Origin of the sequence: Micromonospora globispora (assembly GCF_003857015.1) — a bacterium.
GTDB classification, from domain to species: Bacteria; Actinomycetota; Actinomycetes; order Mycobacteriales; family Micromonosporaceae; genus Micromonospora; species Micromonospora globispora.
In genome coordinates, this window is record NZ_QGGF01000292.1 from 1 (window position 1) to 44,312 (window position 44,312).

Sequence of the window (44,312 nt, forward strand, 5' to 3'; positions counted from 1 at the left end):
TCCCGACGGGCCTCGACCGCCAACCGGGTCGCACGCTCACGCAGCTCATCGTTGTACTTCTTCGGTGCGGGCATCGCTGGTGTTCCTCCCAGGTTTCGATGTCTCCATCAAACCCGGTGCGGAACACTTTGACCTGGAACACACGTTCCGACTGTTCAAACAAACCCTCGGCTGGGCCCGACCGAAACTGCGTACTCCCGACGCCGCCGACCGCTGGACCTGGCTGATCATCGCCACCCACACCCAGCTCCGCCTCGCCCGACCCCTCGCCGCGGATCTACGCCGGCCCTGGGAACGCCCCACCGCACCCGGCCGGCTCACCCCCGCCCGGGTCCGTCGAGGGTTTCGAAACCTCCGCGCGAAGACCGCCCTGCCCGCCGCTGCGCCGAAACCCACACGACCAGGTCCCGGACGCCCACCCGGATCCACCAACCACAGACCAGCACCCCGCCACGACGTCGGCAAAACCGCCAAACGCGACCTGAGCATCAACGCACGTAAACGACGCACGGGTTAAAGAACAAGCTGAGGATCATGTCGGGCATCAGGTGGGACGTGAGCGTCAAGCATGTCCCGTGACAGGACACAGGCCGGCTGCCGGCTGCCGGCTGTCGGGCTCCACTTGATGCGTTTCGGATCGATGTCACATGATCCGTGACCATGCCGGCTAAACGATCTTGAGGGAGAGCTCGGGACTTGGCCATATAAGCGAAAGAGGACGGATACGCTAATACCTACCCAAGATCGGTAGGAGCAGGCGGTCCGGTGACGACGAGTGGCACAAACGGACTGCTTCGCAAGCTCGAGGACGTCGCGCGAGCGTCGTTCCTGGAGCTGTTCTTCGATGTGGTGTTCGTCTTCGCGCTCCGCGCGCTCGCCCAGCAGCTACTCAATAACCTGACCTGGTCCGGCGCGTTCCAGGCACTGGTGCTGCTGCTGGCCATCGGATGGGTGTGGTCCCTCACCGCGCGGGTGACCGAACAGTTGAACCCGCGGCGGCCGCCGGTACAACTGCTGGTCCTCGCCACCATGGTGGGTGCCCTGGTGCTCTCCGCGGCGGTCCCCGAAGCGTTCGGCAAGACCGGCCTGATCTTCGCGGTCACCTACCTTGCCATCCAGATCGGCCGCAGCCTGGTCCTCGTGCTCCTGTTGCGGGGCCAGGAGCTGCAACATATTGCTCGAAGGGGGCGATCTGGCACGCCGCCACCGCGGTGCCCTGGCTGGCCGGGGCGGTCGCCTCAGGCACAGCACGTACGGCGCTGTGGACACTCGCGGTTGTCCTCATCTACACCGCACGACGGTTCAGCTACCCCCTGCCAGGACTCAGGCGCCTGGCCGGTGGGGACTTGCCGCCCAGCGGCGAGTACCTGGCCGACCGCCACCGGGCACTGTTCGTCATCGCCCTCGGCGAAGTAATCCTGGCCATCGGATCGAGCCTCACCGGTCGCGGCTTTGCCACCGAACAGACCGTGGCGTTCGTGGTGACATTCGCCGGCACGGCATTGATCTGGCGGATCTACATCTACCGCGCCGGAGAAGACATCGGGCCGGCCATCCAGGCCTCCGCCAACCCTGACCGGCTCGGCACCCTGGTGTCCTACGCACACCTGGTCATGATCGCCGGCCTCGTCGTCACCTCGGTCGGCGCCCAACTGGTCATCGACGACCCGTTCGGCCATCCACGCGCGACCACGACCGTCACCATCCTCGGCGGCACCGCGCTGTTCCTCGCCGGTCGGGCCCTTCTGCGGTACCTGGTGTACAGCCGCCTCTTCGGAACCCATCTCATCGGGCTGATCGCGCTCGCCTGCCTCCTGCCGCCGATGCTGCTCCTGCCACCGCTCGTCAACGCCTTCGCTACCGGCACAGTCCTCACCGGCATCGTCATCGCCGACAACATTCGTGTACGACGGCACGCCGCACCGATCTCCCCACCCGGTCCCCACCGCCCCAGCAACACGTGACCAGGACCGCCGAGCGGCACTCTCTCCGTCAACGTCACGATCGGCGGGAGCGTCGCGCATCGTGTGGAGCCAATCCGTAACGCGTCAAGCGGAGTACGACACTGCCGGCTGCCGGCGATGTGGTTCAAACTTTCTGTACGTCTTCAAGGCGGCCCTGAACGGGCCGCACGCGCCGCCGCCTGGGCGCGCGCCGGCCGCTGCCGCTGTCGCTCTGCAGCCGTCACGCCTGACGCCCGGCGGCTGGCGCGAAGAGCGGGAGAGCCCGGAGTGCCGCCGCAGAACAACAGTGCGTTGACGGGTGAGGTGGTGGGCCGGCAGCCGGCCGGGCCGCGCGGCCAAGAGCCCGCGCGGCGTAGGGAAGCGCACGCCCGGCCGCGTCGGCGAGCTGGCGGCGGTCGTGGGGTAGCGGCTACTGCGCCTCCGGCGGGGGCGCTCCGGCTCCAGGATGGCCGGGGCTCCGTCGGCGGGTCACGGTCCGTGGGTGGTTGCGGTAGGCCATCCCGCCTGCCATCGACCCGGGCGAGCCGAGCAGACCACCGCCCGACCCGCCAGCGTCCGTACGAGCCGTCAAGGTCCGCTTGACGTGGCGGGCCGGGCGGTGGCCCGCTCCCCAGGAGGGCGGGTCGACGGCAGCCGGGATGGCGGACAGTCGGCTGGCGCATCTCAGGGACCTGCCGAAGAAAGTGCGTACGTGTGTGCCACCAGGTGGGTGTGCTTTCGTGCGTTACGAGCCGTGATACGGGTTTCACCCGGTTAAGGTAGTGGCGCGGTCGATGAGGTGAGATGGGGAGGGCTGGGTGGACTCGTACCCTGCGGTGGAGGCCCACGGCCTGATCGGTGATCTGCAGACCGCGGCGCTGGTGGCGATGGACGGGACGCTGGACTGGTTCTGCGCCCCACGCTTCGATTCGCCGAGCGTGTTCGGCGGCCTGCTCGATCGACACAAGGGTGGGTACTTCAAGGTCTCGCCGGAGGGCGTCGACTACACGAGTAAGCAGTTGTACCTGCCCGGCACGCCGATCTTGATCACCCGCTTTCTCAGCGCGGACGGCGTAGGTGAGCTGGTGGATTTCATGCCCATCGCGGGGGATCAGCCTACCGACCGCCACCGCCTGGTGCGGATGCTGCGGATGGTCCGAGGCACGATGCGGTTCCGGATCGACTGCCAACCCCGCTTCAACTACGGGCGGGATCCGCACGAGGTCGACACCTACCCCGAGGGGTACGTTTTCCGCAGCCCTGCGCTCTCCCTTGCCGCGAGCCTCGTTCATTACCCCGAAACCCGGCCGCTCGAGCAAGGAGTCCTGCGTAAGGAGGGCGGCATGTGGACCGTCACCACGCTGGGCGAGGGCGAGGCCGGGGCTGTGGTCCTGGAAACCGGAGTGTCGCCTGACCGGCCACGCACTTACACCCCCTGCGAGGTGCAGGAGCTGCTGGAGCAGACCCGTGACTTCTGGCGGCGTTGGCTGGCCCGCTCCCGCTACACCGGCCGGTGGCGGGAATCGGTCCATCGGTCCGCGATCACGCTCAAACTCATGACGTACGCACCGACCGGCGCGCTGGTCGCCGCCCCCACCGCCGGGCTGCCGGAGCAGATCGGCGGCCAGCGCAACTGGGACTACCGCTACACCTGGATCCGCGACTCGTCAATCTCCGTACACGCCCTGCTCGCCCTGGGCTTCACCGACGAAGCGTGGCAGTACATGCACTGGCTGGACGACCGGGTCCGGGAGGCCAGGGAACGGGAGGTGCCGCTGCAGTGCGTGTACCGCGTCGACGGCTCACCCGATCTCAGCGAGGAGACGCTCGACCACCTCGAGGGTTACCGCGGATCAGCACCCGTGCGCATTGGCAACGGCGCCGCGAACCAGCTGCAACTCGACATCTACGGCGAGGTACTCAACGCCCTTCACGAGGCCGACTGTCACGGTCTGCAGGGCACCCACGAGGGGTGGCTGAACACGGCAGGAACGATGGACTGGCTGTGCGACAACTGGGACCAGCCCGAAGACGGGATCTGGGAAACCCGCAGCGGCCCGCAGGACTTCACCTACGGGCGCCTGATGTCCTGGGTCGGCCTCGACCGAGCTGTCCGCCTCGCGCACCGACGCGGACGACCAGCCGACACGAGCCGGTGGGTGGGTACCCGGAACCAGATCTACGACCAGATCATGGCCCGTGGCTTCCACCCCGGACGCCGTGCCTTCGTGCAGCACTACACGACCGACGTCCTCGACGCGTCACTGCTCGCCATGCCCTACGTCGGATTCGTGTCGCCAACCGACCCGATGTGGCGGTCAACACTGCGGGCCATGGACGCAGAATTGGTCTCCGACAGCCTGGTCTACCGGTACGACCCGAGCGCCTCACCCGACGGCCTGCCCGGCCAGGAGAGCACCTTCACCATGTGCACCTTCTGGTACGTCCGGGCCCTCGCGCAGTCCGGACGGCTCGAAGACGCCAGGCTGACCTTCGAGAAGATGCTCACCTACAGCACCCCCCTCGGCCTCTACTCAGAGGAAATCGCGCCCACCGGCGAGCAGACCGGCAACTTCCCGCAGGCGTTCAGCCACCTCGCACTGATCAGCGCGGCCGTGGAACTCGACCGACTACTCGACCCCGGAGCCCGACTCTAGGCTTGCTGACAAGCTCGTGCCCGACCCGTGCCCTGGAAGGCTTCTTGCGGGCTTCGGTCGCCATCCAGGGTGGCGGCCAGGGTCTGTCAATGAAGACGCGGTGCGAGACGATCAGCACTGCGCCCTGCTGGGCGGCTTCGTGGGCGCGCGATACGGCTTCCATCGCGCGTTGTCGTAGCGCGGTCAGGCTCTCCCCACCGGGTAAAGCCGAATCCGGATCACGAAGGCGCTCGCTGCGCCACGCTTGGTACTCGCTCGGGTAGTCGTCGGGGCTCAGGCCGAGTACGCAGTCGGGGGAGCGCCACTCGGCGTAGAGCGGATCCGGCGGTGCGATCGGTGCTCCAAGGATCTCGGACAGGATGCGGGCACTCATCGTTGCCCGTGGGAGCGGGCTGGTGAGGATCACATCCGGCTTGGTGCTCAGGTGGAGCAGCCGGCGGGCTGTGTTGACGACTTCGGTGATCCCTCGCGTCGTCAGCGGCGTACCGGGTCGGGCGTGGGCGTGGGGGCGGCAGAGCCCGTCGAGGCAGGTGCCGTGGCGCATCCAGAGAACCTGGTCCCTCACGACAGGTGCCAGCCGCCGTCGACGTTGAGCGCCTGTCCGGTGATGAACCCGGCTGCGGGGGAGAGTAGGAAGGCGACGGCGGCGGCCACATCGGCGGGCTGGCCACGACGCTTGATGCACTGCCGGTCGAGTTGGCGTCGCACCATTGCGGCGTGGTCGTTGACGACGGTGTGCTCGGCGGGGACTTCGATCGAGCCTGGGCGAACCGTGTTGATGGTGATGTTGTTCGGGCCGAGTTCACGGGCCAGACCCCGGACGAGGCCTTCGAACCCGTTCTTCGCCGCGATGTACCCGGTCAGATCGACGCGGCCGAGGCTGACCTTCGAGAAGATGCTCACCTACAGCAGCCAACTCGGCCTGTACTCGGAGGAGATCGCGCCGAGCGGGGAGCAGACCGGCAACTTCCCGCAGGCGTTCAGCCACCTCTCCCTCATCAGCACGGCGGTGAACCTGGACCGGCTACTGGACGCCCGCTCCTGACCGAACCGACCTCTGCGCAACGTGGCGGGTCAGGGTGGCTTCGCCGTGCCTTGCGGTCTTTGAGTGGTTGCGGTTGGCGGGCCACACCCCTGACCTGGGCACCTCCCCGCGTTGCGAGGGCGGAACCGCGCTGCCTGCCCAAGATCCGCGCAGTTTCCCCGAAGTTGGTGCCTGAACGCGTTCGGAGGGGCCTGTTTCCCTGAAGTTGTGCGGATCTTGCCGTGCTGGCCCCGGTCATCCCGGCTGCGACGTCTGGGTAGTCGGCTGAGTCGTGTGGAGGCCGGTGTCCGGTTTGAGGGTGTGACCGGCGGCATCCCCTGGCCGGAATCGTGGCGGGGGTGGGGGCGTTACACATCCCCGACGGCCGAGGTAGCAGCCCCGCCCCCGCGGGATCCTGCCGGATGGGTCTGGCCCGGAATGATGGCCGGCCGGTGGTCGTTACACATGGTCCCGGCGCCGCGAGCAGGCCCCCCGGCCCCGCGGTCGACCCGGATGAAGACTTTCCCCCCTTTTTGCTTTCTTGGGCGCCTGACGGTGCTTGCGCGCGGCCCTGACCCCCGTCGGGCGTGCGCCGACCCCCGAATGGAGCTTTCCCCCATGAACACGATCTTCCGTAAGAGCGTTCTTGGTGTTGCTGGTCTCGCGTTCGCCGGTGGTGTGTTCGCCGGTCCGCTGACCGCCCACGCCGCCACCCCGGTCGACGCCACGCCCGCCGCCGTGGCCGTGCAGGCCGACAAGCCGGCCGTGGACACCAGCAAGCTGATGCCGCATGGTGTGCAGGGCGCGCAGTCGCGTATCACCCTCAACGACGAGCAGACGGCGAATACGAAGGCGATCATCGCGGCGACGAAGAAGGCGGGTATGCCGGAGCGGGCCGCGGTCATCTCGGTCGCCACGTCGCTGCAGGAGTCGAAGCTGGAGAACCTGGGTCACCTGGGTGACCGCAACGACCACGACTCGCTGGGCCTGTTCCAGCAGCGCCCGTCCTCGGGTTGGGGTACCCCGGAGCAGATCACCGACCCCGAGTACTCGACCATGGCCTTCCAGAAGGGTCTGAAGCAGGTCGACGGGTGGCAGGACATGCCCCTGACGCAGGCCGCGCAGACGGTGCAGGTGTCGGCCTACCCGGACGCCTACGCCCAGTGGGAGCAGCAGGCCGCTGACCTGGTCGCCCAGCACTGGAACAGCTGACCCAACCGAACACCGTGAACCGACCACTGGCCGGCACCCCACCAGGGGTGCCGGCCAGCGGCGTATCCGACACCTGGCCTTCGAAGCAAGGGGCGTGATCCACGCCATGGTGGAGCCCGCCCGGACCCGGTCCCGCTTCGTCGCCTGATCGGTGCCGGACGCCCCGGTCCGCGACGGATTCGGAGCGCGTGGAGCCCGTGGTGTTGAATGTAGACAGTTGTGCTGCCGGAGGTGCCCTGTGCCAGAACTCTCCCTGCTGATCGAGCCGCAAACGGCGCTCCCCGCCGGCCGGATCGACGAGCTCACCGCGGGGCTCGCCGATGACCTCCGTACGGTGCGGGGCCTGCGCGTCGCGCACGCTCAGTCGCCGGCCGTCGACCACGGCAAGTCGCAGCAGGCCTGGGAGCTGGGGATGCTGGTGGTGGGTGGGCTCTTCTCGGCCACCACCATGCGTGCCCTGGCCCAGATCGCGGTCGCGTACGCAGACCGGATCAAGGCCCGCTCGATCAGGCTGCGCAACGGTGACCGGGAGTTCGTCATTACCGGGGAGACCCGGCTCGACCCGCGGGTGCTCCAGGAGTTGGCGCAGTTGCTGGGCGGTCCGCATGGCGGTCCCGACGCCACCACGACTCCCGCCCTACCCGCGCCTCGGGACCGCGGGAGCGACACCACCGGCAGCTGAGCCGTGGGCCAGCGACGGGCGCTGCTGATCGCCAACGACCGCTACATCGACCGGTCGTTGGCGGACCTTTACGCGCCCCGCGAGGAGGCCCGCGACCTGCGCAGCCTGCTGGCCGATCCGGACGTCGGCGCGTTCCACGAGACGTTGCTGCTGGAGAACGAGTCGAAGAGCTCCATCGAGCGAGCCATGGAGTCGATGCTCCGGGCGGCCGGGCCGGAGGACCTCGTCGTCCTCTACTTCTCCGGCCACGGTGTGCGCAGCAGCAAGCGGGGACGTCTCCACCTGGCGGTGGCCAACACCGAGGTGGACCACCTCTCCTCGACCGCGATCTCCGCCTCCTTCGTCCGGGAGCTGCTCGACGAGTCCGACGCGGCCAGCTCGGTCATCCTGCTCGACTGCTGCTACAGCGGCGCGTTCGAGGGGCACGGCCTGAAGACGACGGACGACCTGGCCATCGACGGCGAGCTGAGCACCGGGTACGGCCGGTACGTCATCACCGCGACCAACTCGGTGGAGCGGGCCCGCGACGGAAGCCCGACCTCCGGGACTGCGTCCCGGCTGCGGTCGGCCTTCACCGAGACGATCATCCAGGGGCTCGGCACGGGCGCCGCGGACATCACCGGGCAGGGCCGGATCACCCCGGACGACCTCTGGCGGTACGTGCACCTGGAGCTGCCGAAGCGCTCGGCGCAGACGCCGTGCCAGTTCGGCAGCGCCAGCGACGAGATCCACATCGCACTGTCCCGGGAGGGGCACCACCGGCAGCGGCGGCATCGGGACCAGCGGGAACCCCGCCTCGGCGACCTTCTGGGTCCGTTGGAGCCCGCCGACGACGTCAAGCTCTGCGCCACCGACTGGCGCCGGCGCGGACTGCTCAAGGTGCCGGTCGGCCGGGCGCAGCGGATCGACCAGCTCGCCGGTGAGCCGGTCTGGCTGGACCTGGCATCCTCGGACGGGCACCTGCTCCTGGTCGGCCGCGCCGGCACCGGCAAGACGACCCTGCTCCGCACCATCATCGGCGGCCTGGCGCTCACCCACTCCGACGACGAGGTGGCGTTCCACTGCCTGGAGTCGGGCGGGAACTGGCTCGGGCCGATGCGCCGGCTGCCGCACGTCCGCGCGGTGCTCGGTGACGACGAGGTGGGCGAGGTGGGCAAGCTGCTCGACCGCTTGGAGCAGGACGTCCTCGACCGCAAGCAGCTCTTCCGCCGGCACGAGCTGGAGTCGCCGTCGAGCCTGCGCGCCCGGCGGGCCGGCCTCGACGCCGGCCCCTGCCCGGACGTCTTCCTGGTGGTCGACCGCTGGCACGACTTCGCCACCCTGCTGCCCGACTTCACCTCCCGCGTGGTGGACCTCGCCAACAAGGGTCTCGGGTACGGGATCCACGTCGTCATCCTCGAGCGCAGCTGGCGGGTGATCCCGGAGGATCTGCGTGAGCTGCCGCAGCTGCGGATCGAGACCCGGCTGTCCCAGCCACAGGAGTCGCTGGTCAGCCCCGACCAGGCGGCCCGCCTGCCGGTGAACATGCCGGGCTGGGCCATCCACGGCCGGCGTACCTTCCGCATCGCGCTTCCCTTCCTGTCCGGCGGCGAGGCCGAGGTGGAGACCGAGCCGGAGGCCGGGACGCCGGAGGCCGCCGCGTCAATGGTCTCCGTGATCGCCGAGGCATGGGGAACGACCTGGGTGACGGCCGAGCGCAGTCCCGCCCGTGCCGTCGCCGAGGAGCAGGTGGACGAAGCGGTCGCCGTGCTCGGTGTCCCGGACCGGGCGGCACTGTCGCGCCTCGAGGGGCGTCGGACCCCGCTCGGGCCCGACTACCTGCGGATGCCCGTCGGCGTCGACGCACGCGGGCGACCGGTGTTCCTCGACCTGAAGGAGCCGGCCCAGGGCGGCATGGGTCCGCACGGCCTGCTGGTGGGCGCGACCGGCTCCGGCAAGAGCGAGCTGCTCCGGACGATCGTCGTGGCCCTCGCCGCGCGCCACTCGTCCGACGAGCTGAACATCGCCCTGGTCGACTTCAAGGGCGGCGCGACGTTCGGCCCGCTGACCGAGCTGCCGCACGTAAGCGCGCTGGTCACCAACCTGTCGGAGGACTTGACGCTGGTCGACCGCCTGGCGCAGGCGCTCACCGGCGAGCTGCTCCGCCGCCAGGAGGTGCTGCGCGCCGGCAACCAGGCGAACCGGTGGGAGTACGAGCAGGCCCGGGCGGCCGGCGTCCCGCTGCCACCGCTGCCCACCCTGCTGGTCATCTGTGACGAGTTCGCGGAGCTGATGACGGTCAACCCCGACTTCGTCGACGTGTTCCTGCAAATCGCCCGGGTCGGCCGCTCGCTCGGCGTGCACCTGCTGCTCGCCAGCCAGCGGCTGGAGGAGGGGAAGCTGCGCGGGCTGGACAGCGCCCTGTCGTACCGGATCGGACTGCGGACCTTCTCGGCGGTGGAGAGCCGGATCGCGCTCGGCGTGCCCGACGCCTACGAGCTGCCGAGTGCGCCGGGGCACGCGTACCTCAAGGCGGGCACGACGTTGACCCGGTTCCGGGCGACGTACGTCTCCGGGCCGCTCGCCCTCGACGAGGCCGACCCCGCTATCGCGGAGCCGGCGAAGCTGGCCGGGCGAAGCCTGCTCGACATCGTGGTGGAGGCGCTGCGCGGGCGGGCCCCGGCCGCTCACCCGATCTGGCTGCCGCCGCTGGGCGACCCGCCCAGCCTGGACGAACTCCTGCCGCCGCTGGCCCCGCATGCGACCCGGGGGTTCACCGTCAGCCAGGGTGGTGGCTCGCTGACCGTGCCGGTCGGCCTGCTCGACAATCCGGTGGCGCAACGGCGGGAGCCGCTGCGGCTCGATCTGGCCGGGTCGGCCGGCCACGTCGCCGTCGTCGGTACGGCGCGGTCCGGCAAGAGCACCCTGCTGTGCTCGCTGGTGGCCGCGCTGGCGTTGACCCACACGCCGCGCGAGGTGCAGTTCTTCTGCCTGGACCTGGGCGGCGGGACGCTGCGGAAACTGGCGGCGCTGCCGCACGTCTCCGGGGTGGCGGGTCGGCGTGACACCGAGGCGGTGCGGCGGACCGTGGCAGAGGTTTCCGCCGTCCTCGACGACCGCGAGGCCCGCTTCCCGGTGCACGGCGTCCACTCCATCGCCGACTATCGCCGGCGGCGCGCGGCCGGCGAGTTCGCCGACGACCCGTTCGGTGACGTGTTCCTCCTGGTCGACGGCTGGCAGACGGTGCGGCAGGAGGACGAGGAGCTGGCGGTGGCGATCAGCGGCATCGCGCAGCGGGGGCTCGCCTTCGGGGTGCACGTGATCCTCACCGCCTCCCGGTGGATGGACCTCCGCATCGGCCTGCGGGACCTGTTCGGCACCAAACTGGAGTTGCGGCTCGGCGATCCGACCGACTCGGAGATCGACCGGCGAGCCGCGGCGCGGGTGCCGGTCTCGCCGGGGCGCGGACTGACCCCGGGGAAGCTGCACTTCCTGACCGCACTGTCCAGGGTGGACGGCCGGCACGGGGTCGACGATCTGGCGGAGGCGACCACCGCGCTGATTGACCGGGTGGCGCAGGCGTGGTCGGGGGAGCCGGCCCCGCCGGTGCGGCTGCTGCCGCTCCGGCTGTCGGTCACCGAGCTGGCCGAGCTGAGCGACCCGGCCGCGACGGGCCTGCCGATCGGCCTGGACGAGGCCGCCCTCGCTCCGGTCTACCTGGACCTGGACAGCGAACCGCACCTGACCGTCTTCGGTGACGCCGAGTGCGGCAAGAGCAACCTGCTCCGGCTGGTGATGCGCCAGCTCGTGGCCCGGCGTACGCCCGCGCAGGCCCGGCTGATGGTCGGCGACTACCGCCGGAGCCTGCTCGACGCGGTGCAGGGCGAGCACCTGTTGGGGTACGCCCCCACGAGCCAGGTCTTCGCGCAGGGGCTGGCGTCGCTGCGGGAGGCGCTGGTGCAGCGGCTGCCGGGACCGGACGTGACCGCCGAGCAGCTGCGCAGCCGGAGCTGGTGGCAGGGCCCGGACGTCTACGTGCTGGTGGACGACTACGACCTGGTCGCCTCCAGCGGCAGCAACCCGCTCAACGCCCTGCACGAACTGCTGCCCCAGGCCCGGGACATCGGCCTGCACCTGATCATCGCCCGGCGGGTCGGCGGGGCCGCCCGGGCGCTCTACGAGCCGGTGCTGCAGCGGCTGCGGGAGGTGGACTCGCCGGGGCTGCTGATGTCCGGCAACCGGGAGGAGGGGGCGCTGCTGGGCGGGCTGCGGCCGCAGTCGATGCCGGCCGGCCGGGGCACCCTGGTATGCCGCCGCGACGGCGCCCGGGTGATTCAGACGGCCTGGTCGGAGCCCTGACCGGCGCCGGGGATCGTCAACTATCGGTTGACGTCAGCGGCGCGTCAACCTATGGTTGACGCATGACGGATCCCCTGCAGATCAGCAACCCGGTACGCCTCGACGAGCTGATCGAGGCCATCAAGAAGGTGCACCCCGACGCGCTCGACCAGCTCTCCGACGCGGTGATGGTGGCCGACCATCTCGGCGACGTCGCGGACCACCTGATCGGTCACTTCGTCGACCAGGCCCGCCGCTCCGGCGCGTCGTGGACCGAGATCGGCCGCAGCATGGGCGTCACCAAGCAGGCCGCCCAGAAGCGTTCCGCCGCCAAGGCCGAGACGGCGGCGGCGCTCGACCCCAACGCCGGGTTCGGCCGCTTCACCGATCGGGCCCGGAACGTGGTGGTGTCCTCGCAGAACGAGGCCCGGGCCGCCGGCAACGCCGAGATCAGCCCCGAGCACCTGGTCCTGGGCCTGCTGGCCGAGCCGGAGGCGCTCGCCGCGAAGGCGATCGTGGCTCGGGGCGTACCCCTGGAGCGGGTGCGGGAGACGGTGGCCGCGGCCCTGCCTGCGGCGGTCGACCGGGTCCCCGACCTGATTCCCTACGACGCGCGCGGCAAGAAGGTCCTGGAGCTGACCTTCCGGGAGGCGCTGCGGCTCGGCCACAACTATGTCGGCACCGAGCACATCCTGCTCGCCCTGCTCGAGGAGGAGGACGGCAAGGGCGTCCTCGCCGATCTGGGCCTGGAGAAGGCGGCGGTGGAGGAAACCCTCGCCGCGGCGCTGGCCGAGGCCGCGCGGCGGTGACCCCCGGCGCGGGGGACCGAGGATCCCCCGCGCCGGGGATCAGCGGTGCGCCTCCGCTCGGCAGAGTCCCTGGTGGACTCTCCCGGACAGGAGCGCACCGATGACCGTCAGAACCTTTTTCCTCAGCACGCGTCAGGCCGCGATGGCGCTGACCGTCGCGGCCCGGACGCGGGAGGCGGCATGACCACCGCCACCGTGACCGGTCCGGTCCCACGCTGGGCCCGCTGGGCGGCGCACGCCGTGCCGCTGCTCGTGCTCCCGTCCGGGCTGTGGCGCATCGCGCTGGGCGTCGGCATCCCGATCGGCTTCACCGGGGAGCTAGGTCGGCTCTACCACGCCCCCGGCTGGATCACCCCGTACGTCTTCGCGCTCACCCTCGCCGCCGAGGCGGTCGCCCTGCTCACGCTCGGGCTGGTCCGGCCGTGGGGAGAGGTGGTGCCCGGCTGGGTGCCCCGGTTGGGCGGCCGACGAATCCCGACGGCGCTCCCGGTCACCGTGGCGGCGATCGGCGCGCTGGCGTTGACCCTGATCGCCATCCCCACCGTGGCGCTGTGGAACGGGCCGGAGAACATGGGCGACCCGGACGCGCCGCAGGGGCTGGCCGGTTGGATCATGACCGCCTGCTACGCCCCCCAGCTGGCCTGGCCGCCGCTGCTCGCCGCGGTCACGGTCGCGTACTGGCGACGCCGCCGAGGTCGCCGCTGAACGCCGGTCGGGTGCGCGGCACGGGGGCGCGTACCCGACCGGCGACGCGGTCAGGGCGCGGTGGGGAAGCCGTACCGGGCGGCGTGCTCCGGGTCGCTCGGGTCGACCTCGCGGATGCCGGCGTCGGCGAGGCGCTTGTTGACCTCATCCAGCCGCTCCCGCACCAGCCGGGCCTCCTCCTCGGTGACCCGACCGCGGTGCGGTTTGCCGGCGTGCTCGATGGTGCCGTAGTCGACCTTCTCCGCGCTGCGCCGCGTCTTCGGCGGCTTCACGCGCTCGGCGGTACGCAGCAGCTGCGCCATCGGCACGTCGGTGGCCATCGCGTCGAACTCGCTGGCGGTCAGCACGACCCGACGCGGCTCGCCGCCGCCGTGCCTGTCGTGGATCTCCACCACCGCCACGTCGAGCGCCGCGTCGTCGATGCTCTCCACCTCGATCGGGGTGGCGTCCAACTGCACGGGCCCGGCCACCAGGTCAGGGTGCTCCAGCACGACGACGCGGACCACCTCGTCGTCCGGCTGCAGAACCGTGCCGCTGAAGTCGGAGACGTGGATCGTCTTCTTGCCCATGCGCGGAGCTTCTCCTGTCGTAGGCCGTGATTTCGGACCAGGAGACGCTACCCGACACGTGTGCGAAAGCCCCGGCTGGAGCGTCCGGGTGTGTCGCCGCTTTCGTCCCGCGTACCTGCCGGGCGGATCAGCGGGCGTTGAGGCCGCGCCGGGTGGAGGCGCCGGCCGGCAGCGCGTTCAGCTCGGCCCAGGAGAGCGGCGAGTCGGCCCGAGCCTCCCGGTAGGCGGGCTGCGCCGGGAACCGCCCGGCGGCCTCGACGGCCCGCCAGCTCCGCTCGGTGTCCTGCTGGTACCGGTCATTCGGCTGATTCGGCATGACCATTACCGTCCCAGAGAAAGTTGTACATGTATGGAAATAGATATGACGCGGAATCGATGGCTCAGGTTCCCGCCGCCGGCAACCGAACCACGAACCGGCACCCATCGGCGATGTTCTGTACGTCTACCCGCCCGCCGTGCGCCTCAATCAGCCCGCGCACGATCGCCAGCCCCAGACCGCCTGACCCCTCCCCGCCACCGTTGCCCGGCCGGGGAGTACGCGCCGGCTCGCCCCGGAACGCCACGTCGAAGAGGCGGGGCAGATCGGACTCGGGGATGCCGCCACAGGTGTCCGCCACCGCCAGCCAGGCGCTGTCCGAGTCCCGGCCCGCCTCCACCCGGACGGTGCCGTCCTCCGGCGTGTAGCGGACCGCGTTCAGCAGCAGGTTGCCCACCACCCGGGCCAGCTCCGGCTCACTGGCGGTGACCGTCGGCCAGCCCGACTCGGCGGCGACCAGCCGGATCCGCCGGGCCGCGGCCAGCGGCGCCGTGCCGGCCAGGGCGTCGGAGACCACATCGCCGAGCGGCACCGCCGACATGGACAGCCGCAACGCGCCCGCGTTGATCCGGGACAGCTCGAACAGGTCGTCGACCAGCCGGGTCATCCGGTCGGTCTCCACCCGGATCCGGCGGTGGTACTCGTCGACCGTCTCCGGGTCGCGAACCACCCGGTCCTCCAGCGCCTCGGCCATCGCCCGCAGCCCGGCCAGGGGCGTCCGCAGGTCGTGCGAGACCCAGGCGACCAGGTCCCGCCGGCCCTTCTCGATCCGCCGCTCGCGGTCCCGGGCCTGGTCCGCCCAGATTGCCGCGGCGGCCAGCCGCCGACCGAAGAGCCAGCCGACCGCGAGGCTCACCGCGGCCGCGGCGGAGACGGTGATCAGCACCACCTCCAGGTCGTGCGGGGAGAGGAACATCGCCTCGGCGATCACCGCGACGCCGGCCACCACCGCGGTCACCGTCATGGTCAGCAGCACGAAGATGTGCACGGTGATCGACCGGCCGCGCAGCAGCCGCAGCACCAGCGCGCCCACCAGCCCGACGCAGAGCGCCGCGGCGAGCGCCGCCCCGAAGATCAGCGCCAGGTCACGCATCGGCCGGCTCGTACCGGTAGCCGACGCCCCAGACCGTCACGATCCGTCGGGGGTTCGCCGGGTCGGCCTCGATCTTCTCCCGCAGCCGGCGCACGTGGACGGTCACCGTCGACTGGTCGCCGAAGCTCCACCCCCAGACCCGGTCCAGCAGCTCCGCCCGGCGGAACGCCCGCGCCGGGTGGCGCATCAGGTGCGCCAGCAGGTCGAACTCGCGCAGGGTGAGGGTCAGCTCGCGGCCGTGCAGCCGGGCCACCCGGGACCCAATCTCCAGCTCCAGGCCGGCGTCGCGGAGCACCTCCGTCGGCGCGCCGACCGGCTCGCCGCCGGCCCGGCGCAGCACCGAGCGCACCCGTAGCACCAGCTCGCGCGGGGAGAAGGGCTTGCTCAGGTAGTCGTCCGCGCCCAGTTGCAGGCCGAGGATCCGGTCCGCCTCGTCGCCGCGTGCGGTCAGCATGATGATCGGTACGCCGTCCGGCCGCTCCCGCAGCCGCCGACAGACCTCCAGCCCGTCCAGCACCGGCAGCATCAGGTCGAGCACCACCAGGTGCGGCGGTCGCCGGGCCACGGCGGTGAGCGCGGCCGCCCCGTCGCCGACGTGGTCGACCTGGTAGCCGGCGTGCTCCAGGTACCGGCAGACGACGTCGCTGACCGTCCGGTCGTCGTCGACCACCAGCACCCGCTGCGCCACCGCGTACCTCCCCGTCGTCCGCCCAGCGTAACGACGGGCGGGCTTGTTGATCTATTGCGAGGTTCTTACGGACCGGCCGTGACGGCGTCAGCCTCCGGCCGATGCGGATCCCGCCGCAGCCGCTGATCCGGCCCGCCCGGTCGACCGGCCCGGCGTACCGTGATCGACGGCGCTCGCGGACGGTCGGCAGGTGAGGAGGTGGCCCCGGTGCTCGACCGGCGGTTGTACCTGCACCTGGCGAGCTGGCTGGGGCAGTGGCCGGCCGGTCCGGGGCTGCACGTGGTGAGCTCGAACCGGCGGCCGCGACCGGCCTGGGACGGCCGGCTTCGTCCCGCCGTCGCGGTCGCCGCTCCCGATTGCAGCATTCTGTCCGTCCCACCCGACCGGGTGGCGGCGGTGCGGGCCTTGGCGTGCGGTCGTCCGATCGAGGAGCTGCTGCCGTTCCTACCGGCAGCGGTCGGCAAGCCTGGTTGGCCCGCCCACGGCAGCGTCTTCCGCTGGAGCGTCGCCCCCGCCCGGTTGCCAGAGGTGGGGGAGTGGACCCCGCCCACCGACCCCGGGCTGCCGCCCTGGCTCCGCTTCTTCAGCCGCCCCGTGCTGGTGGTGCGGGACGCCGACGGGCGCTACCTGGCCGGGGCGGGGATCAAGCGGCACGACGCGTACGGCCACGAGCTGGCGGTCGGCACCGTCCGAGAGGCGCGGGGGCGGGGGCTGGCCCGGCGGCTGGTCGCCCAGGCGGCCCGCCGGGTGCTCGACGAGGGTGCCGTTCCGACCTACCTGCACGCTTTCGACAACCCCGCCTCGGCCCGAGTGGCCGAGGCGGCCGGCTTCCCGGACCGGGGCTGGACGTCGTACGGGGTCTATCCGAGCTGACCCGCGGCCGTTTAGCCGGCCGACGGGCCTGGGTAGGGGTGCCGGCATGGCTGAGCACCGTGCACCGGATTTCGAGCCCGCGAAGCGTCCACGCGCCGTGGCCGCCGACGGCGGGGAGCCGCCGGGCGCGGACACGGTCGCCGAGCCGGCTCGCCGGCGGGACCGGACCCGCTTCCTCTACCTGGCGGTCATCGTGGCCGTGCTGGCCGGCATCGCCGTCGGTCTGCTCTTCCCGGACTTCGGGGAGTCGCTGAAGCCGCTCGGCACCGGCTTCGTCAACCTGATCAAGATGATGATCGGGCCGGTGATCTTCTGCACGATCGTGCTCGGCGTCGGCTCGGTACGCAAGGCCGCCCAGGTGGGCAAGGTCGGCGGCCTGGCGCTCGCGTACTTCCTCACCATGTCGACGGTGGCGCTCGCGATCGGCCTGGTGGTGGGCAACCTCATCCACCCCGGCTCGGGCCTGCACCTCAACGACGCCCTCGCCGGGGCGGGGCAGAAGGCGGCCGGCGGCGAGTCCGAGGGGACGGTCGACTTCCTGCTCGGCATCATCCCGACCACGCTCTTCTCGGCGCTCACCGAGGGGGATGTGCTCCAGGCGCTCCTCATCGCCCTGCTGGTCGGGTTCGCCGTGCAGAGCCTGGGCCGCCGGGGCGAGCCGGTGATCAACGCGATCGCCGCGCTGCAGCGAGTGGTCTTCAAGGTGCTGGCGATGATCATGTGGCTGGCCCCGATCGGCGCGTTCGGCGCGATCGCCGCCGTGGTCGGCGCCACCGGCGTGGACGCGCTGAAAAGCCTGGCCCAGGTCATGCTCGGCTTCTACGCCACCTGCCTGATCTTCGTCTTCGTGGTGCTCGGCGCGCTGCTCTGGTTCGTCGCTCGCATCTCGATCTTCAAGCTGCTGGGCTACCTCGGGCGGGAGTTCCTGCTGATCCTGTCGACCTCGTCGTCGGAGTCCGCGCTGCCCCGGCTGATCGCCAAGATGCAGCACGTCGGGGTGAGCCGCCCGGTCGTCGGCATCACGGTGCCGACCGGCTACTCGTTCAACCTCGACGGCACGGCGATCTACCTGACCATGGCGTCGCTGTTCATCGCCGACGCGCTGGGCAAGCCGATGTCGATCGGCGAGCAGATCGGCCTGCTGGCGTTCATGGTCATCGCCTCCAAGGGTGCCGCCGGCGTGACCGGCGCCGGCCTGGCCACCCTGGCCGGCGGCCTCCAGTCGCACCGGCCCGACCTGGTCGACGGCGTCGGCCTGATCGTCGGCATCGACCGGTTCATGTCCGAGGCCCGGGCGCTGACCAACTTCGCCGGCAACGCGGTCGCCACCGTGCTGGTCGGCACCTGGACCGGCGAGTTCGACCGGGACCGGGCGGCGGCGGTGCTGCGCGGGGACGACCCGTTCGACGAGGTCACCATGCTCGACGAGGAGGACGCGCACGGGGTGCCGGCCGACGAGACGGAGGCAGACGCCCGGCTGGCTGACCCGGAGGGGCGGGTGCCGGCACCACGCTGACCGAGCCGCGCGGACCGTGGATCCGGGGTCGGATCCACGGTCCGCGGCTTCTCCCCAGGTCCAACAGGGGTAACGCTAGGTGTCGATGAGCTCGCGGGCAAGATGCCCTCGGGCTATTTCGGCTCTCCGCCAGCGGCCCGGGTCCCCGGGACACGACCGTTCGACGTCGCCCGTACGCGGTTGGCCCGCCGGCCGGGTATGGTCGCCTCGGCGACGGGCGGCCGCCGCGGGAGCTCGGGAGGGTGGTCATGCAGGTCGGTACGCGGGAGGTGGAGCCCGGGCGCTTCGTCCTGGCCCCCCTCGGCGACATCGACATGGCCAGCGTCCGCCGGGTGGAACAGGCGCTGCAGGCCGTCCTCGACCGACCCGGGGTGGTGGAGATCGTGGTCGATCTCGCCGAGGTTCCGTTCCTCGACTCGACCGGCGTCGCCGCCCTGCTCCGCGGCGCCGCCGAGGCGGTCGGCCGGGGCGCCAGCCTGCGGGTCGCCAACCCGCGACCGCTGGTGGCCCGGGTGCTGCGGATCACCGCGGTGGACACCCTGCTCGGCCTGCCCGGCGGCGACGCCGACGGGACCTCCAGCGTCGAGCCGGGCTGGCGCCGGCTCCGCTGACCCTGCTCAGGGCTCGACCCGCGCCGCCGCCTCCCCGGACCACTCCACCAGCACCACCGTGGCGTCGTCCCAGGACGCGGTGCCCCGGTGCGCCGCCACCGCCCGGCTCAACCGGCGCAGCGTCTCCGGGGCGGGCAGGCCCGACCCGATGTGCCGCTCGGCCAGGTCGGCCAGCCGGGGCAGGCCGAACATCTCCCCGGCCGCGTTCCGGGCCTCGGTCACCCCGTCGGTGTGCAGCAGCAGCCGGTCGCCCGGCTCCAACCGGATCTCGGCCACCTCGCCGGGACCACCGCCGGTCAGGCCGAGCGGGAGGCGCCGTCCACCGGTCAGCGCGCGTACCGCCCGGCCGCGGCGCAGCAGCACCGGGGCGGGATGCCCGGCGTTGACGTAGCGCAGCCGGCCGCTGTCGATGTCGAAGGTGGCCAGCACGCCGGTGACGAACCGGCCGTCCGTCCACTGGCTGCGCAGGGCCGCGTCGACCGCCCCGGGCAGCTCGGGCAGGTCCGTGCCGGTACGCCGGGCCGCGCGGAGCGCGGAGATCGCCACGGAGGTGGTGAGCACCGCCGGCAGGCCGTGCCCGACCCCGTCCAGGATGGCGAGGGCCAGGGTCGTGCCGTCCAGCGCGTAGTCGAAGGCGTCCCCGCCCACCTCGTAGCAGGGCTCGAGGATGCCGCTGACCGCCACGGTGTCGGTGGCGAAGGTCAGCGGTGGCAGCAGATGCCAGAGCAGCTCCGCGGAGACCGCCATCGGTCGGCTCCGACGGACCGAATGGAGGCCGTCGCCGTAGGCCGTCTTGGCGGTGATCAGGTGGCCGACCAGCCCGGAGATCAGGCGGCAGCCGTCGCGGACCGCCTCGTCGTCGGGGTCGAGGTCGGCTGGCAGGAAGACCTCCAGCAGGCCCAGCCGGTCGGTGCCGTTCACCACCGGCACCCAGAGCCGGCCGTCCTGCCCGGCGCGCACCCGCACCTCGGTGTAGGCGCGGCCGGGCAGGCTGGCGTCGATCGGCAGCGGATCGGGCAGCGGCCGGCCGGGCTCGGGCAGCGGACGCAACATGTCCTGCTCGACGTCCACCAGGTAGGTGGTGACCGTGACTCCGAGGTCGCGCAGCGCCGCGTTCACCCCGGTCGCCAGCGCGTCCGGCGGCTGCCGGTGCGACCGGGCGGTGAGGTCGGCCAGGGCGCGCAGCCAGGAATCGGTGGTGCTCATCCCCTGCGCTTACCCGCAATCAGGCCCGCTCAGACCAGCCGCTCAGTCGGCCAGGCCGAGCACCTCGGCCGCCGCCCGGCCGTTGGCGTGGCTGGCACCGTACGTGGTGACGAACGCGCGGGCGTTGGCCGGCCGCCAGCGCCCGGGCCAGCCCATCTCCACCACGGTCACCGGGTGCCGGGCGGCCAGCGCCTCGACCAGTTCGGGTCCGCCCGGTAGCCGGTGCAGGTGCCGCCCGACCAGCACGATCGGCCGGTCCCCGGCAAGCCGCCGCAGCGCCTCCGGGTCGGTCTCGCCGGCCACCGCCCGGACCTCCTCGGCGTCGGCCAGGTGCGGGCCCAGCCCCCACGGCACCCGCCCCTCAGCGATGGTGGAGGCGGCGTGCAGTTGGACGACGAGGGGCCGGGTCAATTCGGTCACGTCCCCCTCGACGCGGATCGCGCGGAGCGCGGCGGCGTACCCGAGTCGCTCGGTGACCGGGGTCGGCGGGCCGGCGGCCCGGGTCCAACCGGCGAGGTCGGCGGCCCGGCCGGCGGCCTCCTCGACCCGGGCCCGGTCCAGCCGGCCGTCGCTGAGCGCCTCGACGATCTCGGCGGCGACCTGCTCGACCAGGTCGGCGTCGACCTTGGCGCCGATGCAGAGCAGGTCCGCGCCGGCGGCGAGGGCCCGGACGGCGGCGGGGCCGACCCCGCCGGCGGCCAGCGCCGCGCCCTTCATCTCCAGAGCGTCGGTGATCACCGTGCCGGTGAAGCCGTACTCGACGCGGAGCAGGTCGACCAGGACCGCCCGACTGAAGGTGGCCGGGCCGTCCCCGGTCAGGGGCGGCACCCGGATGTGGGCCGTCATGATCGCCCGGACCCCGGCGTCGACGACCGCGGCGAACGGCGGCAGGTCCCGCTCGCGCAGCACGGCCGGCGACACGTCGACGGTGGGCAGTTCGTAGTGGGAGTCGGCGACGGTCGCGCCGTGGCCGGGGAAGTGCTTGGCGCAGGCCGCCACGCCGGCGGACTGGAGGCCGGCCACCGCGGCGGCCGAGTGGGCGGCCACCCGGGCCGGGTCGGCCCCGAACGAGCGGGTGCCGATGACCGGGTTTTCGTCCGCGGTGTTGACGTCCACGGTAGGGGCCAGGTCGATGGTGATGCCGAGGGCGGCCAGCTCGGCGCCGATGGCCGCGTAGACCTGGCGGGTGAGCCCGAGGTCGTCGACCGCGCCCAGCGCCGCGTTGCCCGGGTACGGGCTGCCGGTGGCGTGGGCGAGCCGGGTGACGTCGCCACCCTCCTCGTCGATCGCGATGATGACGTCCGGGCGGCCGGCGCGCAGGGCCTCGGTGCTCGCCGCCACCTGGGCCGGGTCGTGGATGTTGGTGCCGAACAGGGTGTGCCCGGCGAGCCCGTCGGTCAGCAGGTCCACGGCCCAGTCGGGCGGGACCGGCCCCGGGTACGCGGCGAGCAGCGTGCCGAGCGCGAGCCGGCGGAGTCCTGGATCCAGCCCCACGTGTTTCCCCTTTCGGTGCCGGAACGGCACGAGTGTCGCACCGGAGGCGACGTCCCGGAGGGCGTCGCTGTCGGGTCGGCCGACGACTCCGGTTCCGGGTGGCCGATACGCTAGCGGGCACCCGTCTGCAGGTCTTTTAGTTGTTAGCAAAGTTTACTGAAAATAGAGGACGTGGCATGAGTGCGACCCGGCTGCCCGGTACCCCCCGCCTGTTGCGGGCGCTCAACGACCGCGCGGCGCTGGAACTCCTCCTCGAGCAGGGGCCGCTCACCCGGGCCCGGCTCGGCGAGCTGACGGGACTCTCCAAGGTCACCGCCTCCCAGCTGGTCGAACGGCTGGAGGAGCGGGGGCTGGTCACCCGGGTCGGCGAGCAGGCCGGCGGGCGGGGCCCGAACGCCCAGCTCTACGCCGTCCGGCCGGGCAGCGCCCACGTCGTCGGCGTGGACGTCGGCGCCGAGCGGGTGGTGGCGGCCTGCGCGGACATCACCGGGGCGGTGATCGGCCGGGTCGAGCAGTCCACCCGGGACACCGACGACCCGGTGGGCGTGGTGCACAACGCCGTGGTGCAGGCGGCGAGCAGCGCCGGCGCGGAGCTGTCGAGTGTACGACGGGTGGTGCTGGGCACCCCCGGCCTGGTCGACCCGGGGACCGGGGACATCACCTTCGCGTTCAACCTGCCGCGCTGGCACAGCGGCCTGCTCGCCGCGCTCCGCGAGGACCTGCACACCCCGGTGGTCTTCGAGAACGACGTCAACCTCGCCGCGGTCGCCGAGGCGCAGTCCGGCGCCGCGCAGGGGGTTTCGGACTTCGTCCTGGTCTGGGTGGACGCCGGCGTCGGTCTGGCCATCATGCTCGGCCGCCGGCTGCACCACGGCAGCAGCGGCGCGGCCGGTGAGATCGGATACCTGCCGGTGCCCGGGGTGCCGATCCCGCGGGACGTCTCCAAGCGGGCCAAGCCGGCCTTCCAGCAGCTCGCCGGGGCGGACGCGGTCCGCGCGCTGGCCGCCGAGCACGGTTTCACCGCCGACACCGCGGCCGACGCGGTGCGCGCCGCCATCGCCGCCGGTACCGAAGGTGGGCCGATGCTGGACGAGCTGGCCCGCCGGCTGGCCCTCGGCGTGGCCAGCACCTGCGTGGTCCTCGACCCGCCGCTGGTGGTGCTGGCCGGCGAGGTGGGGCGGGCCGGTGGGGTGGCGCTGGCCGAGCGGGTGCAGCACGAGGTCGCGGCGATCACGCTGGTCCGTCCGCGGGTGGTGCCGACCGGGCTCACCGAGGAGCCGATCCTGCGGGGCGCGCTGCGGACCGCGCTGGACGCGGTCCGCGACGAGGTCTTCGGCTCGACGGTCGGCTGAGCGGCCGCGCGCCGATCCGCCTCCGTCTGCCACCACGTGAAGGAATGTTTCACCAAAGGCCCGGGTGCTGCAAGGTCTTGCCGCACCCGGGCCCTCGGCCGTCGACCGGTCAGATCAAGTCGCGGCGGCGGAACGCGGTGAACGCGGCCACCACCAGCACCGCCGTCAGGCCGAGCAGCACCACCAGCCCCGGCCGCCAGCTCATCGTGTAGAAGCCGTCGCAGAAGCCGGCCGTGTCGCCCCGGCAGGCATGGTTGTCCCAGAACCCGGCCTCACCGGTGAGCCACGCGGCCACGTAGCTGGAGATCATCCACCGGTCCGGACGGGCCGCGTCGAGGATCTGTAGCACCACCCGGGCGCCCCCCTCCCAGACCACCAGGTACGCCGCCACGGTGCCCAGCGCCGCCGCGGTGTGCCGGCCCAGCGTGGCGAGCGCGAACCCGAGCGTGGCGCCCAGCAGCACCAGCACCAGCCCGCGCCCGTACGTGGCGCCCAGCGACCGCCAGAACTCCCCGTCGAGCCGCCCCGGCATCCCCGCCCTCTCGGCGATCAGCCAGAACGCGGCCAGGTACGCCGCCGACGCCACCGCGGAGAGCACCAGCAGCGCGCCGAGCAGCGTGCCCAGCTTGGTGCCGAGCACCGCCAACCGACGCGGCCGCCACAGCAGCAGGTTGACCACCCCACCGGAGTTGAGATCCGCTCCGATGTAGGAGGCGCCGACCAGGAACCCGAAGAGGACCAGGAAGGCGATGAGGAAGTAGAGCAACGGTCGGGCCTCGGCGGAGAAGGTGAACACCCCGTTGAGGAAGTCCGACGCCACCGGCAACCGTTCCATCTGCGCCGGGTCGATCTCGAGGCAGTCCGCGGGGACGTAGTCGCTCTCCTCGGGCGAGATCTCCCCGGCCTTGATCCGGAGGCACCGGTCGTGCGCCTCCTCCATGCTGCGCAGCTGCGCGGCCGCCTGGGCCTGGGCGTTGCTCTTCTCGGCGACGGTCGGCCGGTGCGACCCGGCCAGCGTGGTCGCCGCCGTGACCGCGAACGCCAGGAGCAGCAGCACCACCATGAGCTGCACGAAGCGGCGTGCGCTCAGCCGCTCCACCTCGGCACGGACCAGGTTCACGCGTCCACCTCCCGGTTCTCCCGCGCGTTCAGCTCGATCAGCGCGCCGTCCGGCGCGGGCAGCGCCGAGTCGTCCACCTGGCGCGGCACCGTCGGATGCGGCATCGTCCCGGTCAGCTCCAGGAAGACGCTCTCCAGGTCCGGCCGGAGCGGGACCAGCTCGCGTACCCAGAGACCCTGCTCGCCCAGCGTTCGGGTGATCAGCTCCGGTTCGTCCACCCCGGCGACCACCAGGTGGTCGGGGTGATCGGTCACCGACAGCCCGCGCCCGCGCAGCAGCTCCGCCGCGCGCTCCGGCTCCGCCACCCGGACCTGGAACTCGTGCTGGTCGAAGCCCGCGAGCACCTCGTCCACCCGGCCCGCCGCCACCCGACGGCCCCGGGAAATGATCGTCACGTGGTCGCAGATCAGCTGGATCTCGGCCAGGATGTGGCTGGAGAGCAGCACGGTCACGCCGGTCGCGGCGAGCGACCGCATGAGGTCGCGCATCTCCCGGATGCCCGCCGGGTCCAGCCCGTTCGCCGGCTCGTCCAGGATCAGCAGCTCCGGGCTCTTGAGCAGCGCCGACGCCACCGCCAGCCGCTGCTTCATGCCGAGTGAGTAGCCCTTGACCCGCTCGTCGCCCCGGTCCCGCAGGCCGACCTGCTCCAGCACCTCGTCGACCCGGCTGGTCGGCACGCCGCCGGCCAGGGCGAGCAGCCGCAGCGTGCGGTGGGCGGTGAAGTTGCCGAAGAACTGCGGGCTCTCCACGATCGCGCCCACCCGGCCGGCGACCTCGGACAGCCGCGCCGGCGCCGGCGCCCCCAGCACGCTCATCCGGCCGCCGTCGGCCCGCACCAGCCCGAGCAGTGCGCGCAGCGTGGTGGTCTTGCCCGAGCCGTTCGGCCCGAGGAAGCCGTGGATCTGCCCGGCCTCGACCAGCAGATCGAAGCCGTCGACGGCGACCCGGCGCCCCTGGCGCAGGGTGTGGAACGTCTTGCGGAGGCCGTCGATCTCGATGACCGCGCTCATCCGCGCGGCTCCTGACAGGGCATGGACCATCCTCCGGAATAGGTGACCAACGACACGGCGCCTCACCCTATGGCGGCAGCGCCGCCCGTGGGGGGCACCGCACGCCGTGCGTGATTGGATGGACCGGTGACTGGTGACCTGATCCCCGGCGCCGCCGGCGCCCCTGCCGCCCCCTCGACCGTGGACGCGGATCTGGTGGTCAGCCTCGACGGGGTGGGCGTCAAGCGTTCCGGCACCGCGCTGCTGCACGACGTCGACTGGCGGGTCGAGCTGGACGAGCGCTGGGTGGTGCTCGGGCCGAACGGTGCCGGAAAGACAACACTGCTCAACCTGGCCGCCGGTCGGCTGCACCCGACCACCGGCACCGCGCACGTGCTCGGCGAGCGGATCGGCCGCACCGACGTCAACGAGCTGCGGATGCGGATCGGCCTCTCCACCGCCGCGCTGGCCGAGCGGATCCCCGCCGACGAGCGGGTGAGCGACGTGGTGGTGACCGCGGCGTGGTCGGTGGTGGGCCGCTGGCGGGAGAGCTACGACCGCACCGACGAGGCGCGGGCCCGCGCCCTGCTCGGCCAGCTCGGCATCGGGCACCTCGCCGACCGCGGGTACGGGACGCTCTCGGAGGGGGAACGCAAGCGGGTGCAGATCGCCCGGGCGCTGATGACCGACCCCGAGCTGCTACTGCTCGACGAGCCGGCCGCGGGGCTCGACCTCGGCGGCCGTGAGGACCTGGTGACCCGGCTGGCCGATCTGGCGTACGACCCGGACGCCCCGGCCCTAGTCCTGGTCACCCACCACGTCGAGGAGATCCCGCCCGGCTTCACCCACGCGCTGCTGCTGCGGGAGGGCGGTGTGGTGGCACAGGGGCTGCTCGCCGACACCCTGACCGCCGACAACCTGTCGAAGACCTTCGGCCTCCCGCTGGTCGTGGAGCGTTCCGGCGACCGCTGGACCGCCCGCGCCGCCTGAGGCGGAAAGGAGTCGTCATGCCGCAGACCCGGGTTGTCGTGGTGGGCAGCGCCAACATGGACCTGATCGGCATGGCGCCCGCCCTGCCCCGGCCGGGCGAGACGGTGCTCGGCAGCGATTTCGTCATGCTCCCCGGCGGCAAGGGCGCCAACCAGGCGATCGCCGCGGCCCGCGCCGGCGCCTCCTGCGCCTTCCTCGGTGCGATCGGCTCGGACGCCTTCGGGGTCACCCTCAAGGCCCGGATCACCGCCGCCGGGGTGGACACCGGCCAGCTCCGGGTGGTCTACGGGGCCTCCGGGGTGGCCCTGGTGATGGTCAACGCCGACGGGGAGAACGCGATCCTGGTGATCCCCGGCGCCAACGGCGCGTTCACCGGGCTCACCGAGGGCGAGCTGGCGGCCGTACGCGAGGCGGACGTGCTGGTCGCCCAGCTGGAGGTGCCGGTCGAGACGGTGACCGAGGCGGCGGTCGCCGCCCGCGCCGCCGGCACCCGGGTGGTCCTCAACGCGGCGCCGGCCCGGCAGGTGCCGGCCGACCTGCTCGCCGCCGTGGACCTGTTGGTGGTGAACGAGGGCGAGGCGAACGCGCTCACCGGCCGCGGCCGGGACGACCCGGGGGCGCTGCTCGCCCTGGTGCCGCGCGCGGTGCTGACCCTCGGTGGCGAGGGCGCCTGGTACGTCGACCGGGACGGCGCCGCCGTGCACGTGCCGGCGGTGAAGGTGGACGTGGTCGACTCCACCGCCGCGGGGGACGCCTTCACCGCCGCGCTCGCCGTGGCCTGGGGCGAGGGGCGGGACCTGCTCGAGGCGGTGCACTGGGCGGCGGCTGCCGGGGCGGCCTGCGTACGGCGACTCGGCGCCTCGGTGGCGCTGCCCCGCCGGTACGAGATCGACGAGCTGTACGCCCCACCCGCCTGACCGGCCGCTACGCCGCGCCGGTCCGGAAGGCCCGCCGGTACGCCGACGGCGAGGTGCGCATGGCGCGTCCGAAGTGGTGCCGGTAGGTGACCGGGCTGTCGAAGCCGACCGCCGCGGCGATCTCCTCCACCCCGGCGTCGGTCGTCTCCAGCAGGGACAGGCTGGCCCGCACCCGCTGGTCGATCAGCCAGCGGATCGGGCTGGTCCCGGTGGCGCGGGCGAAGTGCCGCAGGTAGCTGCGGGCCGACATGTGCGCCTGCCGGGCCAGCGTCTCCACGGTCATCGGTTCGGCCAGGTGGGTCACCGCCCACGCCATGCTGGCGGCGATCCGGGCGTCGTCCGGGTCGACGCTCACCGGCGCCTCGATGAACTGCGCCTGCCCACCGTCCCGGTGCGGCGGGATCACCAGCCGGCGGGCCACCGCGTTCGCGATCGCCGCGCCGAAGTCGCGGCGGATCACGTGCACGCAGAGGTCGAGGCCGGCCGCGCTGCCTGCGCTGGTGAGGATGTCGCCGTCGTCGAGATAGAGCACGTCGGGGTCGACGGTCACGGCGGGGTGGCGCCGGGCCAGCAGGTCCGCGTACCGCCAGTGGGTGGTCGCCCGTCGGCCGTCGAGCAGGCCCGCGCCGGCCAGCGCGAACGCACCGGAGCAGATCGACATCAGCCGGGCGCCCCGGCGGTGCGCCCGGCGCAGGGCCGTGACCAGCTCCGGAGACGGGTCCGCGGCCACGTCCGGCACCCCGGGCAGGATCACCGTGCCGGCCTCGGCGAGGGTGTCCAGGCCGTACGGGGTGTGCAGGCTGGCGCCCCCGACGACCGGCACCGGCCCGGGGAGTTCGGCGCAGACGGTCAGCCGGTACCAGTCGACGGCGAGCTCGGGGCGGGGCAGCCCGAACACCTCGGTCACGATCCCGGTCTCGAAGACCGACATGCCCGGGAAGGCGAGGACGGCGACGGACCGGTCGGCGGGGGCCATGGCGGGATGTTAGCGGAGAACGTCGTTCCCGCCACTCCTCGACGGCCGTCCCGGACCCGAGGATCGGAGACATGACGTTCTCCGTACCGCCGGCCGACCCGGCGACCGCCGCCGCCCACTTCCGCGCCCGCCTCAGCTTCGAGACCGACGTCAGCGACGTGCACGCCGCCCTGGAGGCGGCTACGCCCGGGCTGGTGGTCGTCGACTCCCGGGGCATCGCGGCATGGCGACAGGGTCACCTCCCGGGTGCCGTGCACCTGCCCACCATCGAGATCGCGAGTCGGGTCGGGGACCTGGTGCCGCCCGGTTCGGCCGTGGTGACGTACTGCTGGGGGCCCGGCTGCAACGGCGCCACACGGGCGGCGCTGGAGTTCGCCCGGCTCGGCTATCCGGTCAAGGAGATGATCGGCGGGTTCGAGTACTGGGCGCGGGAAGGGCTGCCGGTGGTCACCCCGGGCGGGATGGTCCGCCGGCAGGTGGACGAGCTCACCGCGCCCCGGTCCGCCGTCGTCTGCGACTGCTGACCGGCCGGGTGGGCGCGGTCCGTCGGGCGTCGCCGTACGCCCGGCAGCTCACTCGGTCGGCTCGTCGGTGAGCCGCTCGCCGCGACGCCGCAGCATGCCGAGACCCGGGATGCCGGCGACCGCGAGCTTGAGGTCCCGGGTGACGTCGAGCAGGTCGTGCAGGTCCGGGCCGACCCGGTCCAGCGTGGCGAGGATCGGCAGGATGTCCGCGGTCAGGTGCTCCTTGAGCTTGGGCAGCTCGTCGACGAGCCGGATCGCCGCCGTCACCTCCTCGTGGCTGAGCTGCTCGACGAACCGGGTCGCCATCGGTGCCGCCCGCCGCAGCGCCGGCTCGTACGCGGCCAGCAGCTCGGCGGCGGTGCCCGCGGCCTTTTCCGCCACGATGACGGTGCCGGCCGCCCGCCCGGCCACCGCGTCCGCCTCGGCGACCACCGTGCCGGCCGCCCGGGCCACCTGTTCCGCCTCCCCGACCACCACGCCGGCCGCGGCGGAGACCTGCTCGGCCTCGCCCACCACCACGGCGGCCGCCGCGGCCACCTCGGTGGCGTTCTCGATCGCGGTGGTGGCGGCGGCGCTGATCACCGCCACCTCGTGGACCGCCGCCTCGGCGTCGGTGAGCACCCGGTCGGTCCGGTCCAGGGTGCCCTCGATCCGGTCCACCACCCCGTTGATCCGGTGCAGCAGCGCCTCCACCCCGTCGAGCACCGCGAAGGCGCGGGCCGGCACGGCGGCGAACGAGGCGGCCGAGCCGAACGCCTGGTCCAGAGCGGAACGGGTGCGCCCGACGACGTCGCCGGGGCGGGGGAGGGGAATCGCCATGTCAACCAGTGTGCGTCGGCTAGGCCAGCGCCGCCGGGCGGCGACGGGCGGTCCTCGTCACGTCCGCCCGGCGGCTCCGTCGACCCGGTTCAGCGCACGCCCTCGAAGCTGACCTGCCGGTCGGTCTGCGCGGGCGCGCCCCACACCGCCTCGTCGTACGTCGTGTCCCCGGCCAGGTAGAGCAGGAACCACTCGGTGGGAGCCGCTTGCTGAGCAGCAACTGGGTGGCCCGGCTGATCGCGCCGCTGTCGCAGAAGAACGAGCCGCTGTCCATGAAGCCGCAGTGGAAGCCGCCCTTGATGATGCGGAGCTGCTTGGCCGGCGGCCCGCCGCGTAGATCGGCCGCTGGTGGTCGACCACCCGGCTGACCGCTGCCGGCGGCGGTGGCGGGTAGTAGATGCGGGCCGAGAAGGACCGCCCGGCCGCGTTGACGGTGATGTCGACGTACCCGGGGGCGTGGGCGCCGGGGCCGGACGGGTCGGCCGGCGTCGCGACCGAGCTTGCGGCGCCGGTCGGGGTGGCGCCCCTGGCCGTCGGTTCGTCAATAACCGGGACGTTGTGGCCGCGGCTGACTCCGCGCCGGTCCGCTGCGGGTCGCCCTCGCCCTCGCCGGGGCCGCCAGGCGCGGATGTCGTGGGCCGAGCAGGGCGCCCCGCGTCCCGTTGCCGTCGGTGACTGACGGTCGCCCTCACGGTCGGTGACGGTCGGCCGAGCCTGCGGTGGGAGGCTTCCCGCCTTTGCTCTGCTGCCCTCCCCGCAACACCCCGCTTGACCAGGGCGGACGCGTCCGGTGCCCGGCGTCGGGCGGTTGCGGCCGGTAACTGTTGCCTCCGCTGCAGCAGAGCAAAGGCGGCGGTGCGGGTGTGGTCGGTCTCGGCCGAGGGTGCGGAGAGTGAGGCGCCGTGGCGGCTGGCGGACCGGTGGCGCCGGTCGGCCACCCCGGCCCGGCCCGGCCCGCCCCAGCACCCGACGGCGCGGGCCCGGTCGGCGGCGTAGCGTCGGCGGGCATGGGGGAGAGCGAGCAGGAGCGCAACATCGAGGTCGTCCGGCGGTACCTGCGGACGTTCGTCACCAGGGACCTGGGCGAGCTGCGGAAGGTGGTCGCCGAGGACGTGCGGATCTACGGCTCCGGTGTCGAGGTACAGGGGCGGCACTACCCCGAGCAGGCCGTCTCCTCGCCCGGGCTGACCGTGCTCGACCAGGAGATCCTCGAGATGTTCGCGGCCGAGGACCGGGTGGTCGTCTCAATGGCGCAGACGTATCGGCGGGACGCGACGGGTGCCACCGCGGTGCAGAGTGCCTGCAAGATGTACCGGCTGGCCGGCGGCAGGATCGTCCAGTTCTGGGGCGAGCAGGACCTCTACGGCCTGCTGCGCGGCCTGGCGATGCTGTCCGACGCGCCGATCGAGTTCTGACGCCGCCGCGGCGCCTGCCCGCTCTCCATCGCCCGCTGCACCGCCCGGTAGATCTGCCCGAAACGCAGCGCGTCACCGGTGCGGAGCAGGCGTACCGGCTGGCCGCGCCAGCGGGCCCACATCTCCAGCTGCCGGCTGCCCCGGGCGTACGACCGGTCGAGGTGCTCGAAGAGGAAGTCGGCGAGCGGCCCGACCCCGAGCCCGACCAGCACCGAGGCGCCGACGATGGCGAGCGTCACGACCGGCGAGCGGTGCAGCCAGATCGCCAGTCCGACGCCGAGCACGGCGGCCACCAGCGGCCCGGCGAGTGCGGCTCCGATGGCCCCCCGCCCGGCTAGCACCCGCCAGGAGCGGCTGCCCCGGCGGTGCCACACCATGCTGATTTCCGCGAGCGGGAACGTCCGACCGTCCACCCGTACGGCGGTGGAGGTGACCTGCACCGACTTGTCGTCGTAGTACGTGATCATGGCCTGACTCCCGGTGGCGGGGCGGACACCAGACTACTTACCCCAACGACCCGGGTCGTAAGGTTGGCACGCGACTTCGACGAGGAAGTGAGGGCAGCGTGAGCGAGTTCGTTCGGCTGGAAACCAAGGACGGCATCGGCACCATCCGCCTGGCGCGGCCGCCGATGAACGCGCTCAACACCCAGGTGCAGGAGGAGCTGCGCGCCGCCGCGGCCGCCGCCACCGCCGACAACCAGGTGCGAGCGGTCATCGTGTACGGCGGGGAGAAGGTCTTCGCCGCCGGCGCGGACATCAAGGAGATGGCCGACATGTCCTACGTGGACATGGCGGAGCGGGCGGCCGACCTCTCCAGCGCGCTGGGCGCGATCGCGCGGATCCCGAAGCCGGTGGTCGCCGCGATCACCGGGTACGCCCTCGGCGGCGGCTGCGAGCTCGCCCTCGCCTGCGACTGGCGGATCGTGGCCGAGGACGCCAAGCTCGGCCAGCCCGAGATCAAGCTCGGCATCATCCCCGGCGCCGGCGGCACCCAGCGGCTGGCCCGACTCGTCGGCCCGGCGCGGGCCAAGGACCTGATCATGTCGGGCCGGATGGTGGACGCCCAGGAGGCGCTGCGGATCGGCCTGGCCGACCGGGTCGTCCCGGCCGCCGAGGTCTACGACGCCGCGGTCGCCCTGGTGCAGCCGTACCTGACCGGCCCCGTGCAGGCCCTGCGGGCGGCCAAGCTGGCCGTGGACGCCGGCCTGGACATGGACCTCAACTCGGGTTTGGCCTGGGAGAGTCAGCTCTTCGCGGCGCTCTTCGCCACCGACGACCGGCGCGAGGGCATGGCCGCGTTCGTGGAGAAGCGCAAGCCGGACTTCACCGGCCGCTGAGACCGGTCGGGTCGGCGGCGCACCACGCCGCCGACCCGAGAGCGGTTCACATTCTTCCTACCGGCCAGTAGCGTGTGACTCCGCATCTGTGACGAGGGGAGCGGCGATGACGGAACGGGTCGAGGGCCACGGCGGAGAGCTCGCGCTGGCGGCGCTGCGCGCGCACGGCGTACGGGAGATGTTCACCCTCTCCGGCGGGCACGTCTTCCCGCTCTACGACGCCGCGCACAAGACGGACTTCCCGATCTACGACGTGCGGCACGAGCAGTCCGCCGTGTTCGCGGCCGAGGCGGTGGCCAAGCTCCAGCGCCGGCCCGGTCTGGCCGTGCTCACCGCCGGCCCTGGTGTCACCAACGGCGTCTCCGGGCTGACCAGCGCCTTCTTCAACGCCTCCCCGGTGCTGGTGTTGGGCGGCCGGGCGCCGCAGTTCCGCTGGGGCTCCGGCAGCCTCCAGGAGATGGACCACCTGCCGCTGGTCGCCCCGGTCACCAAGCACGCCGAGACGGTGTTCAGCGCCGACGACATCCCGCGGGCCGTGACGGCGGCCCTCACCGCCGCGCTCACCCCGCACCGCGGCCCCGTCTTCCTCGACTTCCCGCTCGAGGCGGTCTTCTCGGTCGGCGACGCCGAGCTGCCGCAGGTCTCCCCGGTCGCGCCGACCGAGGCCGACCCGGACGAGGTCGCCCGGGCCGCCGGCCTGATCGCGGCCGCCAGCCGGCCGGTCATCATCGCCGGCTCCGACGTGTACGCCGGGGACGCGATCGACGCCCTGCGGGCCGCCGCCGAGGCGTTGCAGGTACCGGTCTTCACCAACGGCATGGGCCGTGGCGCGCTGCCGCCCGAGCACCCGCTCGCCTTCGCCAAGGCCCGCCGGGTCGGCCTCAAGAACGCCGACGTGGTGGTGGTCATCGGCACCCCGCTGGACTTCCGGCTCGGCTTCGGCGACTTCGGCGACGCCCAGGTGGTGCACATCGTGGACGCGCCCAGCCAGCGCGCCGGGCACGTGCAGCCAGCCGCCAGCCCCGCCGGTGACCTGCGACTCATCCTCACCGCGCTGGCCGAGCACCCCGGCGACCGGGCCGACCACGCCGACTGGGTCGCCCAGCTGCGGGTCGCCGAGGACGCCGCGAAGGCCCGCGACGCCGAGGAGATGGCCGCCGACAGCGACCCGATCCGGCCCGCCCGGGTCTACGGCGAGCTGCGCAAGGTCCTCGCCGCCGACGCGATCACCGTCGGCGACGGTGGCGACTTCGTCTCGTACGCCGGCCGCTACCTGGAGCCGGCGCAGCCCGGCACCTGGCTCGACCCCGGCCCGTACGGCTGCCTCGGCACCGGCATGGGCTACGCGATGGGGGCCCGGGTCAGCCACCCCGACCGGCAGATCTGCGTCCTGATGGGCGACGGCGCCGCCGGCTTCTCGCTGATGGACGTGGAGTCCCTGGTCCGGCAGCAGCTGCCGGTCGTCATCGTGGTCGGCAACAACGGCATCTGGGGGCTGGAGAAGCACCCGATGCGCGCCATGTACGGCTACGACGTCGCGGCCGACCTCCAGCCGGGCCTGCGCTACGACAAGGTGGCCGAGGCGCTCGGCGGTGCGGGCGAGACCGTGGAGAAGGCGGCCGATCTCGGTCCCGCCCTGACCCGGGCGTTCGACGCCGGCGTGCCGTACCTGGTCAACGTGCTGACCGACCCGGCCGACGCGTACCCCCGCTCGTCCAACCTGGCCTGATCCGCGAACCTCCACCGCCGCCGCCGGCTGACCGGCGGCGGCGGCCGCGTCTTTCTGCCCGCAGGTAAATCAGCGGAATGTCAGCGGCTGTCGACGTAACGTCAGCGCCGTCGCTCATCGTGGGGTGACCAGCGAGAACGACGGGAGTTCCCATGACGTACGCGATCCGCGCGGAGGGACTGGTGCGGCGCTTCGGCGCCACCACGGCCCTCGCCGGAGTCGATCTGGCCGTGCCCGCCGGGACGGTCTTCGGTCTGCTCGGACCCAACGGGGCGGGCAAGACCACGGCGGTACGGGTGCTCGCCACCCTGCTGGCTGCCGACGAGGGGCACGCCACGGTGGGCGGGTACGACGTCCGCCGGGATGCCCACCGGGTGCGCCAGCTGATCGGCCTCACCGGCCAGTACGCGTCGGTCGACGAGACCCTCACCGGCACGGAGAATCTGCTGCTGATCGGCCGGCTGCTCGGCATGGGCCGGGCCGACGCCCGGGCCCGCGCCCGGCAACTGCTCGCCGACTTCCACCTCACCGACGCCGCGGACCGGGCGGCGAAGACCTACTCGGGTGGCATGCGGCGCCGCCTCGACCTGGCCGCCAGCCTGGTCGGCCGGCCGCAGGTGCTCTTCCTCGACGAGCCGACCACCGGGCTCGACCCGCGAAGCCGCAACGAGCTGTGGGACATCGTCCGCGGCCTGGTCGCCGACGGGGTGACCGTGCTGCTGACCACGCAGTACCTGGAGGAGGCCGACCAGTTGGCCGGCGAGATCGCGGTGGTCGACCACGGCCGGGTCATCGCGCAGGGCACGCCGGAGGAGCTGAAGGCCAAGACCGGCGGTCAGATCCTCACCGTCCGCCCGGTCGACCCGACGGACCTGCCGACCGTGGTGTCCATCACTCACGAGGTCGCGGGCGTGGCCCCGGAGGTGGCCCAGACGGCCGTCTCCGTGCCGGTCAACGACCCGGGCGTGCTGCCGGCCGTCGTTCGCCGGCTGGATCAGGCAGAGATCGTCGTGGCCGAGCTGGCCCTGCGCGGCTCCAGCCTCGACGAGGTCTTCCTCTCCCTCACCGGGCACCGGGCCGAGCAGGACACCCGGGCCGCCGACGCGCGCGAAAGGACCCTGGCATGACCGCCGCCACCGCCACCGCGACCGCTGCCCTCGCGCCGGCCCGCCGGCTCGGCCTCGCCGCCGGTCTGCGGCACACCCTCACCCTCGCCTGGCGCAGCCTGGTGCAGATCAAGCACAACCCGATGGAACTGCTCGACCTGAGCATCCAGCCGGTGATGTTCGTGCTGCTCTTCACGTACGTCTTCGGCGGTGCGATCTCCGGATCCCCGGGCGACTACCTGAAGTTCGCGCTGCCCGGGATCATCGTGCAGAACGCGTTCTTCGCCACCATGACCACCGGCTTCGGCCTCAACACCGACCTCACCAAGGGCGTCTTCGACCGGCTCCGGGCACTGCCGATCGCCCGCTGGTCCCCGCTGGCCGGCCGGATCCTCGCCGACACGGTCAAGCAGGCCTGGTCGGTGTCGCTGCTGGTCGGCGTCGGCGCGATCCTCGGCTTCCGGCTCGGCAACGGTGTGCTCGGCCTGCTCGGCGCGTTCGCCCTGCTGCTCGCCTTCTCGCTGGCCGCCTCGTGGATCTCGGTGCTGGTCGGGGTGCTGGTCAGCGAGCCGGACAAGGTGCAGATCTTCGGCTTCATGGTGATCTTCCCGCTGACCTTCACCAGCAACGCGTTCGTACCTACCGAGACCATGCCGTCCTGGCTCCAGCGCTGGGTCGAGGTCAACCCGGTCACCATCCTGGCCGACGCGCTGCGCGGCCTGCTGGTCGGTGGCCCGGTCGCCGGGCCGGCCGCGCAGGCGCTGATCTGGGCCGCCGGCATCCTCGCGGTGTTCGCCCCGCTCGCCGTGCGGGCGCTCAAGCGTCGAGTGTGACCCGGATCAGGTCCCGCACCGTGTTCAGCCGGCTGTCCCGGCCGCTCGCGTACGCCTCGGCGAACCTCGCCTCGCCGAGCGTCGCGCGGGCGGCCCGGGCCACCCGCAGCGCGTCCAGCGCGCTCTGGTCGTCGCCGCCCCGGATGCCGTCCGCCCCACCGAGCAGCCTGGCGGCGTCGGCCGGCCCCCCGGCCCGCAGCACCAGGTCGGCGTAGCCCACCACCGCGATCGCCACGACCGGGGCGTCCATCGACGTGACGGCCAGGTCCAGGGCGCGGTCGAGGTGCTGCCGGGCAGCGGAAAGTTGGCCCATCCCGACCGCGACGTGGCCGAGGCCGGTGGCGATCATCGCCCGCCACTGGGATGCCACCGATCGGCGACCGACCAGGCGCTGCGCCCGTTCCGCCCAGGTCGCCGCGGCCGTCCAGTCCGCCTGGTCCCGCAGGATCTCGCAGTACGCCGCGGCCACCGCGGCCAGCGCCTCCTCGGTACCGACCCGCTCGGCCTCCCGCTGCGCCTCGGCGAGCACGTCGAGCGCGTGCTCCTGTTTGCCCAGCAGCCAGTACTCGTGCGCCAGGCGGGCCCGCATCTGCGGCAGGTCCTCGGCGGCGCCGAGGTCACGTACCTGGTCGACCGCCCGGGACAGGTGCTGCACGGCGGTCTCGTGGTCGCCCTGCCGGGTGACCAGGTCGGCGAGGGAGAAGAGGGTGGTCGACAGTCCCCAGCGGTCGCCGACCGCGCCGAACAGGTCGAGGGCGGCCTGGAAATCGCCCAGCGCGTTCCGGGCGGGCCGGCCGGCGTTGAGTTCCATGTGCGCGTGCATCAGCCGAGCCACCGCCGCCACCCACGGATCGGTGTCCGCGAAGAATCCCGCCAGCGCGTGCAATCCGGCCTGCTGGTGGCGTACGTCCCCGACCGTCGACATCGGACCCATCAGGCGGAGGAACGCCGACGGCTGGTCCAGCCGCCCGGTCACCTCGGTGGCGCGGGCCAGCCACCGCTGGCTCAGCAACAGGTCGGCCCGGGAGCTGAGCACATTCATCGACCCGATCCCGTACGCGGTGGCCAGCGGCACGCTCGGCGGCGCCGCCACCCCTTCGGCCAGGGTGAGTACCTCCTCGGCCAGGTCGGCGCCGTCGGCGCGTTGCCCGCGCAGCCACCAGTACCAGCCGAGCGCCGCGGCGAACCGGACCGCCGTGCCGACGTCACCGGTGCCGATCGCCCAGCGCAGCGCGGCGTGCGTGTTGTCCTGTTCGGCGCCCAGCCGGGCGAGCCAGCGCAGCTGGTCCCGGCCACGCAACTCCGGATCGGCCCGTTCGGCCAGGGCGAGGAACTCGGCGGCGTGCGCCCGGCGGAGCTGGTCGGCCTCGCCCGCCTCCACCAGCCGGTCCAGCCCGTACTCCCGGATGGTCTCCAGCATCCGGTACCGCGGCTCGCCGTCGCCGGCCACCAGCACCAGGGACTTCTCGACCAGCGCGGCGAGCCGGTCGAGGACGTCCGCGCGGTCGAGGTCCCCGCCGGCGCAGACCCGCTCCAGGGTTTCCAGTGTGGCCCCGCCGGCGAAGACCGACATCCGCCGCCACAGTGCCCGCTCACCCCGGTCGAGGAGTTCCCAGCTCCAGTCCACCACCGCCCGCAGCGTCTGATGCCGGGGCAGGGCGGTGCGACTGCCCCCGGTGAGCAACCGGAACCGGTCGTCCAACCGGGCGGCGACCTGGCCGGCGGTCATCGCCCGCAGCCGGGCGGCCGCCAGCTCGATGGCGAGCGGCATCCCGTCGAGCGCCCGGCAGATCCGGACCACCGCCCCGACGGACGCGACGTCGACGGTGAAGTCGGGGCGGACCGCGGCGGCCCGGTCGGCGAGCAGCCGCACCGCCGGGTACGCCAGCGCGGTCGACGGGTCGGCGTCCGCCGGGGGCAGGGCCAGCGAGCCGACCGGGCAGATGGTCTCCCCGGTGATGGCCAGTGGTTCCCGGCTCGTGGCCAGCACCCGCAGCTCGGGACAGGCGGCCAGCAGGCGGTCGACCAGCGCGGCGGCGGCGTCGAGCAGGTGCTCGCAGTTGTCCAGCACGAGCAGGCTGCTTCGCTGGGCCAGCGCGCCGACCAACCGGCCGATCGGATCGCTCGCCTCGCCGGCGGGGACCCGGCCCCGGACGAAGAGCGCGCGCTCGCGCAGACCGAGGGCGGTGAGCACGGTCTGCGGCACCTCGGCGGGGTCGGTGACCGGGGCCAGCTCGACGAGGCAGACGCCGTCCGGGAAGCGGTGCAGCGCGGCCCGGCCGGACTCCACCGCGAGCCGGGTCTTGCCCGCTCCACCGGGCCCGGTCAGGGTGACCAGTCGGGCGTGGTCGAGCAGCTCGCCGACCCGGTCGAGCGCCTCCTCCCGGCCCACGAAGCTGGTCAGCCCGGCAGGCAGGTTCGTGCGCGCGGTCCGGGGAGTGCTCCGGTCGGGGTGCGGCCGCACGGCGGGCGGCGGGACCGGGTCCGGCCGGTCGCCGCGCAGCAGCGCGAGGTGCAGCGCGGCCAGCTCGGGACCGGGGTCCGTGCCGAGCGTATCGGCGAGGGTGGTGCGGAGCCGGTCGTACTCGGCGAGGGCCTCGGCGGAGCGGCCGTCGCGGTGCAGCGCCCGGATCAGCTGCCCGGCGAGGCGCTCCCGCAGCGGGTGGGCGGCGACCAGTTCCCGCAGCCCGGGCACCAGCCCGGCCGGATCCTCCCGGGTCAGCCGCAGCTCGGTCACCTCCTCGGTCGCGGCCAGCCGCAGCTCCTCCCAACGGGCCACTGGCGCCCGGGCGAAGTCGGTATCGGCGACGTCGGCCAGCGCCGGCCCGCGCCAGAGCGCGAGCACCTCGGTCAGCCGCTCGTACGCCCGCTCCGGGTCGTCGGCGAGCAGCGCCCGGCCGGTGGTGACGCCCCGCTCGAAGCGGTGCGCGTCGACCGCGTCCGGGTCCACGACCAGCTGGTACCTGCCGGGGTGCGCCTCGACCGGCAGCCCCGGTACGGCCCGGCGTAGCCGGGACACCAGCGCCTGCAGTGCGTTCGCCTCGCCGGTCGGCGCCTCGCCCGCCCAGACGCCGTCGACCAGACGGCGGATCGCAACGGGTCGGCCGGCGTCGAGCGCGAGCAGGATCAGCAGTCGGCGCAGCCGGGCACCACCGACCTCGACCGGCGTCCCGGTGTCGGTGTGGACCTCCAGCGGCCCGAGCAGGTTGATCCGCACGGCCTTGATTCTGCCGTCCCGACGCCCGTACCAGGGTGGTCCCCTCCCCGGGGGCGGGTCAGGGCGGTCAGCCGACGGCTGCGGCGCCGGTCAGCCCTCGGGCCGGTCCTGCTCGCGCGCCGACCCGCTCTCCCGGCGGCGCAGCTCCTCCTCGCGGCGGCGCAGGTCCTCCTCCCAGCGGCTGAGGAGCTCCTGGTCCTGCCGGCGGGAACGCTCGGCGAGGGACTGCAGAAATGCCGGGTCGTCGTCCGGCGCGACCTGCCGCTGCCGGCGGTCCTGCTCGGAGAAGCCGTTCCCCATCGGCCACGCGGTGCGCGACCGGCGCGGGCCGGTCTCCCGCCCGGCGGCGAACCAGGCGATGGACCCGATCAGCGGGAAGAACAGGATGATCAGCACCCAGGCGATCCGGGGCAGCGCGCGGATCTCACCCTCCTCGGCGGAGAGGCAGCTGATCAGTGCGCAGACGGCGAGGAAGACCTCGGCCAGAAAGAGAAGCCCGTACAGGCGAACCATGCGGGACATGATGGACCATCGGGGATGTTCAGCGCAGCCCCGCAACCACCAGCAGCACCCCGAGCAGCGCCAGACCGGCGGCGGTCACCGCGGTCATCGGTAACGCCAGATGCTCCCCGCGTCGCGGTCCGGTGCCGGTGGCCCGGTACCAGTTCAGGGCGAGCATGGCGAGCCACGCCACCACCGCCGCACCGCCCAGCAGTCCGGCGGCCAGGTTGCCGGCGGAGGCGAGCCGGACCAGCAGCACGGTGACGCCGGTGAGCGCCAGCAGGGTGCGCCGCCAGGCCAGCCGGGTGCGTTCCGAGGGAAGCCCGGGGTCGCGGGTCACCCGACCCCCCGGACCAGCACCGCGATCATCAGCAGCAGTGCGCCGATGGCCACGGCGAGGGCCAGTACGGCCGGGAAGCGCGAAGCCGGCAGTTCCTCCCCGAGCCGGATGGCCCGCTCGGTACGCGCCCAGTGGTCCACTGCGCGGATGGCGACGGCCCCGCCGAGCAGCAGCAGCGCGACGGCGATCACCTCGCGCAGATGGGCCAGCGGCAGCCGCGGCAGGAACTGCGCCGCGGCCAGACCACCGGCGATCAGGGCAAGGCCGGTACGCAGCCAGGCCAGGAACGTCCGCTCGTTGGCCAGCGAGAACCGGTAGTCCGGGGCGTGCCCCACCGACCGCAGCTCCCGCGGGTCGAACCAGCGCCTGATCGTCTCCCACACGTCATCGATTATCCGCTTTGTTCGGTGCCTAGCCTGGGAGGATGACCGATCTTGACGCCCGCACGTTGCGCGAGGCCTACGACACCCAGATCCGCCCGGAGATCCCGGAGCCGCTGCCGGCGGGGGTGACCGTGGAACGGGACGGCCCGCTGGTCCGCATCCTCGGGCTGGACCAGCGCGGCTTCATCACGTACCGCACGCTGGACGGCCTGGCCGGGGCGGAGTTGGACGCGCTGATCGCCCGGCAGGTGGAGTTCTTCCGGCAGCGCGGCGAGGGGGTGGAGTGGAAGCTGAACGGCCACGACCAGCCGGCCGACCTGGCGGACCGGTTGCGCGCGGCCGGGTTCGTCCCCGAGGACCAGGAGACCGTCGTGGTCGGTCCGGTCGCGGCGCTGGCCGGCGCCGTGCCCGTCCTGCCCGACGGGGTACGCCTGCGCGAGGTGACCGCCCGGGAGGACCTGGAGCGGATCGCCGCGATGGAGGAGGCGGTCTGGCACGACGACCGCAGCCACCTGGTGACCGGGCTGGCGAAGGAGATCGAGGCCGACCCGCAGTCGATCACGGTCGTGGTGGCCGAGGCGGGCGACACGGTGGTCAGCGCCGGTTGGGTCCGCTACATCGCCAACACCGGGTTCGCCACCCTCTGGGGCGGCTCGACCCTGCCGGAGTGGCGGCGGAAGGGCGTCTACCGGGCACTGGTCGCGTACCGGGCGCGCCTGGCGGAGCAGCGCGGCAAGACCCTGCTCCAGGTGGACTGCTCGCCGGACAGCCGGCCGATTCTGGAGCGGCTCGGGCTCGTAGCGGTCACCACGACCACCCCGTACGTCTACACTCCGTGATCATGGAGCAGCGGCTGACGGCGGAGGAACAGCTCACCCTCAAGACGGGGGCGTTCGGCGCCGTCTTCCTGGTGTCGAACGCGCAGCCGGGGATGCTGGCGATGGTTCGGGAGAGCTTCGCCGCGTCCGGGGCGCTGGGCGACGCCAGCGGGGTGGTGAAGGAGGCGCTGACCACCGGTCCGCTGCCGACGCTGCCCCGGGACTCCGCGCTGGAGATCGAGTCGGTGGTGCTGCCGGCGCTGAGCCGGGCGCTGGAGATCCTCCGGGAGAAGGCTCCGCAGGAACTGGACGCGTACCGGTCGGTGGTGCTGGGCGCGGCGGACCGGGTGGCCCAGGCGCACCGCGGGGTGGCGCCGGCCGAGGCGGCGGTGATCGACCGGATCAGGACGGCGCTGGCCGAGCCGGCGTGAGGGCCTCGACCGACCAGAGCGCGTGGACGCTGGTCCGGACGCAGCGGTCGCGGACCCGTCCGCAGGCGCACCGGTAGGTGTCGGCGGCCGGCCGGCGGCAGGCGCGGGCGTCTGGCGCCGAGCGGCTCGTCGCCCGGCTATGGCGCTTTTCCGACATATACGCCACCTCCCGCTTTGGGAGCTTACCCAGCTCCGCGCCCGTCGGTGAGCTGTGTCACTCTGAGTGCCTGAGGAGGCGATGCTACTTGCGGGTAACGTTGCGCCGTGGGCAACTGCACAGCAGCCCGCGGTTGACCGAACGTTAAGTCACGCGGGAGGCTGCGCCCGAGACCGGGCGAGTGATCGCATCACCAAACAGGAGGGTCGTCGAAGCGCGATGAACATCGTCGTACTCGTCAAGCAGGTGCCCGATTCGGGCGCGGACCGCAACCTGCGTTCTGACGACAACACCGTCGACCGCGGTTCGGCGAACAACGTCATCAACGAGATGGACGAGTACGCCATCGAAGAGGCGTTGAAGATCAAGGAGGCGCACGGCGGCGAGGTCACCGTCCTGACCATGGGTCCGGACCGGGCGACCGAGTCGATCCGCAAGGCGCTCTCGATGGGCCCGGACAAGGCCGTGCACGTGGTGGACGACGCCCTGCACGGGTCCTGCGCCGTCGCCACCTCGAAGGTGCTGGCCGCCGCGCTCAGCCAGCTCAACGCGGACCTGGTGATCTGCGGCGCCGAGTCGACCGACGGTCGGGTCCAGGTCATGCCGCACATGATCGCCGAGCGGCTGGGTGTCGCCGCGCTGACCGGCGCGCGCAAGCTCACCGTCGACGGCTCCACGCTGACCGTCGAGCGGCAGACCGAGGAGGGCTACGAGGTGGTCACCGCCTCAACTCCGGCCGTGGTCTCCGTCTGGGACACCATCAACGAGCCGCGCTACCCCTCCTTCAAGGGCATCATGGCCGCCAAGAAGAAGCCGGTGCAGACGTTCTCCCTGGCCGACCTCGGCGTCGCCCCGACCGAGGTGGGCTTCGACGGCGCGACCAGCGCCGTGCTGGAGCACACCAAGCGGCCGCCGCGTTCCGGCGGCGCCAAGATCACCGACGAGGGCGAGGGCGGCGTCAAGCTGGTCGAGTTCCTCGCCACCGAGAAGTTCGTGTGAGAGGTCTGGACATGTCTGAGGTTCTCGTCGTCGTCGAAGCCACCCGGGAATTCGGCGTCAAGAAGGTCACCCTGGAGATGCTCACCCTCGCCCGCGAGCTGGGCACGCCCAGCGCGGTCGTGCTCGGTGGCGCCGGCGCCGCCGAGGCGCTGAGCGCCAAGCTGGGCGAATACGGCGCGGAGAAGATCTACGCCGCCGAGGGCGAGGAGATCGACGGCTACCTGGTGGCCCCGAAGGCCACCGTGGTGGCCGGGCTGGTGCAGCGGGTGCAGCCGGCCGCCGTGCTGCTCGCCTCGTCGCAGGAGGGCAAGGAGATCGCCGCCCGCCTCGCCGTCAAGCTGGACAACGGCATCCTGACCGACGTGGTGGCACTCTCCGCCGACGGCACCGCGACCCAGGTTGCCTTCGCCGGCTCCACCATCGTCAAGTCCAAGGTCACCAAGGGCCTGCCGCTGGTCACCGTCCGGCCGAACTCGGTCAACCCGACCCCGGCCGCGGCCAGCCCGGCCGTCGAGCAGCTCACCGTCACCGTGGGCGACACCGACAAGCTGGCCAAGGTCGTCGACCGGGTCGCCGAGCAGAAGGGCTCCCGCCCGGAGCTCACCGAGGCGTCGGTCGTCGTCTCCGGTGGTCGTGGTGTCGGCAACGCCGACAACTTCAAGCTGGTCGAGGAGCTGGCCGACCTGCTCGGCGGCGCCGTGGGCGCGTCCCGCGCGGCCGTCGACTCCGGCTTCTACCCGCACCAGTTCCAGGTCGGCCAGACCGGCAAGACGGTCTCCCCGCAGCTCTACGTCGCGCTGGGCATCTCCGGCGCGATCCAGCACCGGGCCGGCATGCAGACCTCGAAGACCATCGTCGCGGTGAACAAGGACGCCGAGGCGCCGATCTTCGAGCTGGCCGACTTCGGTGTGGTCGGCGACCTGTTCAAGGTCGTGCCGCAGGCCGCCGAGGAGATCCGCAAGCGCAAGTGACCCGACCGGGCTCACAAGAGAGCCGCCATCCGGTGTCCCGGATGGCGGCTCTCTTGCTGTTGCGCCCCTTCCCGTGACGGTGGGAAGGGAGCTGATCGGCGGGCCGGGGAGCTGAGCCGGCCCGCCGATCAGCCCGTCAGGGTGCCCCTCAGCAGACTGTCGCCGGAGTGGGCGGGCTTGTTGTCGAACTGCTCGGCGGAGACGTCGACCACCGAGTACGTCCGGAGGTCCACGTTCGGAGGCAGCGGCAGCAACTCGTCCCCCGAGCCCCTGCCGAGCGTACCGACCGAGAACATCCGCATCGTCTGCGGATCGATAAGCCAGACCTCGTAATACCCCGGAACCGTCGGGAGATTCGCCACGTGCAGGTGCAACTGGTTGTCTCCCAGTACCCGGGCCGCGCCGTTGGCGTCCTTCGGCGTCTTCCCGTACGCCGACAGCTCGGCGCTGGCCAGTACCGCCGGCTGCGGCGTGGGCCGCTCGTCTCATCGAACCGAAGACCCGGCACTACCGGGACAACGTCGTCGTCACCGCCGTACCGGAGCTAGAGCCTGTGTCGAAGTCGGTCACAGCCACTCGCTGATCGCGGCGATGTGCACGGTGGCTTCGTAGCGCACGGCGAGCTTGTCGAATCGGGTGGCCACGGCGCGGTTGCGCTTGAGCCGGTTGAT

The 44,312-nt window shown here is 72.7% G+C and carries 40 protein-coding genes and 5 pseudogenes; 26 read left to right on the forward strand and 19 right to left on the reverse strand.

The window, feature by feature from the left end:
- Positions 1 to 127 precede the first annotated feature (127 nt).
- The 4 genes and pseudogenes from DKL51_RS36910 to DKL51_RS14155 form a co-directional block, all read left to right on the forward strand.
- Positions 128 to 517: pseudogene (locus tag DKL51_RS36910) on the forward strand (NF041680 family putative transposase); the annotation flags it as partial.
- A gap of 248 nt (positions 518 to 765) precedes the next feature.
- Positions 766 to 1,152, forward strand: a pseudogene (locus tag DKL51_RS37670) (low temperature requirement protein A); the annotation flags it as partial.
- A gap of 59 nt (positions 1,153 to 1,211) precedes the next feature.
- The gene (locus DKL51_RS36340; RefSeq protein ID WP_498070920.1) at positions 1,212 to 1,964 is read left to right on the forward strand and encodes a low temperature requirement protein A; all 753 of its coding nucleotides are present in this window, start codon (positions 1,212 to 1,214) and stop codon (positions 1,962 to 1,964) included.
- 797 nt (positions 1,965 to 2,761) lie between these two features.
- Positions 2,762 to 4,600 carry a glycoside hydrolase family 15 protein gene (locus DKL51_RS14155; protein ID WP_124812137.1) on the forward strand — a complete coding sequence of 613 codons (1,839 nt, stop codon included), beginning with the start codon at positions 2,762 to 2,764 and terminating at the stop codon, positions 4,598 to 4,600.
- Here DKL51_RS14155 and DKL51_RS37155 read toward each other — a convergent pair.
- Complete coding sequence (locus DKL51_RS37155) at positions 4,548 to 5,144, reverse strand: histidine phosphatase family protein (RefSeq protein WP_124812138.1); 597 nt, start codon at positions 5,142 to 5,144, stop codon at positions 4,548 to 4,550. The two genes, DKL51_RS14155 and DKL51_RS37155, sit on opposite strands and share 53 nt — an antisense overlap.
- 17 nt (positions 5,145 to 5,161) lie before the next feature.
- On the reverse strand, positions 5,162 to 5,503 hold the full coding sequence (locus DKL51_RS14165) for an SDR family NAD(P)-dependent oxidoreductase (RefSeq protein ID WP_109966154.1): 342 nt from the start codon (positions 5,501 to 5,503) through the stop codon (positions 5,162 to 5,164).
- Between DKL51_RS14165 and DKL51_RS14170 the strand changes: the two are divergent.
- The 6 genes and pseudogenes from DKL51_RS14170 to DKL51_RS14195 all read left to right on the forward strand — a co-directional run.
- Positions 5,481 to 5,645: pseudogene (locus DKL51_RS14170) on the forward strand (glycoside hydrolase family 15 protein); the annotation flags it as partial. The gene DKL51_RS14165 and the pseudogene DKL51_RS14170 overlap by 23 nt on opposite strands.
- Positions 5,646 to 6,242: 597 nt before the next feature.
- Complete coding sequence (locus DKL51_RS14175) at positions 6,243 to 6,836, forward strand: hypothetical protein (protein ID WP_124812139.1); 594 nt, start codon at positions 6,243 to 6,245, stop codon at positions 6,834 to 6,836.
- A 238-nt stretch (positions 6,837 to 7,074) separates the two neighbouring features.
- A complete protein-coding gene (locus tag DKL51_RS14180) occupies positions 7,075 to 7,518 on the forward strand; it encodes a hypothetical protein (protein WP_109944197.1) in 444 nt (147 codons plus the stop codon).
- A gap of 3 nt (positions 7,519 to 7,521) precedes the next feature.
- Complete coding sequence (gene eccCb, locus DKL51_RS14185; protein ID WP_124812140.1) at positions 7,522 to 11,856, forward strand: type VII secretion protein EccCb; 4,335 nt, start codon at positions 7,522 to 7,524, stop codon at positions 11,854 to 11,856.
- Between the two features lie 62 nt (positions 11,857 to 11,918).
- Positions 11,919 to 12,644 (forward strand): Clp protease N-terminal domain-containing protein, encoded by a 726-nt coding sequence (locus DKL51_RS14190; RefSeq protein WP_109964500.1) that lies wholly within the window; start codon positions 11,919 to 11,921, stop codon positions 12,642 to 12,644.
- 180 nt (positions 12,645 to 12,824) lie between these two features.
- Positions 12,825 to 13,349, forward strand: a complete 525-nt coding sequence (locus DKL51_RS14195) for a hypothetical protein (protein ID WP_185734798.1) — start codon at positions 12,825 to 12,827, stop codon at positions 13,347 to 13,349.
- Between the two features lie 50 nt (positions 13,350 to 13,399).
- Here the strand turns inward: DKL51_RS14195 and DKL51_RS14200 are convergent, their stop codons facing one another.
- The 4 genes from DKL51_RS14200 to DKL51_RS14215 form a co-directional block, all read right to left on the reverse strand.
- Positions 13,400 to 13,918 (reverse strand): hypothetical protein, encoded by a 519-nt coding sequence (locus DKL51_RS14200; protein ID WP_109944193.1) that lies wholly within the window; start codon positions 13,916 to 13,918, stop codon positions 13,400 to 13,402.
- A 127-nt stretch (positions 13,919 to 14,045) separates the two neighbouring features.
- Positions 14,046 to 14,234, reverse strand: a complete 189-nt coding sequence (locus tag DKL51_RS14205; RefSeq protein ID WP_109944213.1) for a DNA repair protein — start codon at positions 14,232 to 14,234, stop codon at positions 14,046 to 14,048.
- Positions 14,235 to 14,298: 64 nt separating this feature from the next.
- Positions 14,299 to 15,327, reverse strand: coding sequence for a sensor histidine kinase (locus DKL51_RS14210; protein ID WP_109944192.1), 1,029 nt, complete (start codon positions 15,325 to 15,327; stop codon positions 14,299 to 14,301).
- The gene (locus DKL51_RS14215) at positions 15,320 to 16,015 is read right to left on the reverse strand and encodes a response regulator transcription factor (RefSeq protein WP_124812141.1); all 696 of its coding nucleotides are present in this window, start codon (positions 16,013 to 16,015) and stop codon (positions 15,320 to 15,322) included. Before DKL51_RS14215 ends, DKL51_RS14210 begins: the two co-directional genes overlap by 8 nt.
- Before the next feature lie 207 nt (positions 16,016 to 16,222).
- On the opposite strand from DKL51_RS14215, the gene DKL51_RS14220 reads away from it, so the two are divergent.
- From DKL51_RS14220 to DKL51_RS14230, 3 genes are all read left to right on the forward strand, one after another.
- The gene (locus DKL51_RS14220) at positions 16,223 to 16,888 is read left to right on the forward strand and encodes a GNAT family N-acetyltransferase (RefSeq protein WP_124812158.1); all 666 of its coding nucleotides are present in this window, start codon (positions 16,223 to 16,225) and stop codon (positions 16,886 to 16,888) included.
- Between the two features lie 46 nt (positions 16,889 to 16,934).
- On the forward strand, positions 16,935 to 18,404 hold the full coding sequence (locus DKL51_RS14225; protein ID WP_109966107.1) for a cation:dicarboxylate symporter family transporter: 1,470 nt from the start codon (positions 16,935 to 16,937) through the stop codon (positions 18,402 to 18,404).
- A 248-nt stretch (positions 18,405 to 18,652) separates the two neighbouring features.
- A complete protein-coding gene (locus tag DKL51_RS14230) occupies positions 18,653 to 19,015 on the forward strand; it encodes an STAS domain-containing protein (protein ID WP_109966108.1) in 363 nt (120 codons plus the stop codon).
- A 6-nt stretch (positions 19,016 to 19,021) separates the two neighbouring features.
- Here DKL51_RS14230 and DKL51_RS14235 read toward each other — a convergent pair whose 3' ends face one another.
- Both DKL51_RS14235 and DKL51_RS14240 read right to left on the reverse strand, forming a co-directional pair.
- Positions 19,022 to 20,221 carry a PP2C family protein-serine/threonine phosphatase gene (locus tag DKL51_RS14235; protein ID WP_124812142.1) on the reverse strand — a complete coding sequence of 400 codons (1,200 nt, stop codon included), beginning with the start codon at positions 20,219 to 20,221 and terminating at the stop codon, positions 19,022 to 19,024.
- A 42-nt stretch (positions 20,222 to 20,263) separates the two neighbouring features.
- A complete protein-coding gene (locus DKL51_RS14240; RefSeq protein WP_124812143.1) occupies positions 20,264 to 21,715 on the reverse strand; it encodes a glycoside hydrolase family 3 N-terminal domain-containing protein in 1,452 nt (483 codons plus the stop codon).
- Between the two features lie 176 nt (positions 21,716 to 21,891).
- Here DKL51_RS14240 and DKL51_RS14245 point away from each other — a divergent pair, with 176 nt between their 5' ends.
- The gene (locus DKL51_RS14245; protein WP_109944186.1) at positions 21,892 to 23,067 is read left to right on the forward strand and encodes an ROK family transcriptional regulator; all 1,176 of its coding nucleotides are present in this window, start codon (positions 21,892 to 21,894) and stop codon (positions 23,065 to 23,067) included.
- Between the two features lie 109 nt (positions 23,068 to 23,176).
- Here DKL51_RS14245 and DKL51_RS14250 read toward each other — a convergent pair whose 3' ends face one another.
- Together DKL51_RS14250 and DKL51_RS14255 are read right to left on the reverse strand one after the other, a co-directional pair.
- A complete protein-coding gene (locus DKL51_RS14250) occupies positions 23,177 to 24,187 on the reverse strand; it encodes a DUF2705 family protein (protein WP_124812144.1) in 1,011 nt (336 codons plus the stop codon).
- Entirely contained in the window at positions 24,184 to 25,197 is a 1,014-nt protein-coding gene (locus DKL51_RS14255; protein ID WP_109944184.1) for an ABC transporter ATP-binding protein, read from the reverse strand. The genes DKL51_RS14250 and DKL51_RS14255 overlap by 4 nt, the downstream gene beginning before the upstream one ends.
- 126 nt (positions 25,198 to 25,323) lie before the next feature.
- Between DKL51_RS14255 and DKL51_RS14260 the strand changes: the two genes are divergently transcribed.
- Positions 25,324 to 26,166, forward strand: coding sequence for an ABC transporter ATP-binding protein (locus DKL51_RS14260; RefSeq protein ID WP_109944183.1), 843 nt, complete (start codon positions 25,324 to 25,326; stop codon positions 26,164 to 26,166).
- Positions 26,167 to 26,183: 17 nt separating this feature from the next.
- Positions 26,184 to 27,083: a ribokinase gene (locus DKL51_RS14265; RefSeq protein WP_124812145.1), complete on the forward strand. Its 900-nt coding sequence runs from the start codon at positions 26,184 to 26,186 to the stop codon at positions 27,081 to 27,083.
- Between the two features lie 7 nt (positions 27,084 to 27,090).
- On the opposite strand, the gene DKL51_RS14270 is transcribed toward DKL51_RS14265, so the two are convergent.
- Positions 27,091 to 28,059, reverse strand: a complete 969-nt coding sequence (locus DKL51_RS14270; protein WP_124812146.1) for a helix-turn-helix domain-containing protein — start codon at positions 28,057 to 28,059, stop codon at positions 27,091 to 27,093.
- Between the two features lie 71 nt (positions 28,060 to 28,130).
- On the opposite strand from DKL51_RS14270, the gene DKL51_RS14275 reads away from it, so the two are divergent.
- Positions 28,131 to 28,583: a rhodanese-like domain-containing protein gene (locus tag DKL51_RS14275; protein ID WP_124812147.1), complete on the forward strand. Its 453-nt coding sequence runs from the start codon at positions 28,131 to 28,133 to the stop codon at positions 28,581 to 28,583.
- Between the two features lie 48 nt (positions 28,584 to 28,631).
- Here the strand turns inward: DKL51_RS14275 and DKL51_RS14280 are convergent, their stop codons facing one another.
- Entirely contained in the window at positions 28,632 to 29,402 is a 771-nt protein-coding gene (locus DKL51_RS14280; RefSeq protein WP_124812148.1) for a hypothetical protein, read from the reverse strand.
- 1,007 nt (positions 29,403 to 30,409) lie between these two features.
- Between DKL51_RS14280 and DKL51_RS14285 the strand changes: the two genes are divergently transcribed.
- Complete coding sequence (locus tag DKL51_RS14285) at positions 30,410 to 30,817, forward strand: nuclear transport factor 2 family protein (RefSeq protein ID WP_124812149.1); 408 nt, start codon at positions 30,410 to 30,412, stop codon at positions 30,815 to 30,817.
- Here DKL51_RS14285 and DKL51_RS14290 read toward each other — a convergent pair.
- Positions 30,763 to 31,284, reverse strand: coding sequence for a DUF6232 family protein (locus DKL51_RS14290; protein WP_124812150.1), 522 nt, complete (start codon positions 31,282 to 31,284; stop codon positions 30,763 to 30,765). The genes DKL51_RS14285 and DKL51_RS14290 overlap by 55 nt on opposite strands.
- Positions 31,285 to 31,382: 98 nt before the next feature.
- Here DKL51_RS14290 and DKL51_RS14295 point away from each other — a divergent pair, with 98 nt between their 5' ends.
- The 4 genes from DKL51_RS14295 (at position 31,383) to DKL51_RS14310 (ending at position 35,824) form a co-directional block, all read left to right on the forward strand.
- A complete protein-coding gene (locus DKL51_RS14295; RefSeq protein WP_124812151.1) occupies positions 31,383 to 32,156 on the forward strand; it encodes an enoyl-CoA hydratase-related protein in 774 nt (257 codons plus the stop codon).
- 106 nt (positions 32,157 to 32,262) lie between these two features.
- Positions 32,263 to 33,885, forward strand: a complete 1,623-nt coding sequence (locus DKL51_RS14300) for an acetolactate synthase (RefSeq protein WP_124812152.1) — start codon at positions 32,263 to 32,265, stop codon at positions 33,883 to 33,885.
- 152 nt (positions 33,886 to 34,037) lie between these two features.
- Positions 34,038 to 35,012, forward strand: coding sequence for an ATP-binding cassette domain-containing protein (locus DKL51_RS14305; RefSeq protein ID WP_124812153.1), 975 nt, complete (start codon positions 34,038 to 34,040; stop codon positions 35,010 to 35,012).
- Positions 35,009 to 35,824 (forward strand): ABC transporter permease, encoded by an 816-nt coding sequence (locus DKL51_RS14310; protein WP_109944210.1) that lies wholly within the window; start codon positions 35,009 to 35,011, stop codon positions 35,822 to 35,824. Before DKL51_RS14305 ends, DKL51_RS14310 begins: the two co-directional genes overlap by 4 nt.
- Here the strand turns inward: DKL51_RS14310 and DKL51_RS14315 are convergent.
- The 4 genes from DKL51_RS14315 to DKL51_RS14330 form a co-directional block, all read right to left on the reverse strand.
- Positions 35,808 to 39,041 (reverse strand): AfsR/SARP family transcriptional regulator, encoded by a 3,234-nt coding sequence (locus DKL51_RS14315; protein WP_260428481.1) that lies wholly within the window; start codon positions 39,039 to 39,041, stop codon positions 35,808 to 35,810. The two genes, DKL51_RS14310 and DKL51_RS14315, sit on opposite strands and share 17 nt — an antisense overlap.
- A 90-nt stretch (positions 39,042 to 39,131) precedes the next feature.
- Entirely contained in the window at positions 39,132 to 39,554 is a 423-nt protein-coding gene (locus DKL51_RS14320; RefSeq protein WP_109944173.1) for a PLD nuclease N-terminal domain-containing protein, read from the reverse strand.
- A gap of 28 nt (positions 39,555 to 39,582) precedes the next feature.
- A complete protein-coding gene (locus DKL51_RS14325; RefSeq protein WP_109944172.1) occupies positions 39,583 to 39,882 on the reverse strand; it encodes a DUF202 domain-containing protein in 300 nt (99 codons plus the stop codon).
- Positions 39,879 to 40,265: a YidH family protein gene (locus DKL51_RS14330; protein WP_109944171.1), complete on the reverse strand. Its 387-nt coding sequence runs from the start codon at positions 40,263 to 40,265 to the stop codon at positions 39,879 to 39,881. The genes DKL51_RS14325 and DKL51_RS14330 overlap by 4 nt, the downstream gene beginning before the upstream one ends.
- 41 nt (positions 40,266 to 40,306) lie before the next feature.
- On the opposite strand from DKL51_RS14330, the gene DKL51_RS14335 reads away from it, so the two are divergent.
- The 4 genes from DKL51_RS14335 (at position 40,307) to DKL51_RS14350 (ending at position 43,641) form a co-directional block, all read left to right on the forward strand.
- Positions 40,307 to 41,104 carry a GNAT family N-acetyltransferase gene (locus DKL51_RS14335; RefSeq protein ID WP_109944170.1) on the forward strand — a complete coding sequence of 266 codons (798 nt, stop codon included), beginning with the start codon at positions 40,307 to 40,309 and terminating at the stop codon, positions 41,102 to 41,104.
- A complete protein-coding gene (locus tag DKL51_RS14340) occupies positions 41,101 to 41,514 on the forward strand; it encodes a hypothetical protein (protein ID WP_185734799.1) in 414 nt (137 codons plus the stop codon). Before DKL51_RS14335 ends, DKL51_RS14340 begins: the two co-directional genes overlap by 4 nt.
- A gap of 376 nt (positions 41,515 to 41,890) precedes the next feature.
- The gene (locus DKL51_RS14345) at positions 41,891 to 42,670 is read left to right on the forward strand and encodes an electron transfer flavoprotein subunit beta/FixA family protein (protein ID WP_124812154.1); all 780 of its coding nucleotides are present in this window, start codon (positions 41,891 to 41,893) and stop codon (positions 42,668 to 42,670) included.
- Positions 42,671 to 42,681: 11 nt separating this feature from the next.
- The gene (locus DKL51_RS14350; protein WP_124812155.1) at positions 42,682 to 43,641 is read left to right on the forward strand and encodes an electron transfer flavoprotein subunit alpha/FixB family protein; all 960 of its coding nucleotides are present in this window, start codon (positions 42,682 to 42,684) and stop codon (positions 43,639 to 43,641) included.
- Positions 43,642 to 43,769: 128 nt separating this feature from the next.
- On the opposite strand, the pseudogene DKL51_RS14355 reads toward DKL51_RS14350, so the two are convergent.
- A pseudogene (locus DKL51_RS14355) lies at positions 43,770 to 44,117 on the reverse strand (anti-sigma factor); the annotation flags it as partial.
- A gap of 90 nt (positions 44,118 to 44,207) precedes the next feature.
- A pseudogene (locus tag DKL51_RS36345) lies at positions 44,208 to 44,312 on the reverse strand (IS5 family transposase); the annotation flags it as partial.

What these genes read in the sequence shown, in the direction of transcription:
- DKL51_RS14310 (WP_109944210.1), top strand. Translation starts at nt 35,009, where the DNA reads ATGACCGCCGCCACCGCCACCGCGACCGCTGCCCTCGCGCCGGCCCGC.
- DKL51_RS14205 (WP_109944213.1), bottom strand. Translation starts at nt 14,234, where the DNA reads ATGCCGAATCAGCCGAATGACCGGTACCAGCAGGACACCGAGCGGAGC.
- DKL51_RS14275 (WP_124812147.1), top strand. Translation starts at nt 28,131, where the DNA reads ATGACGTTCTCCGTACCGCCGGCCGACCCGGCGACCGCCGCCGCCCAC.
- DKL51_RS14350 (WP_124812155.1), top strand. Translation starts at nt 42,682, where the DNA reads ATGTCTGAGGTTCTCGTCGTCGTCGAAGCCACCCGGGAATTCGGCGTC.
- DKL51_RS14280 (WP_124812148.1), bottom strand. Translation starts at nt 29,402, where the DNA reads ATGGCGATTCCCCTCCCCCGCCCCGGCGACGTCGTCGGGCGCACCCGT.
- DKL51_RS14210 (WP_109944192.1), bottom strand. Translation starts at nt 15,327, where the DNA reads ATGCGTGACCTGGCGCTGATCTTCGGGGCGGCGCTCGCCGCGGCGCTC.
- DKL51_RS14290 (WP_124812150.1), bottom strand. Translation starts at nt 31,284, where the DNA reads ATGATCACGTACTACGACGACAAGTCGGTGCAGGTCACCTCCACCGCC.
- DKL51_RS14245 (WP_109944186.1), top strand. Translation starts at nt 21,892, where the DNA reads ATGAGTGCGACCCGGCTGCCCGGTACCCCCCGCCTGTTGCGGGCGCTC.
- DKL51_RS14265 (WP_124812145.1), top strand. Translation starts at nt 26,184, where the DNA reads ATGCCGCAGACCCGGGTTGTCGTGGTGGGCAGCGCCAACATGGACCTG.
- DKL51_RS14285 (WP_124812149.1), top strand. Translation starts at nt 30,410, where the DNA reads ATGGGGGAGAGCGAGCAGGAGCGCAACATCGAGGTCGTCCGGCGGTAC.
- DKL51_RS14335 (WP_109944170.1), top strand. Translation starts at nt 40,307, where the DNA reads ATGACCGATCTTGACGCCCGCACGTTGCGCGAGGCCTACGACACCCAG.
- DKL51_RS14195 (WP_185734798.1), top strand. Translation starts at nt 12,825, where the DNA reads ATGACCACCGCCACCGTGACCGGTCCGGTCCCACGCTGGGCCCGCTGG.
- DKL51_RS14255 (WP_109944184.1), bottom strand. Translation starts at nt 25,197, where the DNA reads ATGAGCGCGGTCATCGAGATCGACGGCCTCCGCAAGACGTTCCACACC.
- DKL51_RS14190 (WP_109964500.1), top strand. Translation starts at nt 11,919, where the DNA reads ATGACGGATCCCCTGCAGATCAGCAACCCGGTACGCCTCGACGAGCTG.
- DKL51_RS14200 (WP_109944193.1), bottom strand. Translation starts at nt 13,918, where the DNA reads ATGGGCAAGAAGACGATCCACGTCTCCGACTTCAGCGGCACGGTTCTG.
- DKL51_RS37155 (WP_124812138.1), bottom strand. Translation starts at nt 5,144, where the DNA reads ATGCGCCACGGCACCTGCCTCGACGGGCTCTGCCGCCCCCACGCCCAC.
- DKL51_RS14305 (WP_124812153.1), top strand. Translation starts at nt 34,038, where the DNA reads ATGACGTACGCGATCCGCGCGGAGGGACTGGTGCGGCGCTTCGGCGCC.
- DKL51_RS14320 (WP_109944173.1), bottom strand. Translation starts at nt 39,554, where the DNA reads ATGGTTCGCCTGTACGGGCTTCTCTTTCTGGCCGAGGTCTTCCTCGCC.
- DKL51_RS14175 (WP_124812139.1), top strand. Translation starts at nt 6,243, where the DNA reads ATGAACACGATCTTCCGTAAGAGCGTTCTTGGTGTTGCTGGTCTCGCG.
- DKL51_RS14345 (WP_124812154.1), top strand. Translation starts at nt 41,891, where the DNA reads ATGAACATCGTCGTACTCGTCAAGCAGGTGCCCGATTCGGGCGCGGAC.
- DKL51_RS14230 (WP_109966108.1), top strand. Translation starts at nt 18,653, where the DNA reads ATGCAGGTCGGTACGCGGGAGGTGGAGCCCGGGCGCTTCGTCCTGGCC.
- DKL51_RS14225 (WP_109966107.1), top strand. Translation starts at nt 16,935, where the DNA reads ATGGCTGAGCACCGTGCACCGGATTTCGAGCCCGCGAAGCGTCCACGC.
- DKL51_RS14300 (WP_124812152.1), top strand. Translation starts at nt 32,263, where the DNA reads ATGACGGAACGGGTCGAGGGCCACGGCGGAGAGCTCGCGCTGGCGGCG.
- DKL51_RS14235 (WP_124812142.1), bottom strand. Translation starts at nt 20,221, where the DNA reads ATGAGCACCACCGATTCCTGGCTGCGCGCCCTGGCCGACCTCACCGCC.
- DKL51_RS14270 (WP_124812146.1), bottom strand. Translation starts at nt 28,059, where the DNA reads ATGGCCCCCGCCGACCGGTCCGTCGCCGTCCTCGCCTTCCCGGGCATG.